Below are 55426 nucleotides of genomic sequence, written 5' to 3'. Positions count from 1 at the left end.
AGTTGTCTGTTTTTAACAGGCGTCAGCTGGCCGCCGATTTCGGCAAGTCCGCTTCGAAGCTGTTGCCTTCGGTATCGGTCGCCTTGACCGTCAGGTTTGTCGTGCCGTTGTCGTTATAGGCAAAGCGGAACACCGGGTTTTCCGAGATCGAAATACCGCCATCCATGGTGAACAGCAGTTCTTCTCCCTGCCACACCTCGAGGTGATCGATGAAATGCGCGGGTATGAACAGCTGGGTTACCTGATCACGCTGCAGGCCGGAGTAATTCGGGTGGCGGATCATGATCTGTGCTTCTCGACGGGGGGTCGACATCTGCACCTCGTCCCCGAAACTGCGCAGCTTCATCTTGCCCATCGACGCCAAGGCGACCTCAGGGTCTTTGGTGGCCGGGGCCGAACAGCCTCCGGATGCTTTGACAAAACGGCCCGTCATGTGCAGCCCATCCGGCGTTTCAGCAATCACGCGGATGTTGGAATACTGGTTTACACGTACCCGCATTTCGAAATCCAGCGATCCCATGGCCGGTGAAAAGGTAAAAACCCCAGCGACAGGCGCCGGATTTTCGTCAATCACGACGGTGGCGGCGGTGATCCGGGCATCGGGGTCCAGTTGCGTTAGAACAAGCGGAACCGTCGCCGCATCATGCGCGCGGTAGGGTGCGTCTATCGACAGCAGCCTGTCGGCGTTTCCGAGTTCGGCGTCGCCAACCACGTCATATTGCAAATCCTGCCAGGTCTCGCCTTCGACCAACGGATTTTTTACGGGTTGTTCCGCCCAGACGGGCAGTGACAGTGCAAATGAAAGGACCGCGGCCGGTCCGGTCAGTCTGGCCATGTTGTCTCCTCCGGTAACCGGTACAGGAAAATATGCCATAAAACCCCAATAAAATATACGCCGACGAAAGGCTGTGTGGCTCTGGCGGCAAACTGTGCGAAAGTTCAGGACGGAGGGTCGCAATGTTCGAAGCCGTTTTCATGATGTGTCTCGAGGCACCGGATGGGCCGTGCCGGGAACAGCTGCTGCCGGGCTACGAGGCTGCGTCGTTGGCGGAATGCGAACAAAATCTGGCCGCCAATCCCTCGGTCGACGATCAGATGCAGGGCAGGGACGTGTATTGCCAACCTGTTGGTGTGGCGTTGGAATTTCTTGAAGTTGCACCCGGCCTCTTTGTTCATCTCGGGCGGATTGAAGAGCCAAACGCGGACAACCTTGGGGATGTTTCCAATATTGGCTTTGTCATTGGTGAAGACAGTGTCGCAGTTGTCGATACCGGCACCGCGCCCTGGATGGGTGAGGCCATCTGGCGAGCCATCCGGGAAAGAACGGACAAGCCCGTCAGTCACGTAATTTTGACCCACATGCACCCGGATCACGTGCTCGGCACCGCGCCTTTGGCCCGTTCCGGCGCGCAGGTGGTAGGCCATTCGGGGCTGGAAAGGGCCTTACTGGACAGGCAAAGCAATTATGTCGAAAGCCTGAGCGCTGTGATCGGCCCTGCGGAATTCATCGGAGTCGAACCGATCACTGTCGACCTGTCAGTGGATGAGGACGTTGAAATCGATCTGGGACATCGCAAGCTGGCGCTGCGTGCCTGGCCCGCGGCCCATACCGGGAACGATCTGACCGTGTTGGATCAGGGTTCTGGCGTTCTGTTCACCGGCGATTTGGTGTTTCACATGCACACACCGGCGCTGGATGGCCGGTTAGTCGGTTGGCGCCGGGTCCTGAACGAGATGTCCGGACTTGAGGTCAATCAGATCGTGCCGGGCCATGGCGGTCCGGTGTTGGCATGGCCAGACGGCGCGAAAGACATGCAGCGTTATCTCGAGGTGCTTGAGACGGACACCCGCGCCGCGATTGACAGCGGTCAGCGACTGGGCGAGGCCGTCGAAACGATCGGGCAGAGCGAAGCAGACAGATGGGACCTGTTCGAAGCATACAACCCACGCAACGCTACCGTTGCCTTTACCGAACTGGAATGGGAATAGCCGCCCTCAGCGCAAGGCGCGGTTCAGGTTCTTGGCGGCGTCCAGATTGGTTTCTTTGGCCCCCACGACACCCGTCAGGCGCGTGGCCGTCAGATCCGCGTCGGTGAAATCGGCACCCGTCAGCGTGGCCCCCGACAAATCCGCTCCCCCCAAAGTGGCCATCGACATGTCGGCATCGGTGAAATTGGCACCGGGCAGTTTGGCAAATTCCAGATCCGCGCGGGACATCCGTGCGCCGGTGAAATCTGCATCGGCCCCTTTCGCCGATTTCAGAACACCGCGCATCAGCCCCATCGACTGGTTGCGCATATCTGCCGAGAAATCGGCCCCCCGAAACACGGTTCGGCTCAGGTTTGCCTTGGTAAAGTCGGCAGCGGTTCTGGCATTGTTGAAATCGGCATCGCTTAGGTTGGCTTTGCCAAGCTGGGTCTGAAACAGCTCGGCCCCGACCAACGAAGCGCCAGAGAGGTCGGCACCGATCATCCAGGCCTGGCTCAGAACGGCTCCGTCAAGGTTCGATCCCGACAGATCGGTCCCGTTCAGCGAGGCTGCCCGCAGAATCGCGTTGCCGAAGTTCAATCCAGAAAGGTCCAGGTTATTGAGCCAGACACGCGTGAAATCTGCCGGATTGTCAGCTGTTGCCGCGTCCAGCCGGGTCATGACATCGGCACGGGTCAGTTGTGCCTCGGTCATTTTGGGCAGTGTCATGTCAACACCGCTCAACGCCGTCTGGCAAAGGGCGGGAAGCGGCGCAAGGGTCAGGAATACAATCAGTAAGGGTCTCATGTTGCCCTCCTGCTGGTTTGAAACCGGCTGTCAGCCCTGATCAGCGGCCAGCTGCTGCAGCATTTGTGAAATGGCAAACAGGCGGCGTTCAATGATCTGCGGGGTTTCGCAGAGATAGGTGATCGATCGTTGGCGGTCCGAATAGATCAACTGATCCCAATCCAGCTGTTCTTCCAACGCATCGACCTGATCGTAATCTGGCGGATCAGCGGTCAAGGCCTGATCCATTTCTGCTCGGGCGAGGTCGATTTTATCAGCCAGTTCAATCTGTTTGAGCGAAAACTCTCCGATACCGTCGATGATACGCGCACGTCGTTTTGACAGCGCGTCGAAAACCCGTTGAAAGACCCGGCCTAGCACGTCGGGATCGCCATTGTGGCGCGCCGCGAAGGCAGCGACCTGGGGCTGAAGGTCCTCAAGCTCGATGCGGCGCAGTGCCAGTAAGGCGGCGATTTCACCGATCTCTGACTGAAACTCGGTTTCCGCGTCATTGATCTGGTTCGGCCACATCAGGCCCAGCGACAGGTTTTCGACCTTACGCTGAATGCAGGGCCACGTTGGATCGGAGAAGTCCGCAGATAAAACGGGACCCGCCACGCTGATCATGGCCAGAGCCAATATGGTGCGCTTGCTGATCGACATCGCAGGTCTCCTCTACCCCGATACTATGCCCGAAGCCTGCGCGCTGTGTCCATCAAACCCAATACACACCATTGTCTTAATTGTTTGAACTACATGCCAGCCCTCATACTTAGCCCAGACACCTGGTCTGATTGATTCCGGTGTATGGGAGGACAGATAAACATGAGAACACGTGCGGCAGTGGCTGTGGCGGCGGGTCAACCTTTGGAAATTATGGAGGTTGAACTCGACGGTCCCAAAGCGGGTGAAGTACTGATCGAGGTCAAGGCGACAGGGCTTTGCCACACGGATGAGTTCACTCGCTCGGGCGATGACCCCGAAGGGATATTCCCGGCCATTCTGGGCCACGAAGGGGCAGGAGTTGTGCTGGAGATCGGCGAAGGCGTCACCAGCCTTGAGGTCGGCGATCACGTCATTCCGCTTTACACCCCCGAATGCCGCGAGTGCGAATATTGCCTGAACCCCAAGACAAACCTCTGCCAGAAAGTGCGGGCGACACAGGGCGCGGGCCTGCTGCCGGATGGCACAACGCGGTTCAGTATGCTGGATGGCACGCCGATCCATCACTACATGGGATGCTCGACCTTTGCCAATCACACGGTGGTTCCAGAGATTGCTTTGGCCAAGGTGCGTAAGGACGCGCCGTTCGACAAGATCTGCTACATTGGATGTGGCGTCACCACTGGTATAGGCGCAGTGATCAACACCGCCAAGGTAGAGATCGGCTCCCGCTGTGTCGTCTTTGGCCTGGGCGGGATCGGGCTGAACGTCATTCAGGGCTGCCGCATGGCAGGTTGCGATCAGATTGTCGGCGTCGATCTGAACGATGGTAAGGTCGACATGGCCAAACATTTCGGCATGACCGATTTCGTGAACCCATCAACCGTGAGCGGCGATCTGGTTGCGCATCTGGTGGAGCTTACAGGCGGTGGCGCGGATTACACCTTTGATGCCACGGGCAATGTCGGCGTGATGCGAACCGCGTTGGAATGTGCACATAAAGGCTGGGGCGAAAGCATCATCATCGGCGTCGCGCCCGCGGGGGCCGAAATCTCGACCCGTCCGTTCCAGTTGGTCACCGGCCGGTCATGGCGCGGTACGGCGTTTGGTGGCGCAAAGGGCCGTACCGACGTGCCCAAAATCGTCGACTGGTACATGGACGGCAAGATCGAGATCGACCCGATGATCACGCACAAGCTGAAGCTTGAAGAGATCAACCACGGGTTCGATCTGATGCACGAGGGCAAATCGATCCGGGCGGTAGTGGAGTACTGATATGGATCTCAAGGTCATCTCACAGAACCGCAGTTTCGGAGGAGAGCAGATCGTCTACTCTCACCAGTCGAAGACCTGCAACTGTGAGATGACCTTTGCAGTTTATCTGCCGCCGCAGGCCAAAACCGGTCCGGTTCCGGTGTTGTGGTATCTGTCCGGCCTGACCTGCACGCATGAAAACGCCATGACTAAAGGCGGGTTTCAGGAGGCGGCGGCGGATTACGGCGTGGCTGTGATCTTCCCGGATACATCGCCACGGGGCGAAGACGTGGCGGATGACGATGCATATGATCTGGGGCAGGGTGCAGGATTTTACGTGAATGCCACTCGCGATCCGTGGCGGTCTCACTTTCGGATGTATGATTACATTGTCGATGAATTGCGCGACATCGTACTGAAGAACTTTCCGGTGCAGGACCGCCACGGAATTACCGGCCATTCAATGGGCGGTCACGGGGCGCTGACCATCGCGCTTCGAAATGCCGACAAATTTGGGTCCCTTTCGGCCTTTGCGCCCATTGCGCATCCGACCCGTTCCGACTGGGGCCGCAAACAACTCAGCAGCTATTTGGGCGATGACGAAAATACCTGGGCCGAGCACGATTCAACCCTGTTGTTGGAAGAACACGGGTGGAAGGGCGATCTGCTGATCGATCAGGGGGCGGATGACCAGTTCCTTGACCTGCTCAAACCTGAGGCGCTGGCCAACATAATGGCCAAGTGCCGCCAGCCCGGACAGATCAGGATTCAACAGGGGTATGACCATTCATACTTCTTCGTGAACAGCTTTGCGCGGGACCATGTCGAGTGGCACGCAGAGCGTCTAAGCCAATAAGAAAAGGATAAACCGATAGTGTTCAGAACAACAATATCCGCAGCATTCCTAGCGCTTGTTCCACTTGCAGCGGTGGCCGAAGGTGACGTTGACGCCGGCGAAAAAGTGTTTCGCAAATGCAAGGCCTGCCACACCGTGGGAGAGGGCGCCGAGAACAAAGTCGGCCCGATGCTGAACGGAATTGTCGGCCGTCAGGCCGCGACGGTCGAGGGGTTTGGCTATTCACCGGTCCTGATCTCGCTATCCGAAGAAGGATTGGTCTGGACGCCCGAAGAACTGGACGCGTTTCTGACCAAGCCCCGGGACTATGCCAAGGGCATCAAGATGACATTCGCCGGTCTGCGCAAGGAAGAGGACCGGGTCAACATCATCGCTTATCTTGCGACCTTTGAAGACGAGGGGTCGTAGGACGCAAGATTGCTCGTCCTATCACCGGTCAGAGGAGAGGCCGCCGGGATGAGCATAATAAAACACCATTGTCCGACCTGGGTGAGGTGTTTCACAGCGGCGAAACTGCCGCGCAAAAGGGAGGAGATTGAATGAAGAAGTTATCACTTTGGACCTCCGGGATTGCCATTGCCATGGCCACCACGGCTTATGCCAATGACGACCTGATTGCCCAGATGGACAACCCGAAGCAATGGGCCATCCAGACAGGCGACTACAAGAACCAGCGCTATTCGGAACTGGATCAGATCACGGCGGACAATGTCGGCGATCTGCAGGTTGCGTGGACCTTCTCGACCGGCGTTCTGCGCGGGCATGAGGGCTCGCCGCTGGTGATCGGCGACATGATGTATGTTCATACGCCGTTCCCCAATATCGTTTATGCCCTGAATCTGGCCGATGAAGGCAAGATCGTTTGGAAGTATGAACCTAAGCAGGACCCGGATGTCATTCCGGTGATGTGCTGTGACACGGTGAACCGTGGTGTAGCCTATGCGGACGGCAAGATCTTCCTGCATCAGGCGGATACCAAGGTTGTGGCGCTTGATGCCAATACCGGGGATGTGGTCTGGGAAGCACAGAACGGCGATCCGGCGATTGGTGAGACCAACACAGCCACCGTGCTGCCGGTCAAGGACAAGGTCATTGTCGGTATTTCTGGTGGTGAGTTTGGTGTGCGCGGGTCGGTCACGGCCTATGACATGAACTCGGGAGAGCAGGTCTGGCGGGCCTATTCAATGGGTCCGGATTCCGACATCCTGGCCGATCCGGAAAAAACCACCCATCTGGGCAAACCGGTGGGCGCGGATTCGGGCACCAATACCTGGGAAGGCGATCAGTGGAAGATCGGTGGCGGCACCACATGGGGCTGGTACTCGGTCGATCTGGACGAGAACCTGATGTACTACGGTACCGGGAACCCATCGACGTGGAACCCGGCGCAGCGTCCGGGGGATAACCGCTGGTCGATGACTATCATGGCCCGCGATATCGATACCGGTATGGCACGCTGGTTCTACCAGATGACTCCGCATGACGAATGGGACTACGACGGCATCAATGAAATGATCCTGACGGAACAGGAAATTGATGGCACCGAGCGCAAGCTGCTGACCCATTTCGACCGCAACGGTTTGGGCTACACTCTGGACCGCGTGACCGGTGAACTGCTGGTGGCCGAGAAATTCGATCCGGTGGTCAACTGGACCACAGGCGTCGATATGGACCCCAACAGCGAAACCTATGGTCGTCCGGCGGTTGTTGCCCAATATTCGACGGAACAGAACGGCGAGGACGTGAACTCGACCGGTATCTGCCCGGCGGCTCTGGGTACGAAAGACCAACAGCCTGCTGCCTATTCGCCGAAGACACAGGTGTTCTACGTGCCGACCAACCATGTCTGCATGGACTATGAACCGTTCCGCGTGTCCTATACGGCCGGTCAGCCCTATGTGGGCGCGACGTTGGCGATGTACCCGGCACCCGACAGCCATGGCGGCATGGGCAACTTCATCGCGTGGGATAACATCAACGGTGAAATCAAGTGGTCGCTGCCCGAGCAATTCTCGGTGTGGTCCGGAGCTCTGGCAACCGCGGGTGACGTGGTGTTCTACGGTACGCTCGAAGGGTATCTCAAGGCCGTTCATGCCGAAACGGGTGAGGAACTGTACAAGTTCAAGACACCCTCCGGCATCATCGGCAACGTGATGACCTATGAGCACGGCGGCAAGCAGTACGTCGGCATCCTGTCAGGTGTTGGTGGCTGGGCCGGGATCGGTCTGGCGGCTGGTCTGACTAACCCCAACGATGGTCTGGGCGCCGTGGGAGGCTATGCCGCTCTCAGCGACTATACCGCGCTGGGTGGTCAATTGACCGTCTTCGCACTGCCGAACTGAACCAAGCCTCTGTCCGGCGCGGCCCAAAGTGGTCGCGCCGACACCTCACTCATAACAAACGAGATCTAAATGAACCACGCTGTACGTCTTTTGGCACTTTCTCTCATGTCGTGTGTTCCATTCGCAGCGGCAGCCGACAATCTGACCGTCGCGTATTCCGAGGATGGGCGGTACTACACGGACGAAGATATCCCGACCTTCAATATTGCCGAAGATGGAACGGTGGACTGGATGACATTTTCAGGCTTTCGGCGATATCACGCGGAATGCCACGTTTGCCACGGTCCGGATGGAGAGGGATCGACCTATGCGCCGGCTTTGAAAGAGTCTGCGCTGGACATGGACTATTATGATTTTCTCGATGTCGTCACCAATGGCCGTCAGGTCGTCAACGCGGCCGAGAACTCGGTGATGCCGGGATTTGGCGACAACCCGAACGTGATGTGCTTTTTGGACGACATCTACGTCTATCTCAAGGCCCACGGATCGGGCGCGATCCCGCGCGGACGACCCCCCAAGAAAGAAGCTAAATCGGATGTAATCCGCGAGGATGAAGATGCGTGCATGGGCTAAGGCCTGTTTCGCCCTGATAGGGCTGGCAGCCTGGGCGGCACAGGCGCTTCCCGCGTTTGCGCAGACCTCTGATCTGGTGTCCGGAAACGCCTTTCGCGTATGCGCCGACCCCGCCAACTACCCGGTCTCGTCCGAGGACGGATCGGGTTATGAAAACAAGCTGGCCGAGTTGATTGCCGCCAAGCTGGAGTTGCCGGTTCAATATGTCTGGTTCCCGCAGGCGACGGGCTTTATCAGAAACACTCTGACCGCGAAACGCTGCGACGTCGTAATCGGTTATGCCCAGGGGCATGAGTTGGTCCAGAACACCAATCATTATTACACATCGGCCTATGCGCTGATCGTCCCTGCAGGCAGCGATCTTGCATCAGTTCAGACATTGGACGATCCGGCGCTTAAGGGGCGCAAGATCGGGATCGTGGCGGGAACGCCCCCGGCCGCGCATATGGCGCGTAACGGGCTGATCGGGCAGGCCAAGCCCTACAACCTGTTTGTCGATCGCCGCGTGGAAAGCCCGGCCATCGACATGCTTAACGACCTGCAGTCGGGGGAGATTGATGCTGCTATTCTTTGGGGTCCTCTGGGCGGCCCTCTGGTCAAGGCGGATTATCCGGACTTCAAGGTCATCCCCTTGGTCAAAGAGGAACTGCCGCCGCGCCTGTTCTATCGCATCACCATGGGGGTGCGTCAGGGCGAAAAGGTGTGGCAGCGGCAGCTGAATTCTCTGATCCGGCGCCATCAGGATGAGATCAACGCGGTTCTGGCCGAAGCCGGCGTTCCGCTGGTCAACGATCTGGGAACCGAAGTGCTGGAGCTTTCGCAATGATCCGCGCCCTTGTGGCGTTTGTGATCTGTGCAGGCGCTGCGACGGCCCAAACGGTACCGGAACCTTCTGACTATCGTATGGATCACTACCGGGCACCGGTGCCTGACCGCATCACCGGTGGCACGACCATCGGCCCGGAAGCGGCGCATGGTTTATGGCAGGACAAGGCAGCCGTGTTCGTGGATGTACTGCCTCAGGCCCCGAAACCTGACAATCTGCCCGAGGGCACGATCTGGCGCGACAAACCGCGTGACAGTATTCCCCGCGCCATCTGGTTGCCCAATGTGGGCTATGGCGCCATTGCCGAGGTCACGGCGGAGTATTTTCAAAACGGGTTGGAAAGCGCTACCGCAGGGGACGCCGATCAGGCTGTTGTTTTCTTTTGCCTCGAAGACTGCTGGATGAGCTGGAACGCCGCCCGGCGGGCCATCGAATGGGGCTACACCAACGTCTATTGGTTTCCGGAAGGCACCGATGGCTGGACTTTGTGGGACTACCCGCTTGAGCGGGTTGAACCGGCCCCTGGTCAACCCGTTGCCGGGGGCGGTTGATCTAGTATCCGGCCAGTTTCTTGTGCAGGTGTGTGACCGTGCCGTCCGTATCCGTCATCGTCACGTCCACCGCCTGCGCACGACTGGGAACGGATATGCCGACCCGTGGATTCTCGGACAGGGAGATTGAGCCGGTCAGCTCGACATACCCTGCGCCATCCAGATCGATGTCTACGGTCTCGACATAGCGCATCGGAATGAAAAGCAACGAGATTTGATCCATCTGCATCCCGGAATGCGAAGGGTGGTCGATGTTCAGATCCATTTTGTTGGCACGATCCGCGCCCAGATTGGACAGACGGGACCGTGTGCTGAGCGCCGGGACGCGACCGACCACCTCCGCCTCCATGGTTCCAAGGGTGGCAAGCGCCAGTTCCGGGTCGGTTCCCGGTGGCGCGGCGCAGGCACCAAGGCCCGAGGTTTTGACATAGGTCTCTGACACCCAAAGCCGCCCGTCCGTTGTTTCCGCGATGACATGCAACGGCGTGGGGCCATTCACCCGCATGGTCACGTCGAAATAAAAGCTGGCAAGCGGTTCCTCCAACGCGAACACGGCGGATACCGGCATCGGGTTTTCATCCAGAACCAACGTCACCCTTGCGATTTTGGCTCCATTGGGCGCTATCACCTGAGCCGCCAGTTCGGCGCGTGCATCGTCCGGCGTGCGATAAGGCGCATCGATTGCAATCAATGCGTCCCCGTTCTGCATTGGACGGTCGCCATAAAGCAGCGCCCGCACGTTTTCCCACGCTTCGCCACTTGCCCAAGCCGGACCCGCCAGCATCCACAACAAGGCCGCAATCAGATGAGACGTTTTCATTCCATGCCTCCTCGCACAAACCTGCCAAAGGCGCGGGGCCCGTCACAGGTTTCCAGTGTTTCTACCACATTCAGTGTTTCCGGGTCCACGATACTGACCGTGTTGTCGAACCAGTTGGCAACAACCAGCAGGTTTTGCGCCGCTGTGGCGTCGATGCCTTCGGGATATTCCCCCACCTCGATCAGAGCTTCGTGTTCGAGGGTGCCGAGCGGTATGACGCTGAGCGTGTTGGCGTACTGGTTGGTGACAAATGCCTTGTCCCGGGCAAAGGCTATGCCATAGGGGCGTTCGCCCACGGCGATAGAAGCGCTCACTGTGCCTGAGGCTGCGTCCACGACACTGACATCGTTGCTGCCCACATTGCCGACAAACAGCCGTCCATCCGGGGCAAAGCGCAGGCCGAAGGGGCGGGTGCCCACGCGGATACGGTGCAGCGGTTGCAGGGTTTCGGCATCAAACACCGAAACCTGATCGGCATCCTTGTCCGCCGATGCCACAAAGCGCCCATCATCCGATACCGCAATGCCAGCGGGCGCGGCCCCTGTTGCCAATTCCGCCTGAACCGAAAGGGTGTCGCTGTCCAGCACCCAAAGCCGGGCGTTGTACCAGTCGGACACAAACAGCCGTCCGCGTTGACGATCAAGTGCAATCCCAATCGGGCCACCATCCAGTGTGACCTGAGAGATCGTTTCGCCCGTTTTCGCCGAAACGCGCTGCACCTGCTTGCTGTCCGGAGAGACGGTGAACAGGGCATCACCCGCGCCAACTGCCACACCTGCAGGTTTTCCGGGCAGGGGCCAGCGGTCGGTTTCGCGCATGTCGAAAAGGTCTATCCGGCTAAGCTCCTCACCATTCTGGCAGGTGACATAGGCGGTATCGGCCCCAGCGGGACTGCTTGTGAGCGACACGAGCAGGATCAGGCCAAAGCTAGCTTGCCGCACCGAAACGCTCGACCAACGCGTCCAGCCCGGCCTGATATACACCCGTTACCGCGGCGATGGCGGCTTCGTCGTTCAGCTCGGGCGGTGGATCGTTGTTTGGGTAGCCGCGATAGAAAGCACCGCGCCACTCGATGATCGAACCGCCACCGTCGCGCGGCTTCACCGTCAGGTGGGACGAATAGTTGGTGACTGGCAAAACCTCGACCGCGACCTCAGTAATCCGGTAGGAATAGCTCATCTTCTCATCGCTGTACTTGTACAGGACCTCCGCAATGATCGGGCCGCCCTCTTGCCCTAGGGTCAGCAGGCGGGTGGCGTCGATGGCATTGCCACCGTCACCTTCGGTCGAGAAGACGGCCGGATGCCAGGACATGTCGTCGAAATTGCCGATTGCGGCCCAGACCTCGTCAGGTGGGGCGGCAACTTCGGTCGTCAGGGTGACTTTCTGTCGGGTTGGCCCATGCGCCCAGACGGCGGTTGGAACCAGCAGGGCGGCAGTCCCCGCAAGAAGGGTGCGTCGCTTCATTCAATATCCTCCCTTGCTGCGCTGGTGGTGATCCGTGTCAGCGCGCATAGGCGCAACTGTAGTTGCCCCGTTGCCTCGCGCACGTCTGCCAAAATTGGACAGGCGCGTCGGGAAACAGGTGCAAGTTCAAGCGCATACGTGGATTCTTAAAAAATAAGAATCGAGCTTAATGATGAAGCTGGTAGGCTTGGATTCACAACATGGCCAAAAGTATCGGTTCCCTTTTTCAGGTGTTCCGCTTTTGAGTTAAGGGCCTGCACTGAACATTGCGGGCAACGGGAGGACATCTTGAATCTTCGCTTGATGCCGCTGCTCGCGGCACTGATCTGGTGCGTTTCAGCTGTCGCGGTGTGGGCGGTTGATGTGAAAGCCGCAGTGCTCAGGATCGACTATCCGAGCCTGCTGCCGATCTCGCGCTACGATCTGATGCCCGAGGATCTGGGATTTGCCGGTGCGGCCCTTGGGGATGAGGACAACGGTACTACCGGCAGCTTTCTGGGCCACAGCTTTGAAACGGTCACGGTCGCCGTCCCGCCTGAAGCGGCCGATGAAGCGATGGACCGAATTTTGGACAATGGCGTGCGGCTGATCATCCTTCTGGCCAGTGCACCGGATGTCCTTCGCCTGACGGACAAAGCGGCCGAGGCAGGTGCGCTGGTGTTCAATGCCTCTGCACCCGATACCGATCTGAGGGATGCGAATTGCCGGGGAAACCTGCTGCACATTTCGCCGTCGCGTGCGATGAATGCAGACGCGGTTGCGCAGTTTGCGGTCTGGAAGAAATGGGATGAATGGTTCCTGCTGGCAGGATCGAACCCCGGGGATGTGAAACTGGGTGATGCCTATCGCCGTGCGGCTGCAAAGTTTGGTGCAAAAATTGTTGAGGACCGCACCTTTGAAGACACCGGTGGTTCTCGACGCACGGATTCAGGACATGTTCTGGTGCAACGTCAGCTTCCGCTGGATACGCAGGACGCGCGGGATCATGACGTCGTGATGGCAGCGGATGAAAGCGACTATTTCGGGCGCTACCTGTCCTATCACCTCTGGATGCCGCGTCCGGTGATGGGGTCCGGCGGGTTGCGCCCGGTGACGATCCACGGTGCCCACGAGGCATGGGGCGCAACGCAATACCAAACCCGTTTTGAGGAGCTGACAGGCCGCTATGTGCGGCCCGAGGATTACAATGTCTGGCTCGCACTCCGCGTCATTGGCGAGGCCGTGACCCGCGCCAATACGGCAGACCCGGCCGGTGTCCGCGACTATGCCCTGTCGGATGAATTCGAACTTGCGGCATTCAAGGGGCAAAAGGTGACCTTTCGCGATTGGAACGGGCAATTGCGCCAGCCGATCCTTTTGTATGACGGGTCGATCACGGTCAGCGTCAGCCCGCAGGACGGGTTCCTGCACCAGACCTCACCGCTGGATACGATGGGTTTGGATCGCGCGGAATCCAACTGTCAGGCATTCGAATAGCCGGAGGATTTGATGAAACACCTATTCCTGACCGCCGCCCTTGCTGCGCTGACAACAGGCCCCGCCTTTGCCGGAAAGGCTTTTGTGTCGAACGAACGGGGCAACACGATCACTGTGGTCGATACCGACAGCTGGGAGGTCATAACCGAGTTTCCCGGCGGCAACCGCCCGCGTGGCATCACGGTCAGCCCGGACGGCAAGAAGCTGTATGTCTGTGCGTCGGATGACAACATCATTCGGGTTTTTGACACCGAGACGTATGAGGAGCTGCCCAGTCTGCCCTCAGGCCCCGACCCGGAATTGTTCATTCTCGAACCGTCCGGCAAGCGGCTCTACATCGCTAATGAAGATGACAATCTGGTCACCGTAACCGACACCGAAACCCGTACGATCCTGGCCGAGGTTCCGGTTGGAGTCGAACCCGAGGGTATGGGGATGAGCCCAGATGCCAAGTTTGTGGTCAACACTTCCGAGACGACCAATATGGCTCACTTTATCTCGACCGAGGACTATACGATCAAGCACAATATCCTTGTCGATCAGCGTCCGCGGTATGCCCAGTACACGGCGGATGGGAAACGCCTGTTCGTAACTTCGGAGATCGGCGGTACCGTATCGGTGATGGATATCGCCGAGGACGGCACACCAACGGTTGTCGGCAAGATCGGGTTCGAAGTGCCCGGTGTTCAGCCAGAATGGCTGCAACCGGTGGGCGCCAAAGTCACCTCGGATGGGAAACGGCTGTTTGTTGCTTTGGGGCCAGCCAACCGGGTCGCGGTCGTGGATGCGCAAAGCCTTGAGGTGCTGGACTATATTCTGGTCGGGCAGCGTGTCTGGCAACTGGATTTCACACCGGACGAAAAATACCTGCTGACGACCAATGGCAACTCCAACGACATCACCATAATCGACGTGGCCGCGGAAAAGGCGATCAAGTCGGTTCAGGTCGGTCAACAGCCCTGGGGCGTGGTGACGATCGAATAGAATCCGGGAGGAACGGGAATGAAAAAGCTAATGATTGCGGTGCTGGCGGCAACTTTGGGCGGGCCGGTTTCGGCGGCTCCGCTTTGCGACGATCTGGGGTTTGCGGGCCTCCTGGCCAAGTGCAATCGCGGCGAGACGATCAAGCTGACGCTCGCCTCGGGCCAGCCGCTGGGCGAGGATGCGGTTTTACAATCGGGCGCCTATTACAAGCTTGAGATTACGGCGGATGGTTCGGCCGAATTGGCAATCGAAGGACCATCGTTTTTCCGGGCGATCTGGATGAATGAGATCGTCATCAACAAGATCGAAATCCGTCCCATGGCCGTGGACAGTATCGAGTTTGACAAGGCGGGTGTGGCCGAGCTGTCTTTCATTGCGATCAAGCCCGGCAGTCATGAAATCCGCATTCCCGGTTCTACCGGGGACTCGCAACGTGTGACGATCAGCATTCAATGAAGAAAGGACAAACTATGAAAAAGCTTGGCATTGCGGCGTTTGCCTGTGTTCTTGCAGCCCCCGCGCTGGCAGAGGAGGTGGATGCCGAAACCGTCAGCAAGATCGAAGCCTATCTGGCGTCGATCGAATGCCAGATGGACCCGGACGATATCGAGGTCGAAGAAGACGGGTATGATCTGGACGATGTGATCTGCAAGGGCGGCAATCAGTTTGACATCAAATTGGACAAGGACCTGAACGAGGTCAGCCGAAAAGCGGAATGACACGGGCAAGGCAAATTGGGGTGATGGCAAAGCTACCTGCCATCTGTGTTTCGCTGGCCCTCTTCGCGGTTGCTGCTTCGGCCGAAACCTTGCCAACCATTCGCGCCGCTGTTCTGAAAATCGGCACCGTGAATTGGGAACTTGAAACCATCCGTCAAAACGGTCTGGACAGGAAATACGGCTTTGTCCTTGAGGTGCAGCCTTTTGCAGATAACGGCGCCACACGCATCGCGGTCGAAGGGGCCGAGGCGGATCTGGCCGTCGCCGACTGGATTTGGGTCGCGCGGCAGAGAGCGGCAGGGAAGGACTATGTTTTTATTCCCTACTCAAAGGCGGTGGGCGGCGTTGTTGTGCCCAAAGACAGCCCGGCCAATAGTCTGAAAGACCTGGCGGGCGGCAAGATCGGCATCGCTGGTGGGCCGCTGGACAAATCCTGGCTGATCCTGCGCGCCTACGCGATGCAACATTATGGCATGGACTTGCAGGCCGACACGGAACAGGTCTTTGGCGCCCCTCCGCTGATCTACAAGTCCGCGCTTGGTGGCGATTACGCTGGGGCGATCAACTTCTGGCATTTCCTCGCCCGGATGAAAGCCTCTGGGATGCGCGAATTGATCTCGGTCGAAGAGGCGGGGCAGGCGCTTGGTTTGGACACCGATACGCCCTTGCTGGGGTACTATCTGAAAGAGAGCTTCCTAAACGAACATCCCGATCTGGCGCAGGATCTGTTTTCGGCCAGTCGCGATGCCAAGGACATGCTGGCGTCCTCACCGGAGGCGTGGGAGGCGATCCGACCGCGCATGAACGCCAAGACGGCGGCGCAGTTTGAACAGCTCAAGGCCGACTGGATAGCGGGTATCCCCAACCGGGGCCCGGTGGATGCCGCGGCGGCCAGCGCAATGCTGGAGCTGATGGCCGAGCTGGGCGGATCTGACCTTGTGGGTGAAGCCACAACGATACCGCCGGGTCTGTTTGCAGACGTGGAATAGCTTTGGATGCGCGATACGAAGATCACTCCGCTTCTGTCTATAGCGTGTCTGGTGGTACTTTGGATCGTCGCCGCTTTCCTGACCGCTGACCCGCAAATTCTGCCGCAACCTTGGGACCTGCTACCCCGGTTCCGGCAGGAACTGGCCTCGGGTGACTTGCAGCGGAACCTTGGGGTAACGCTGCTGCGGGTGATGTGGGCCTTTGCGCTGGCCATGGTTCTGGGCAGTGTTATCGGTCTGTCAATGGGCCGGTCGGCTGCAATAAACCGTTGGCTGGACCCTTGGCTGGTGATTTTTCTGAACCTTCCCGCGCTGGTCCTGATCGTGTTGTGTTACCTGTGGATCGGGTTGACCGAGGTGGCGGCGATCACCGCGGTGACGCTGAACAAGATCCCCAACGTTGCCACCATCCTGCGCGAAGGGGGCAGGGCGCTGAACCCCGACCTCGACGCCATGGCGCAGGTCTACCGTCTGCCGTGGCGGACACGTCTGCGGCACGTGATCCTGCCGCAGCTTGCACCCTTTATTGCAGCGGCGGCCCGGTCGGGCCTGTCGTTGATCTGGAAAATCGTACTGGTGGTCGAATTTCTGGGGCGTTCGTCGGGTGTCGGGTTTCAAATCCACCTTTATTTTCAGCTGTTCGACGTGGCGATGGTGCTGGTCTATGCGTTTTCGTTCATCGCAGTGATGCTGCTTGTGGAATGGTTGGTTCTGCAGCCCTGGGAACGTCAGGTCCGTAGCTGGAGGACCGCATGATCCGCGTCAACATCCGCCAGAAACGGTTCGGGACGGTCCCGGTGCTTGGACCCTTAGCCTTTGATATTGCCGCAGGCGAGACCGTTGCCCTAACCGGGCCTTCGGGGATCGGCAAGACCACTTTGCTGCGTCTTGTGGCCGGTATTGATCCTGTCTTTGACGGGCAGATTGACCGCCCGGACCATCAGGCGATCGTGTTTCAAGAGCCGATATTGCTGCCGTGGCGCTGCGCATTGGACAACCTGATGTTGGTTCATAGCGACCTGCGCCGCGCTGATGCCGAAACCGCCCTCGGCGCGGTCGGGCTGTGCGGAAAGGGTGACCTGTTCCCGGGGCAGCTATCGCTGGGCCAGCAACGGCGCCTGTCGCTGGCCCGTGCGTTTGCCGGGCGGCCGGAGTTTCTGATCATGGATGAGCCCTTTGTCTCGCTGGATGCGGAGACAGCGGATGCCATGTTGAGTTTGACGGAAGAACTGATCGCGCAGCACCAACCGGCTACCTTGTTCGTCACGCATTCGATGACCGAAGCGAAACGGCTTGCGGATCGGGTTCTGGGGCTGAAAGCCGGTCCGGACGGAGCGATTATGGCCTAAGCGACTATTCCGCCGGTTCCGTCGCTGCGCCGGGCGCGACACGATAGACAAAGGGCGCGTCGCCACTGGTTGCGTGCCGGTTGGCCCGGTCTTGCAGCGCGTGATGATGCGGAGATTTGATGCAGACCGGATCCGTTGCACCGGCATCTCCCACAAGGGCCATGGCCTGACAGCGGCAACCACCGAAATCAATGGTCTTGCGGTCACAGCTTTGGCAAGGTTCGGGCATCCAGTCGGTGCCTCGATACGCGTTGAAGGCGGTGCTGTGATACCAGATGTCTGCCAGTGGCTTCTGCTGCACCCGTTCAAAGGTCAGATGCGGGATGGTTTGCGCCGCGTGGCACGGTAAAACCTGCCCGTCGGGGGTCACGTTCAGCCCGCTGGACCCCCATCCGCCCATGCATCGCTTGGGATGGTCTTCGTGATAGTCCGCAGGCACGTAATCAATGACCAACGTGCCTTTTAGCGCGCTCCTTGCCTCGGCAACCTGCTGCGTGACCAACTGCGCCTGTTCCCGTGTCGGCATCAAAGCATCGCGGTTTTTCAGGGCCCAACCGTGGAACTGGACCGTCGCCACTTCGATCCGCCGCGCCCCCATCTCTTGCGCCATTTCCAGCGCGCGGGGCAACTGGTGCGCATTGCGCCGGTGCAACACGAAGTTCAATGTCATTGGCAAGCCAATCTGCCTGATCCATTCAACCGCCTTCATCTTGCGGTCAAACCCGCCCCGATACCCGCCTACCGTATCCGCCATTGCCGCATCCGTGCCCTGCAGCGACAATTGGATGTGATCCAGCCCCGCAGCATCCAGTTCGTTCAGACGCCGCTCGGTCAGTCCAATGGCTGAGGTGATCAGGTTAGTATACAGCCCGGCCTCGCGGGCTGCGCGCACCAAATCTACCAGATCGCGCCGCGCCGCCGGTTCGCCGCCGGACAGGTGCAACTGCAGGACACCCAGAGCGGCGGCTTCCTGAAAAACGCGCGCCCATGTGTCGGTGTCCATTTCACTGTCCAGCTTGGCCATTTCGACCGGATTGGAGCAGTAGGGGCACGACAGCGGGCAACGATGAGTCAGTTCGGCCAGCATGGCAATGGGGGGTGCAACCGTTCGGGCCATCACATCACATCCAAAAAGCGCCGCGCGCGCAGTGCATCAAGGAAGCCCGAGCTGTCCTCGGCAATCTGGTCCTGCGGGGCCTTGTACTTTTCCGACAACGCGGCCGTGATCTGCCCGAAATTGCGCTTGCCATCCACTTCGGTCAGGATTGCATGTCCAATCTGATCCAGGGTCACGGCCCGTTCCGGCGCCAGCAACACCCAGTTTTCGCGTACCTTGTCGTAGTGAAGGCGCACGCCGCGCGGCAGGGTTGGAACCTCCTGAGCCAGCATCACGAAGCCTGCTGCATCAAAAGGCCAGTGCCCGGCTGCCAGGCTCCGGGCGGGATGCGGGCGGGTTCAACATAGGCACCCCAAAGGGCATCCAGTTGTGCCCACAGCACGTCGGTCTTGAAGATTAAAGCTTTGGCTGCCGCTTCCTGTTTTTCGGCCGTATCCGCGTTGTCCAGAACCCAGTTCAGTCCAAAGGCCACATCCTTGGGTGCCTCTTTCAGCCGATTACGGAAATAGGACAGCGAACTGTCATCGGCAAAATCGTAATGCTGCAACAGGCCTTCTATTCTGTTGGCATGAATCTTGGGGGCAAAAAGCTCGGTCAGCGATGCCGCAACCGCTTCGAGCAGGGTTTTCTCGCGGACATAGCGCACATAGGCGTCGACGGCGAATTTCGTTGCGGGCAAAACACCCTCGCAAGAGGCAACATAGTCGGGATCAAGCCCGACCGCTGCCGCCAGGCGCAACCAGCGTCTGATGCCGCCTTCGTTGTCTTCGGTCCCGTCATGATCCTCGATCCGGGATCGCCATGCGCGCCGCAGCGCCGGGTTTTCGACACGCGACATGAACGCTGCATCCTTCATTGGGATCGAATGCTGATAATAATAGCGGTTGACCACCCAGGCTCGGACCTCGTCCGGGGTGCACTGACCGCCATGCAGACGGTGATGAAACGGATGCAGGTCGTGGTAGCGCTCGGCACCGATCTGGTGCAGGCGGGCTTCAAAATCTTCGCGGCTTTGGGTCATAGAGTGATCTCCATCCCGTCTTGTCCGATGATCCAACCCGCCGCCTCGGCGCTTGCTTTTTCCGCGCTGTCGGGGCGTAGGACCGGGTTGGTGTTGTTCATGTGGACGAAAACTTTTCGTCCAATCTTCAAATCGGTAAAACTGGCGATCGAGCCGTCGGGACCATCCATCGACATATGCCCCATCCGTTTGCCGGTCTTCTGTCCCAATCCGGTGCGCACCATCTCGTCATCCTGCCAGAGCGTACCGTCAAAAAACAAGAGATCTGCGCCTTCAAGGAGGGCGCTCAGGTCCGGCGTCAATGCGGCACAACCCGGAATGTAATAGGCGGTTTTACCCTGCGCATTCAGGGCCACACCCACGGTTTGTTCACCCACCAGATCAGTCTGGACATGTTCGCCTTCCAGATACAGCGGTACCTTGCCGGGGACCGGAAACAGCGTCGCCTGCAAGCCCGGTGTCAATTCGAAAGGCTGGCTCAGGGAAATCGGTGCGCGCTCTACGACCGAGGCGTTCAGCGCATCGAATACAGGGTTCTGCGCGATCACGTCCTGAATGCTCTGCGTTGCAAACAGCTTGAACGGCTGCATTTCCCGCAACGTCAGTAACCCCGCCACATGGTCGATATCCCCATTTGTCACCAGCACGGACCGAATGGGCATCTCGCGCAACCCCGTCGGAAACAGAGGCCGTGTATTGCTTAACTGAGTTCGAATGTCCGGTGAGGCGTTCAGCACGGCCCAGTTGTGACCGTCGGCCGATACAGCAAGTGACGACTGTGTCTGAGCGGGTATTTCGCCATTGCGCGCGAGGTCGCAGTTAATGCAACCGCAGTTCCATTGCGGAAGGCCGCCGCCCGCAGCGGCCCCGAGTATTATCGCGCGCAACGTCATCTAAGGTTGGCGCCGGGTCCGCAATCAGATCAGGCCGCCGCCACGTTCATCCTCATGATCCGGGCCGTACATGTTGATTTCCATGCCGCATTCGATTTCGCGGATAACGGGTTTGCTCCAAGCCATAGTGAGTTCTCCTCCATAGGTTTCCCTAACAGCAATCTGACAGGTAACGCGCGTCAGGGCGATTCTTATTTTGTAAGAACAGCTTAGACTTTGGTAGGTGTTCAGCTGTCTTCCGGCAGCGGAGCCCGGCCTTGCAGGCAGAACCCCTGATTGCGTAGTGTCTTGATTTCAAACCCGAAGTCATCCGCGCCCAGCTTCTTGCGCAAATAGCCGATATAGACATCGACCACGTTTTCGTTACTGGACCCTTCCTGCGACCAAAGCGTGTCGAACAGCTCTCCCCGTGAGATGGGCGTTCCTGCCTTGCTGTTAAGCAGGGCTAGCAGATCGTATTCGCGTTCGGTCAGTGTGACGCGTGTTTCGCGGATGGTTATTGTCCTGCCCCGCAACGACATTCGGGCGGGATCCGGGTGTTGGGACTGTGCGCGCTGCTCCTGCACCTGCAACCGCGCGACCAACTCGTCAAAGCTGAAGGGTTTGACCACATAATCGTCCGCCCCGGCCTCCAGACCGGCGGCGCGGTGGTCGACATCCGACAGGGCGGACAGCATCAGAATGGGGATCGATACCCCTGCCGCGCGGGCGGCCCGGACCAAATCGATACCGCTGTCTTCACCCAGCATGACATCGACGATCGCGCCCGAGTAGGACCCGCTCTGTAAACGTTCGAGACCCATGTCGGCGCGATTTTCAGCCTCGGCGTCATAGCCGTGCAGCGACAGCCCCCGAACCAGGGCCGAGGCGATTTTAGGGTCGTCATCTATGATCAGAAGTCTGGGCGCCATGCGGGTAGTCTATGCCTCTGCCAATGGTAATCGAATGCAGACATTTGTACCGGCTCCGGCCCCGATCGCCTGATCCCGCGGAACCGGGCTGATCAGCGTTATCGCGCCGTGATGGGCCTCGATCACCCAAGACGCAAGGGCCAGACCGACGCCAAATCCTTGTCTATTAGTTGTGCCCCCCTGAACAAACCGTTCGAAAATCTTGCCCTGAGCCTGTTTCGGAATGCCGGGGCCGTTGTCCGTCAGCGAAATCACGGCAGCCTCACCCACACACGTGGCCGAGATCGTTATCAGTTTCCCGGCCCGCGCATGTCGGATCGCGTTGCGGATGAGGCTCAGAACAACCTGTCGGATCCAGTTGGGATCGCAGTGCAATGCGCAACTCGGGACAGCGCTTACCTCTAGCTGCATGTTGGCGCTGTCGATCTCAGGCTGGATGTCGTGAACGACCGTCTGCAACAGGTCAGGCAGGGCGACCACGCTTGGGTCCAGTGCCAATTCGCCGGTTTCAGAACGCGCCACACGCAGCAGGTCGTCAATGCGCTGGTTCAGTTTCGCGGCACTGTTCTCGATGGTCGCCAAAGCACCCGGTGCGCTTTTGCTGTCCTGCCGCCCGATCTGGGATTCCATCATGATTACGGTCAGGGGTGTGCGTAATTCGTGACTGATATCGGCGAAAAAACGACGGCGGTTTTCGTCAATCCGGGACAGGGAGTCATTGGCCGCGCGCAGTTCTTGCGTGCGCTTTTCAATGGTTTCGTTCAAGCCTGCCCATTCGGCCTCGATTTCGGTCTGCCGGTGCTTCAATGCGGCCGCCATCCGGTTCGTTTCGCCATAAAGCTGGCCGATTTCGTCGGGGCGTGTGTCCGGCAAGGCGACCGTAAACTCGGCCTTGCCGATTTGTTCGGCTGCCGTGCGCAGGCGGTCCAACCTGGAGAATTGCGGGCGGATAAGGCCGAAATAGAACCAGGCCGTGCTGAGTATGGCGAAAACGGCAAATCCCAGCGCAATCCAAGTCAGGGTCAAGCGGGTTTTTTCGATTCCGGCCAGAATGGCGTTGCGAAATAAAACCTCTGTGTTCACAGCCTGACTGAGCAAAGGATCGAAACCCGAGGCGAAAGAGTCGATATAGGCCCGCAACCGCGCCTGATCCGCGGTGTCGTCACTCAGACCTTCGAGTGTATTGCTCAGCAAGGCGTCCATGCGGGCAAGCCCAAGAGATTGCGTGCCATAGCGGGATTGTTCATCCAGCCCCATCTCTTGGGCCGCCGTGACGGCGTCCTCGACGTCGGCGCGCAGGTTTTCGAAGGTTGCGCTGATCTGGCCCCGGATCGGAGCAAGCCTTTCCAACCGGGTATTTGCGGGTTGGCCGGTCTGAACGGCTTCGGTCGCGATTACCAGAAACGTGGCCGCTTGGGTAGACAGGGCCGCGTATCGGGCCATGCGGGTTTCCGATGCCAGAGCTGTTTCCAGCCGGTTCGCTACGGTTTGCATCCCCAGAAAAAGGATCGCTGCTGTCAGCAGGGTTCCCGCCCCCAGAACCAGGGCACCAAGCCCCAGGCGGGTTTTCAGCAGCAGTGCGCGCTTAGTAGATTTGGCTGCTGACGTCATGATTTCCGCTTCATCAAGCCACGGGCAGGGTCATATCCCCAGACGGCAATCGTACTGAGTAAGACGGTCCAAATCAGCACCCATAACAGAGCGCTCCAATTGATCTGCAGGTAGAGGAGAAACCGGATCAACTCGACCACGTGGGTGAATGGGTTCAGCGCGCAGATATCGCGCAACAGCGGTGAGCTTTCCGCCATTTTCCACAGCGGGTAGAGGGCAGAAGACAGAAAGAACATTGGGAAAATGACAAAGTTCATCACACCTGCGAAGTTCTCAAGTTGCTTAATGAAGCTGGACAGGACCAACCCCAGCGCACCCAGCATTAGCCCACCCAGGACCAGCCCCGGCAGAACCGCGACATAGCCGGGCAGGGGCAAGACGATGCCAAACAGGGCCGCCAGCGCCAGAAAGGTATAGACCTGCAGGATTGATATCGCCGTCGAGCCCAGCAGGCGGCAGAACAACAGCCACCAACGCGGAAAGGAGCTGGTAAGCAACAGGCGCATCGATCCCATCTCGCGGTCATAGACAAGGCTGAGCGAGCTTTGCATTCCGTTGAACAACAGAACCATCGCGCAGAGGCCCGGCACGATATAGGTCTCATAGGTGATGTATGTCTGATAGGGCGGGATGATCGAAAGCCCCAGTGCGGCCCGAAATCCGGCAGCAAAGATTAGCAGCCAGACCATCGGTCGCACCAGCGCCGCCAGAAACCGTTCGCGCTGATGTATAAAGCGCAGAAACTCGCGCCCAATGATGGCGCGGGCGACACCCCAGAAGCCGTTCATGCCGAGACCCCGGTCTGTGACAGAAACCAGTCGGATAACGCGTGCTGCCCGCGCAGATCACCCGTTTGCCCTGATGCCAGAACCCGGCCCTGATGTAGAACCAGCAACTGGTCATCGTCGTGCACTTCATCCGTCAGGTGGGTTGCCCACAGGACGCATAGGCCCTGTTCCGCCAGGTCGTGGACATGCCGGGTGATCGATTGTCTAGCGGCGGCGTCCAGACCGACGGTGGGTTCATCCAGCAACAAAACGCTGGGATCATGCAGCAAGGCGCGGGCCAGCTCCATCCTGCGGCGATGGCCGCCATTCAACGCGCGCACTTTTTCCTCTGCCCGCTCGCGCATGTTCAGACGGTCCAGGGCTGCGTCGATGCGCCCGGATACCTCATTACGTGGCAGTCCGTGTAAAGCTGCAAAATAGGTCATGTTCTGGCGCACAGTCAGGCTGAGATCCAGGGTCGGCTGTTGAAACACCACGCCCAATTGCCCCAGTGCCTTTCGCGGAAACCGGCGTAAGTTGGCTCCTGCCACGCTGATCTCACCCTGCGGTGCAACCAGAAGGCGGGTTAGCAGGGACACGAGTGTTGACTTCCCGGCCCCGTTTGGGCCCAGAAGCGCGCAGAAGGTTCCCGGCGCTACGTCAAAAGACACCGCGTCCAGCGCTGTTTTTGCGCCGTAATGAAAGCTCAGATCGCGGACAGACAGACCGGGGCCTGCCTCTTGCAGCGACTGTGCATTCGGCATGTAAACCTCCGCACTGACTTTGTAATCTGAACGTTAGCTTGCATGTTCGACGCGGTTTTCTCAACCGTGCATATACGCAGCTGACCGCGACTTAAGTATGCCAATCTTCACAGATTTGTTATGTTTGGATATCGATCCGGCACAGTTATCATGGCGGGCGTATCCAAAAGAAAGAGCGGCCATGTCCCTAACCAGGCGCGATACGATGCAGGTAAGCCTTTGGGCCTTGCTTTGCCTGACAGCGCCGGTTCGCGCGCAGGATCTGTTCGCATCATCCAGTTCGGCCACGTTGGAGGAATTGGTTGACGCATTTGTCGGTGCTAGACCGCTTGCAGACGGCGGCGTGTCGCTGACCCTGCCGGTCGTGGCGGAGGACGGGTATCGCGTTCCGGTGTCCATCGAAGCGCCCGGGGCGGAGGAAGTTCTACTGATCGCACCCGGCAATCCGGTCTTGCCGGTGCTCAGCGCCCGGTTCGGCCCTTTGGCGGGGTCTCAGGCGATATCGACGCGTATGCGTCTGGCACAGACGCAAGACGTCGTTGCGCTTGCGCGAATGCCAGAAGGAGCAGTGCACCGAGGCTTGCACCCGGTTTCGGTTGTCATTGGTGGCTGCGCCTGATCGCAGAACGGAGAGAACAATGGCTTCAGGTGTCAAGACCCGCGTCAAACTGCCGAAACAGGCGCGCGCGGGCGAGGTTATCACCATCAAGACGCTGATTTCCCACCGCATGGAATCCGGCCATCGCCTTGACCCCAGTGGTCAGCCCGTCCCGCGCTCGATCATCCATCGATTTCTATGTACGTTCGAGGGAGAAACGGTCATTGACCTTGGCATCGGGCCTGGCATCTCGACGAACCCGTTCTTCGAATTTCAGGCCATCGTTCCCGGCCCTGGTGTGTTTACGTTTGCGTGGTTCGATGATGACGGAGCAATCTATACCGACAGCCGTTCGATCACGGTCATCTAAGGGCCTACGAAAGTGTCGGTTTTGGAAACGGGCCGATTTTGCAAGTGTTGAGTGTCGCAACGCTGGGATAGAAATGAAGTGTATCAACCTGCTCATGTGCGGATGTGTTTTGGGATTGCCCGGCTGGGCTGCGCTGGCTGGTGAGAATGTCGAAGCTGGGCAGGGTTCAGAAACACAGGCGGATCTGGAGCTTGGCGCATATCTGTCGGCGCAATGCGTCACTTGTCATCAGAAAGGCGCGGCAAGCGAGGGTATTCCAGACATTGCCGGGCTTTCATCAAAAGACTTCGTGGCGGCCATGCAGGCCTACAAACAGAACGACCGCGCGCATCCGATCATGCAGATGCTTGCGGCGCGTCTGAATGACGACGAAATCGCCGCTCTCGCGGCCTATTTCGGGTCGGTTGAGTGAAGGCATAAAGTGGAAGGAATTACGGATGAAATGGGATCGGCGCAAATTTCTGGGCACTGGCATCGCCGTCACCGGGGCATTGTCTGCTCCTGCGGTCCTTTCGGAAGGAGCAGGAAAGCCACGGGTCGTAGTCATTGGCGGTGGAGCAGGGGGGGCAACCGCGGCGCGGTATATCGCCAAGGACAGCGAGGGCGCGATTGACGTCACGCTGATCGAGCCTTCTCGGGTCTATTTTAGCTGCTTTTTCTCGAATCTCTATATCGGCGGTCTGAAGTCCATCGACGACATTGGCCACACTTATGGGGCGCTTGCCGCGAACCATGGGATCAACGTGATCCACGACTGGGCCGTTGGAGTGGATCGCGCGGCCCGTACGGTCACATTGGCAGGCGGGGCGGTGCTGTCCTATGACAAGCTGATCATCGCCCCGGGTATTGACTTCGTCGAAGGGTCGGTCGAAGGCTGGAGTGTCTCGTCGCAAAACCGGATGCCGCATGCCTACAAGGCCGGTTCCCAGTCCGAACTGTTGCGGGCGCAGATTGAAAACATGCCCGAAGGCGGTGTCTTTGCGATGGTCGCGCCACCCAACCCCTATCGTTGCCCGCCTGGGCCGTATGAGCGTATTTCGATGGTGGCGCATGTTCTGAAAACCACTAATCCCAGCGCCAAGATCATAATTGCCGACCCCAAGCCGAAATTCTCGAAAATGGCGTTGTTCGAAGACAGCTGGGCAACGCACTATACCGGGATGATCGACTGGATCGGCGAGGATTTTGGCGGCGGCAATGTTTCCGTCGACCCGGACCGGATGACCCTGACGATTGATGGTGAAGAACTGACCGTCGACGTTTGCAACGTCATCCCCGCGATGAAAGCTGGACGTATCGCCGAACTGGCAGGCGTGACCGACGGCAGATGGGCGCCGGTGAACGCGATTGACATGTCTTCGAAGGTTGATCCCGATGTCTACGTCCTGGGTGATGCCAGCCAGCAGGGCGACATGCCGAAATCCGGGTTCTCGGCGAATTCGCAGGCCAAGGTCTGCGCCAACGCCGTGCGTGGCGCGTTGACAGGGTCTCGGGTTTTCCCGCCCCGCTATGCAAACACGTGCTGGTCGCTTATCGCGGTAAACGATGGTGTGAAAGTTGGCGCTACTTACGAAGCGACAGAAGAAAAAATAGCACGAGTCGACGGCTTCATCAGCCAAATAGGTGAGTCCGCTGAAACACGTCGTTTAACGTATCATGAATCGGTCAATTGGTACGCTGCAATTTCCGAAGACATGTTCGACTAGGGTCACGATTCATAACCAATAGATGACGGTTGCTGCGAGGGCGATGGAGGAGAGGAAGGCCTCGGGACAGCGATCATAACGTGTCGCCACGCGCCTCCAGTTCTTGAGCCTACCAAACATGATCTCAATACGGTCGCGCAGTTTGTAACGGCGTTTGTCGTACTTCACGGTAGTCTGGTTTCCCGACGAGCCTTGGCGCCTAAATCCAAATCGTAAAGCTGAACGCATTCCGATCCGCCTTGCTGGCACCCAAAAACAGCGCCGCAAGTATCGGGGATGTGGCCGCAACTTTTGAGATTTGGCATTTGAGCAGACTGGCGCAAACACGCGTTTGTATCGTCGTGGACCAAAAAAGCGACGCCATGCTTTGCCAAAGCGGATGTGTTTTTAGTCAAAGATGCTAACAGCCGCCCCTCGTCAGTAAGAGCTACGCCTGCGTGGATGGCAATCTACACTTCCGTCCTTGCTTTTGCCGACAGACAGCCTCGACCTGCGCTCAACTGAACTGACGCTCTTGGTTGATTGGTGATGGTTGTGCCGATGCCTTCTACAGCGAAATCAGGCCACCAGTCAGCGCACCTGCTAGTGCCTTATCCGGTGTTGCCGTTCTTTTCTACAGCCAAACGTCCGCGAATTTCGGCCCTTTTTGCCTGAAACTTCCTTGCAAGATGCGGGTCTATATCACTCCGTTCGATCCCGACTATTCGTATCAGAAGTTGCAGCCCATCCCACGTATTCATAACCTCGTCCGCGCGCTGCCTGTGCCAATTCAACCCTTCTTGTGACAGCCTTCGCAGTTCATCATCTGCGTACAACTCATTGAGTGCTTCCTTTAGCGCTGGCAAATTGCGCTGAATTGACGTTTCTTCAACCGTGTTGAAATTCCGATCAACCCAATATCTCAAACCGATTTCTTGGTGTGAGCGATTCGGCAAACCACGATTCGATTTAACCAGGTAAGCAAGGGCGGATTTGACCGAATAATGATTGAGACAGACCAAATCCATACCCGTATACCGCCCGAAAGTCACAAGTCCACGCTCCTGAAACAATGCCGGTAAGAGTTGGCCTGAGCCATTGACCCATCGGACCTTATGTTTTTGACTAGGCTTCGGTTTTTTGGGGCGATGCACACCAAGCTTCTGGTAAGCCCCGTTGTTGCGAAAGAGCGTCTTGAAATGACTGGCCTCCCATGGCGAAAAGCAGGGCAGAGGGGCTGCACGGGTGAACTCCTCCAAGATAGGCAGAGCCGAGAAATCTACCTTTCCGCTGTTGCCAAAGAGCCTCCATGTCAGCGCGAAAGCATCCGCATCAGGTACTGCCGCGAACAAGTCATCAAGCTTTCCAGAACCCGTCTTGATATTTACAAATTCATCAATGTCAGAGAACAGAATCCACTCTGCAGCTTTAGTAAGCTCATGTTTTCCGGCCAAGTTTAAAGCAGTCCACTGAACACCTTTCTTTACGTAGTTCTGATTGCGTTCGTGGGTGAGCCAGCCACGTGCTGCGAGGGCATCCAAAAGTATATCTGTTCCATCGGAGCAGTCGTTTGAATACACAAGGATATTATCAAACCCAATTAATTTATGATAAGCCACCCATTCCAGAATATAAGGGGCCTCGTTTTTCATCGCTGTAATCAGAAGACGTGTCATCCGAGCCCCTGTCTCATTCTCTATGACCAGACTCTATGACCCAAGCAGTTTCGACGCGCGCAACGCAGTCCGTTGTTCGTACACTCACTTGCGAAGATATTGTGCTTGCTCGGTGGCTCTGTTCTGTTTCTCTGTTCAGTTTAAGCATAATGTATTAACGCTGCAACTTGCCGACTGCGTGTATAGTTTTGGTGATAGATTCCCACACTCTTAAGTATAACGGATTGCGCTTTTCCTGAGTTTCGATTGAAAAATCGCGGAATCGAAATGATCAGCATGATCCGAAAAGATCAACTCACACCTGGACTCTCTCCCTAACGCACTTTGTTCAATTGGCAGGGTAATCAATCCGAGCGCCGGTCCTTCTCAACCGCGCTCCGAGTTTGCGGCAGTACCCGCGCGCAGCCCTCAAATAGCGCAGCGGGTGTCCCTAACCGGGTCTCAGGTCTCAACAATGGTTTTGCATGAACCACACTGATGAGGAGATCGGCTATCGTATTTGTCTCAGGTTTAAAGTCCGTATTTTCTTAGTTCAATTTCGAACTCTTTGACGTCCACTTCGTCGAAGATCAACAGGCAAGAATTTATGCTTACATCGGTGACAGAGTTTCAGCGGACATCTCAGTGAGCACCGTTCCCACGTGAGAAGATTGGTTTATTGGTCAGGTAAGCGTAACCATCGACCTTTTCGGTGTCACCCTCGTGGCGGAAATGTTCGGGATAGGTGATGAAGTCAGGTGCCAAAAAGGCACATATCTTTTCTGGGGAGTCGTTCTTGATATCATATACCAAGAGTTGATTTGGCTTATCGGCGAAAAACTTCTGCACGCTGTCCAAATGATCGTCCCACTGGCGACCCCAATAGGCAATGATCTCATCGTCTCTACTCAGACCCAGCGCCTTGCCATAACGCTTCATGTAGTTGCCCGCGCCATGGCGTGAACGCGAACGCAACCAGCCTTCTTTATCTCGGATGTTCAATACAAAATACGAATTTGGATAGTATTCATACAATTCACGAAAGAAGGCCGCACCCTCAATAACTCCTTCGGCGGCCACTCGCTGGACATCTGTAAAAGCCACATATTGGTCAATCCGTCCGGCCAGCGGTTTGCGGCCGGCGGCCAGGTTTTCCTGCATTCTCAGAGCCAGAAGGCCGCGGTTGAAATGACCCGAATAGATACCTGCCCTTTGAAAGAAACGATAGAGACTTCGCGTGCCGCATTTGTTGAACCCGATCTGGAAAATCCGTGTCAGCTTCTGACGCCGCGTGACCAACGGGTGCCGTTTGACCGCATCTTTTAGGTCCTCGCTGGGTATCTCGGCAAGCTCTGTCCTTATATAGGTTGCGTTCAACGGCTCGCGCGGACTCATGTGTCGGTCCCGGTATAAACGTTCATGCCGGAAGCGACGCGCTTGGCACGGCGCTGCAAGCGCATCTCGCGCAGGCGTGTTCGGCTTAGCTTCGGGATGTATTCATTTTTTGTATCCGCGGATATTTTGCCAATCTGTGTTTCGATCAGGTCCGGGTCAATTGAATCCCATTCCGGATCCTCGTCCAGAAAACCGTACCCAGCCAGTGCACGCCCGATGGCCGGAACATCAATTTGGCCGATCGAAAACCGATCCGCCTTGCCCCGCTCGGCCACGATCCAATCATATTCGATTTCTTCGATCATCGCGGGCTTCTTCCCGGTTGCGCCGTGCAACTGATTGACGATGTGAATGGCTGCAGAAGAACTGCGTCGCCAAATGATCGCAACATCTGGCTCCGGACCTATGCACAAACCCGCCAGATGCAAAGCCGAGCCATCAAGCCCAATAATCTTCCTAGCGGCCCTGTAGCGGGCGATCTGTACTTCCAGACTGTGCTGTTGAGGGTGAAAAATTTCATAACCCGCATGCGAAAGGTTCTCTTCCAGCATCGTTTCGCCAATCGCCCCGCCCTTGGCCGAGGGTAGGGCCGAACGAGATATGTACAGCCGATCCGGCCCGTCGGGGGCAATGTCCAACGCAAAACGGCTCTGAAAGAAATCGTGATGCTTGGCCGTGCCGTAAGCGATGTTTCCGAGGCCCAGACCTTGGCCGGGCACCAATAGGCGTTCGACACTGGTAGGCGCATGCACCACTTTGAGCGGTTTGTTCACTTGGCACAGCTTGAAAAACGTTTGGTGAAAAGCATTCACGACACCGTTGCGCTTATGCAGAAAGAGGATACCATCGACTTTGTCAGCAAGTTCCGGGTAGGCCCATATCCGTGAAAGCGTTTCGGTCAAAAAATGCCCAAAATGATTCAAGAGTATCCCACCCCACATCCACGTCCCAGGCAGGTGCTCTTTACCATCCGGTAGAGTTTTAGGCTCCAGCATTAATGGCCCAGGCCCTGCGCGATACAGGACGGCGGAGTCCACAAAAGCCCTATCGGTATCGAACACACCGCATTCCTGGCGCATGCCCCTTCCGTTTGAGGGGGCGATCAAGGCGTTGCGAACCTCTTGGATTTCAGTCGACCATCCACCCGAAGGGGTGGGATATTCTTTGGGGTCGAATTGCGGTGGGAAATAAGGAATTTCTGTCATCACTCAAGCCTTTTGGAAAGTCACGACAGCTTGTTCAGATCTCGCTGCATCATATACCAATCCTGCGCTCATAAACGCCTCAAAGACCTTTTTTACGCCCGCAAGGCCGATTGTCTGTGGGTGCAACTCAACTATTGCGGCGCGAAACGTGCTCAGGTCCAACGCGGGTAACAGATCGGCTTCGGCCCCTTCAATATCGCAGATCAGCAGATTTGCCGGGAAATCGGCCAAGATGCTCTCGAGCGTTACCTGCTCTACATCCACGGTTTTGACAACCCCGCCGAAGCGGTCGCCAAGATTGTCATTCAACGAAGAAGCCAAAAAATCCTCGCGAACGAAAAATGTCAACGGCGGACCGTCCTGGGCGGCAATCAGGCCGTGTCGAACATCAATCCGATCCGCGACAGAATTGAGTTTGTGAACCTCTTGAATGAAGGGGATCAGGTCTGGATTCGCATCAAAAGACCGAACGCGCGCAACCCCATGTTCGCGTACCATAAGAGTCGAGATAAAGCCGATACCGCCGCCAATTTCGAGAACATGATCAGTCGGCTCTAGAAGTCCTTTCATGGCCAGCCGCTCAGGTCTTTCATAGTTTCCTCGGCGGATTGAACGCTTGTGAATGCGCTTCAGGATAGCGGGATTGTCAGGAAAGGTCAGATCGCCCAGCGTAACGGTGTCATAGCGCAAAGGTCAGCTCTCCATATCTGCTGCGATGGTATAGGCCACACGCTCAAGGTCGGTGAGATTGGCGGATTTGATATCAGCTCGCAACTTGCGGAATTCGGCTTCCCGGCCCAGTTCGGTGGCGCGGGCACGGTGCCAGACAAGGCCATTTGTATGCAACTCGGCCAGTACCGGATCTTTCAGAAGTTTGGCTTTTTCATGTTCCATCCGATCCATATGGCGTAGGATCGTCCGGTCGACATGCGTGTTCCAGTCATGGCGTACCCAGTAATTGAACCCGATAGTGCGCGTCGTGTGCAGAGCGCGGCCTCGCTTGCGTTTGACAATAAAGCTGTCCCGGCTGCGCAAAGCATAGTGGTTGAGCTGCACCTTGTCATAACCCACTGACCGGATCGAGCTGCGCCACGTGCCGGGCTTGTGACCTTCATCGGTAATGTCGCACAGTGAGCCGTTTAGCCATTTGGGTCGAACCTCAAGCTCGTCGAAAGGCTTGTTGGGGCGATGACAGCTGAGCTTTGAATAAATGCCGACATTCTTGGTGACCGTCTTGAAGCCCCACATTGTATGGGGTTTAGGTGCATAGGCCGGCGCGCACTGGGTGAAACGGTGGATCACGCTAGCATCGCCAATCTCGTCAATGCCAGCATTGCCGAAGACCCGCCAGGTCATGGCGATATTGGTTGTGTCCGGGTCGGCTGCATAGACCTCTGCCAAGGTGCCGTTGCCAAAGCGGACGTTGATGTACTCGTCCACATCGATATGAATCAACCACTTGGCATGCTTAAAGATGTCCATCTTTATAGCCTTGTTCAGCGCGGCCTGCTGTGGCGACTTGCCTTTCCACTCATCGTTGTTTTCATGGGTGACATGCCCCAGCTCGGCCAGCCGATCGAGGATCGCATCGGTTCCGTCGCTACAATTGTTTGTAAAGATCAGGAAGTGATCGACGCCGATGCTTTTGTGAAAGGCGATCCACTCCAGGATGTAAGGGGCTTCATCTTTCATGCAGCCGACAACCAGCGTGCCGGTCGAGGGTGCTGGTGGATCAACCGGCAGGGACGGCATGTCCTGGGTTTCGTCAAAACTGACGACGCCGTGATTGCGTGGGGCAAAGCGGTTATGCCTGATGCCCGCAAGAAGCTCGCGGCCCTGATGGTTCAAAAGTCGGGCGCCATCAGCGCTAAGGGTCAGGCCCACTTTGGCCGAGGCTTCCAGCCGTGCTTCCGCCTCTGATTTGCGGCGCACGCGCCGGTCGCGAATTTGGGACATCCGATCTCGGACCGCCTCCTCAAACCCCACAAGCAGAGGCGACGGATCAAAGTCATCGTCAGGCTCAATCGAGACGGGCGCATGCGGCTTGGGTGAAGGCGAAAAAAGATCTTCGGTCTCGATGCCTTGGACCAGTGGAGCAAAATCCTCCGGGCGCAGCGGTGCTTCCTGGGCAGGTGCCTGCACGCGGCTGATGATCTGACGGCGCATGCGATGTGGAATATGCCCCAGATCAAGCCTGCGCTCGACATCAATCAGTTCCAGATTCAACCGCAAGAGTCTTTGAGTGAGTAGGCGGCCTGGATAGGCAGGCTCATCTAGCCGGAATGCGGGATCAATCTTGCCGACGCGGGCTTTTAGATCAAAAGCAGTCCTGAATTCGGCGAGCAAGCTTTCATGGGTAAAGACTGCGGGTAACGGGCGAAGATGCAGATATGACGGCTCGAAAGCCTTACGCCAGAAGTCAAGCATAGCGCCCTGATCCAGCCCGGGACTGGGCGTGTGCACGGCACTGCGGATATCGGCACCGGATTCCAGCCAGTTTTGCCGCTGCACATGGGCTGCGCCCCACCAGTTATCCGGGCTTTGGGCCAGCTCCGCTTCGCGCGACAGTCCCGAAACCCGACCCGCCAGCACCTGCCAGATAAAATGTTGGCAGAGCGCGTCCTCAGGCCGCGCCAGATGCACCACCGCGCGTATGTCGTCGCTAAAGCGCGAAAGGGCGTTCAAAAAAGTGTTCAGCGCCTTGGGACTGTCGCACCAGGTCCACATGTCGGCCATCGTCAGCAAAAGAGCGCGCGGCCGGTGCCGTACAATCTCCAGCCCGATCTGGTCAAACCAATCGGCCGCGGCGGTCATCAGAACTTCCGGGTCGCTGAACCCTCGTGCTTCGCGGTAGGGATGCCAGGCCAACTGCGCGCTACCCGCGAAAAAGGTGGTATAGTGGTCGGTCAGGCCCGCAGACTTGGGCAACAATATCCCTTGCTCAAGAAGTTTCTTACGCTTTGCAGCCATGAGGTTTTGCAGGACAGAAAATTGCGCCCCCGCACTTCCTGTATGAAAGATGACCTGCATTGCTGCTCCGTCGCCGCGCGCTCAAAAGGATTGTAGTTACAATCCATCTTAGTGTTTTCATCACTATAAATGGTTCTCAGGCCCAAACACCATAGGCAAGCCGCTTTGGTTTTTCAGACGCTGGCGGCCTTCTGGCTACGCCGCAAAGCTGGGCTGATGGCGATTAAATCGTCCCGCAGGGCAACAAATTCCGGCCGCTCCAGCAGCCGCGCCACCAATGCGCGATGGGCAGCGACACAGGCGTCATGAGCAACGCCAACTCCATCCAGCGCCTTAAGACGGTCCATCTCGGCAGTCAATTCAGTCAGGCGGCGAGTGATGGATCTGTCTTCTTGGTGATCCTCGTTGCGCTCGGACCAGTATTTGGTTTGAAACTTGCGATACTTGCGATTTACGTCGCCGCGTTCAGACTTGACAAGATAGCTGTCCAGCGAGCGCAGCGTATAATGGTTCAGCCCGGCCAATGTGCTGGCGCCCGCAGCCGGAAAGCGATGGCGGCGGCGCTTGTTCGCAACCGTCAGGAAAGGCTGCGGCACCTGGCGACCCGAACCATCGGTCCAGGACAGATTCTCTGTCGCGGGATCAAAACTTGCGCGGACAAAAGGCCGGTGCGCGCCGAAGAACTTCAGGGGAAAGTCGCGTCGGGTCAGGGTCTTGACCTCGATCGCCTTCTCCTCTCCCCACAGAGCGGCATCATGTGTATGCGTGAACTGCTCGATCACTGGCCGATCCTCGAAGCGATGTATCCCTCCATTCGCCATCATCCGCATCGTGATCGAGATTGCTTTGGGGTTGCCGCAGGCGGTGATCAAATCCGGGATGGTCCCTTGGCCGGTGCGGATATCAAGAAACTCGTCCACGTCACTGACAAAGACCCAATCGGCGTCACGCACCAGCGGGTTAGAGGCAGCTGCTTTTAGCGCTGTCATCTGGTACGGCTGACCGGGTTGGGCTGGATTGGGAAGATGTTTGACCACCCCGTGCGCGGACAGGGTATCAAGCAGAGCATCGGTATGATCGGTACAATCATTGGTATAAATCAGAAAGTCGCTTACTCCGATGATGCGATTATAGGCAATCCATTCCAGCAAGAACGGCCCTTCATTTTTCATGCAGGTAACCTGAGTGATCTTCACGCGACGCTGCCTTCTGCATCTGACCAACGCGCCTCATAATCGCTCTGTTGTACCGGCGACGGCTTGCGAGCATGCAAAGGCTTGCGCAGTAGAAAGGCGAGATACACCGCCGGACTGTTGCTGCGGCGTTTGGCGCGTTTACCGGTCATGTGTGGATCAGCTATCGACCAAGGACGTTTGCGCGGAAGCGAGGGATATTCGAGGCATGTCAGGACTTCATATCCGAGACTTTTGCCGAAATAGCTATAGACGATCTCGGGGCTGAACTGCCAGAAGCCGTGGCCGAACCACCCGTCTCCGGGTGACATGCCCAGAAAAAGCCCGCCGGGCTTGAGCATATTATGGACATTCAAAAACGCCTGCGACGCGTTGAACACATGCTCGATTGTGCCGCCGTCAAAGATCAGGCTAAACGTCCGGTCAAGCTTTCCGGGGGTTGCCTGGTTCAGATCATGGACGTAGTCGCAGCCCTCATAGGCGGTGGCGTCCATGGATTTCATACCTTCGAAACCGATCGCAGCCAGCAGGTCTTCCGCATAGCCTTCAAAGGCACTCTGGTCAGGGCGTGTCCCATGGGGCGCTGCGGCAATTTCATCTGCAAGACGATCACGCAGACGCGGTGCGACAAACACTTCTTGTCGCCCTAACATCAAGGTGTCACCCGTAGGACGTTCCTGCCCGGCAGCTTCGATCAACATCTGCGTACCAGCCCAGTCAATGCCCATGCCACAGCCTCTCTTTTTTATTGCGGCGAAAGTTAAGCCGGTTTATTTGAAAGGGCAACAATGATAACCGGATTGAAGTTTCTGTTTAGACACCCCTGGCTCGCAAGGGCAATAACACACGGCAAGCCGGTACATGGTCAATACTCCCCTTTCCGTTGAAAATGCCACCACGCCTGGCACACTTTTGTTTTCAGCTCAGAAAGACGAAGGGCCGTTCTTGCTGGAATGGATCGCTTATCATCGAGCGATCGGGTTTGAGAACATTCTGATCTTCTCGAACAATTGCACCGACGGATCAGACGATCTGCTGGACACGGTTGCCGCAGCAGGGGCCATCACCCATATCCGTACCAACCCGCGCCCGGATGAAAGTGCTCAGGGCCATGCCGCCACGCTGACCCAAGCGCATCCACTATATCAGGCGGCAACCTGGGTTTGCTGGATCGATAGCGACGAGTTTCTCAATATCCATGCTGGTGCGGGCCATGTCAGCGATCTGATTTCCGCAATAGGTGATGGGCACGGAGCTATGCTGAGTTGGCGGCTTTTCGGGGATAGTTTCCTGTCAAACTGGCGAGCCGAGCGACTGACAACTGAGGGCTTCACGCGCGCGGCCCCTGCTGGCGCGCCGCCAAATCAACCCGTAAAGTGCTTTTTTCGCACCGGCGATTGGATTGAGCGATTATACATCCACCGACCAGTGTTCACGCCAGAGGCAGCTGGGCTTCGCTTTATCGATAATGATGGCGCGGTTGTGCCTGAGGCAATGATTCATGGCAAGCGCAACAATGGCATGCCAGCCAAGGACAATCCAAACCGCAAACGGCAAAACGCCCTGGCACAGGTAAACCACTACGCAGTGCGAACCTACGACGTGTTCCAACTCAAGAAAATCCGCGGCTCGGGAATGAAACCGATCGGGGCCAGCGCCGCGCTGCGCGGACGTCGACATGGTCAGCATTTCTGGGACAAACGAAACACAAACAAGAAAGAAGACACGTCGATCCACCGGCATCTGCCCGCCTTGAGGACCGAGCTGGATGCCCTGATGGCAGTTCCTTCCATTGCCGCCGCCCATCAGACTTGCTGCGCCAGGATGGCCGAGCGGATTCAGCAAGTAAGGGTGGGACTTTGATGTCATCTTCGGTGGACCATCTTGGCGAAGCGGCGCAAAGGGCTCTGGCAAAAGCCGCCCAGCTTGCCGGGCGTGGGCCAGTGAGGCGCCTTATTCGCGCGGCGCTGCCGCCTTCCCAAATCCGCTACGAGGGGTTGGTGTTTAACATCGATCCAGCGCGAAACTACACCGATTTTTTTCTTTGGATGAACGGACACCCCAAAGAGCGGAAGTCGCTGGCCCTCATCAGCGCGGCAGTGGCTGGTCAAAGAGTCTGTTTTCTGGATATCGGTGCAAATATGGGACTTTATAGCATTTGCGTCGCACAACAGGCAGGCGCCGGAAGTCAAGTACTGGCATTTGAACCGAACCCTGCCATGGCAGAGCGTTTGCAAGCCAATATCGTGGTGAATACCGAACTTAGTGCCGCGATCGAAATTGTGGACCGTGCCATTGGCGCCGAAGCAGGCCAGGCCACGTTGCAGATTCCCCATAACGCAGGCGAGGCCAGCCTGCGCTATACAGGCGATGGCGAAACAAGCGCTGTTGACGTGCAAGTGGCGCCTTTGTCCAACTATCTGCCGGGGCCAGAAGTGAGGTGGGACAAGGTCGTGCTCAAGGTGGACATCGAAGGCTATGAGGATGCTGCCTTACACAGCCTTCTGAGCTGTCCAAGCGCTCGCCTGCCCGATGCCATCCTGCTCGAGATCACCCATCGCGATCGCTGGACGACGGACATCATCGAAGTGTTGCTCGCGCATGGTTATGCCGAGACCCATAGACTGGAAGGCAACGCGTTTTTGCAACGCGGCGTGTGATGCTGGATGCGCTTCTCAGGATTTGGCCTTGGGCAGATCCCGTTTGCGCGATTTCTGGCGTTTGAGAATGGCAACCGTCTTGCGTGACACGAGGATTGCGTCAATCCAGGCGACCATTCTTTGTTCATGGCGATCACTGATATGCGGGTGTGACTTGCCGCTGGCAATTGCCGTTTGCAGCCGGGCGACAAGCTGCCAGAAGCTCTCATCGCAATCAGCATATTTTGATTGGCCGGGTTCGCCGCTGAACGACGTATGCACGTCCTCACAAATATAGATGCCTCCAGGCGGTAGCATCGGGAACAGCGTTTTGAATCCGAGGATCTGATGTGACCAGAAATGGCTGGCATCATCAAGGACAATTGAGGGTTTCCAACGTCTGAAAATCCGTCGCAGCGTTTTGGGGTTAGACGCGTCACCAATCTCGATATGCACGCGGCTTTCCTCGAATTCCTTGGAGACCTCACGGATATCCATCCCGACAATATCCGCATTTGGAAAAAATTCTTTCCACGTGCGCAAGGATGGTGCCCGTCTGCTTGGAATCCCGACGCCAAGCTCTAACATTGTGAATTTCTGATCGCGGTAGCCCGACAAAAGTGCCTCGTAAAAGCGCATATAGTCGTGTTTGGCTGAACGCTTATCCGTCCCCATCTCGGTTGCAATTGCATCCAAAGATCCTGTGGGTAAGAAGGGCACAACCGCGCCAAATTCACGCTCAGTTGCTGGAGCATCGTCCGTAGATTCCATTTATGTCCACTCCTACCGCTTACAATCGAGATTTAGGCTGGTTTTATCTGGTAACGTGTAAAAAAGATCAACCACACACGCGTTCGACTCCAAGCTGGCACGCATTAAAAGGCCTGCCCTAAGGATCGACGTTGGCTGATCTGGCATCGACGATGTCAATCACCCGCTCGCCATGCGGGGTATCGATGAAATCGTCGCGGCTCAGATATGGCCATATTTGTGACATATAGGTTGGCAGGCTCTGATACAGTGCTGCGATCGTTTCGGCCCGCACCCGCTCTTTGCGGCGGCGCATCGGGCCCATCGAGTATTCATCGTCAAACGCATCCCAGCCCACTGCATGAGCCAAATCCTTGAGTGGATCCTTGAAAGCCACACCGATCATCCGTTCACGGTCCCGCCAAGGTTTGCGGCGGGCGTTGAAGTGGATCACATGTGGATCGCGGGTTTCAATCATCAGGATGTGGTGCAGAATTTTGGTTTGCCAGTTCCAAAGCGGCGACACCTCAGCCCAACGGCCCTTCAGCACGTAGTTCAGCGCGCTTTGGTCGTGGAACCGGCAAAGCTCGGGGCAGGAGTCGAGAAAACGCAGGACTTCACCTACCAAATCCTGGCGCGCCCACTCCCTGGCATCAACCAAAAGATAGCCCGAGTTGAAATAGCCCCCCGTCGCCTCGGAGATCCCGAGCGACTGCATGTAGCCCTCATTCAAAGGTTTCACCGGCCCCCAGTTGAACCAGTCGCGCACCGCAGCGGCAGGTCGCCCCCCCAGATCGGCCTCCCAAAAGACATTCACATCGCCATGCCGCACGGCAACATCCGCGTCGAGATACAATATCCGGTCATAGTCAGCTTCGATCTTGCGGATTGCGAAGAGCCGCAGGAACGTCGCCATTGAGTAGCGTTCGGTGATTCCGGTTTTTACACTGAAGTCGCCCATCGGCAGCTGCTCAGCCGTCACACCGGGTCGGCATCGTTCGGTGAAACCGTCCGGGACATAGGTAGAGGAGAAGATGCGGATATCGAATTCCTTGCTTGCCGCGTGATCATACACGGCATTGGCAGCCAAGAGTGCAGGCCATATGTAATTATGGTCACATGCGAAAATGACCGCGTGTTTGTGCTTGGGCATACTCTAATCTCTTGCCAGGCGCCCTATCGCCGGGTTCTTTGTGTTTGTGCAACAAAATCTGCGTGGCGCAGTGCAAAGTCAATGATCATAGGGTTGTGCAGGCACACCCAACACGCAATGATGCGAGCATGCAGCGGGTATTACTCATTGGGGGAACCGGGTTTTGCGGCCCTCACTTGGCGCGTCTCTTGGCGGACGCGGGTGCCGAAGTCACCGTAGGTTCGCGCAGCGCGCGGGCCAATTTCAGCGCTTGGCACACACGGATTCTGGATGGGATCGAAGTACGACGGCTGGATATGCTCGACCCCTTCACGGTGCAGGCCGCCATGGAGGGGGTGGATACTGTTGTCCATGCCGCTTCGGTCTCGAAGTCGCGCAGCTCGGATCTGGCGTTGGAGCAAGACATCAATTCCAACCTCATCGGAACCGTGCATATCATGCGCGCAGCGGCATCAGCAGGCATCGAACGTGTGGTGCTTTTGTCATCCGCCGGTACGGTTTATGGTATGGGGCAGGACGCACCCTACACTGAGGTAGATGCTTGCGTGCCCATATCAAGCTATGGGATCGTAAAGCTGGCGGCCGAGAACTACGTCAAGTTGCTGGGCGAGACCCATGGTATATCGACTCTTATTGCCCGTCTGTCGAATCCGATTGGGCCGGGTCAGACCGGAGCTGATGGCCAAGGAATCGTTGCAGTCTTTTACAAACAGTTGATGCAAGACCTGCCGGTAAAAATCTTCGGCGATGGGAAAGCCGAACGCGACTATATTGATGTCACTGAAGCAATGGGTGCCGTGCGGGATCTGATGATCAGCCAGGCCGAAGGAATCTTCAACATCGGCTCGGGTCGGTCCTCAACCATCCTAGAGATCGCGGCAGCCTTGGAAGAAGTCGTTGGCAAGCGCTTGACGTACCAAAAAATTCCGCCCGCCCGCCCAGCAGATGTGGGACATATCAGGCTGAGTATCGACAAACTGGCCAACCAAATCGAGCGCTGCCCCGAGCGGGATCTGCTCCAAGTAATCAAGGGCTTTGTTGATTGGGCCTCGACCTGCTGACGTTTGGTGCGGGGTTGTGTCGGAAACTTTGCTACATGTGTGGACGCCCAAAACGTAAGAGGTAAGTGGCCGGTAAAAGCATCGGATCGCGTACTGATATTTTTGCGGCACTATGACATGCCGCTGGCTCGTATGGCGTTGGCGGATCCGGTCCGATTCAATACTACGTGCTCGAAGCACTTTGTAGTAAGCTGGTTCTCCTGAACCAGCCTCACGATCCTTAGGCCACATCGTCCATTGTTCTCTTCCGTTTCCGCCGCCTTGCACGTTAGCAGCCGGAGCCCAGTAGACTGCTCTTGTGTTCACCAAGTCCCAAAAATCCTCGCATCTTGTTATCCAGAGCCACCCGAACCGAGCCACGAAAAGTCCAAGCCTCATGTGTGCAACACCTCAAGAGTCAATATACCCCGAATATTTTCACATAACGCGCAGCGTAGTGCACCCGGTGGCTGAACCTGACGATGACCGGCCACAGGGTCATCCGGGTTTATGTGGCAGTGAGGCATGACCTTCATCCGCGCGAGCGGCTTTGGATGAAGAGCATGAGGGCACTCTGGCGGCGGTTATTCCGTACCCTCGTCGTCAGGGTTCCCGTTAACCGGTGCCCGCAGCGGGCATCGAGAGGCAGTACGCGAAACGGATTGATCTCACTACAATCCCCACACAAAAAAACTAGAAGCCAGACGGCTTATTGGGATATAAGCAGGCCCCTGGTCTATGAAGTGGAATGAGGGGGGTCCCTTCTTCGGGGATTATACATTCTTGGAACCTTGTTCCGGTTTTTGGCACCGCAGTGTACAAACAGGCCTTGCGGTTCGCTGGAGAATTTTCTGGTGTTCAAATTAGTTTTGCTGTGTCCGCAAGCCGTGTTGGTTCACTTCGACTGTGTAGTAAGAATGGCTTTTGTCTGAGGTAGTAACTCGAGACTTCCCGAGATATGAGCCCGCCAGGCTGGTCCGCGCTCCAGGGCGGTCTCATACGCCTCGGTCAGATCTTCGGGACGATTCTGATGCAGAACTTCGATCAGGAACTCTGCCTGTGCCCGGTCCTTTCTTGACTTCAGTTCATCCGGACCTCCGCGACGCCCGTCGGCGACGATCAGTTTGTGGATCGCAAATCGTTCCGGGCGGGGGATCTGTATCAGGATGCCGGAGCGATAAAGAAGCGGCGCCTGTAAGGGCTCGGCAATCAGATAGTTGAGAAAATGAAGGCTTTGCGCGCTTACCCCAAGAGCGGGAAGATCACGAAGTCCTTCCTGCTCGCTTAATGAGGGGGTGAGAAATTCAACCAGTGTCTGACGATTCGTCTGCCGCCATTTCCAAACCCTCCCCTTTTCCGGAGCCGGGACCGGATCGAACTTCATCTCAGAAAAGACTTCGTCTAAAGGGGTATCGACGGTGTCACCTAGAACAAGGGAAAGACGCTCGAAGCTGGCAATGTCGATATCGTCGGTCATGGCCGCCTGATCAAATCCGATCCGGACACCGAGCTCACCTTCGTAGCACCGGAAGGCCTGGGTTCCAACCAATGTGCCTCCGAGGCGAAATACGCCAGTCTTGGCCATGGCTGCAATGACCTGGCCGCTTCCGACATCAGTCATCAAGTACCCTTCGGCGCGGAGCGAGCGCATCAGGCGCGCTCGCTCACGCTCGGTCTGCTTTTCCACTTCGATGATTGCTTTCTGTCGGGACAAGCGATCCCTGAGATCTTTACTGTCTTCACCGATATATCGGTCGATGATTTCGTTCCCGATTCTGTAGTGATCATACCAATAGGCCTTTTTGCCAATGGACTTCAGCTTGGGTGATCCGCGGAGATTGGAAATCGAGCTGTCTTTCAGGGATCGTAGAAGATCTGTCCAAGCAGCGGTCCCGGTTGCAGAGTGATACTTGATCATAGCTTACCCCACGAAAAAATTCTCGTGGGGTATGTATGGATCAATCTTTTACCCTACGAAATATTTTTTGTAGGGTAGCAACGGTTTGTCTTCGTCGAATATACGGCGAAGTCTGGTAGCAGATCGTTCGTCTCCGTCGCAAACTCTTTAGTCTGTCTGTCGAACTGATCGATGGTCTGGTAGGGGACTAAGTTCCTAGACAACATTGTGGAACAAGACCACCGTTTCATCAAACGCCGGTGCTGCCCAATGTTGGGCTTCAAAGCCTTCACTTCAGCGGAATCCACATTGGCGGGTGTCGAAATGATCGACAGGATCCGAAAAGGTGGGCTCACGCCAAGAATCTGTCTTTACCAGCAGCTTGTCCAATTGGCAGGATAATCGATCCGAGCGTCGGTTCTTCTCAACTACGCTGCGATTTTGCGACAGAACCGTAAAAAACACATTATGATCGTTTTGCCTCTAACCTTTAACCGACTGTGAAGCATCTACTGAAATGAGATTCGCGACTGGAACAATCTGTGCGGTGATTTGATCTCTAAGCTGTGAGAGCATCATTTCATCCTGTTTGATGAATTCGATGAACGCCTGATTTAATGCGCTGAAGACAAGCACGCCCAAATCTGTCGCGACCAGGTTTCGGCGAACCTTTCCTCGATCCTGCAGAACCGAAATCAATTCAGTTACTTGCGCCACCAGCCGACGATCCTGTTCCGCATATCGCCGACCGCTTGGCGTGTTGGGATGTTCAATGGAATGAGCAATCGCCGTGCGCCACATTTCCTTGGAAAGGTATTCAAGTGAGTGATCGTAGTATTGGAAAATCAACGCCAGTATCGCGTCATCAACGCGAAGGGGAGGGTCGGCCAGGATGGGAGCGCCTGCGGCAATGACCTCTTCAACTTCCATGGCAACGGTGGCAATCAGAATGTCGCCCTTGGTCTCATAGTAGTTGTAGACTGTTCCAACCGACACCTCTGCCATTTCTGCCAGATCCTCGATTTTCACGGACCGATATCCGTGCGATCGGAACTTTGTGGAAGCGGCTTCCAGGATGCGACGCTCGCGTGCTGCTTTTTGCCGCTCTCTTAATCCTGTCATCGGGGAGACCGTCCTTGTTTGGCCCAAATCTAAATTTAGAGTTGACTAAAAAGATGAGGCTGTTCAAGTTTTTTCGAACAGACCCACTCAAAAACCGGGCGACCCGAAATCAACAGGAGATGAACGAATGCAAATTGGACGTAATATCCTTGGTGTATCGGCACTGGCCCTTATGGCTGGCAATGCCTGGGCCGAAGGCGAATTAAACGCACTAGTTTGGTGCGACCATACCGACCCCGAACTGATCGCTCCGTTTGAGGCTGAACATAACGTCAAAGTTAACCTGCGCGAATACGAAGGAACGGGCGCGGCTCTGGCTCTGCTGGAGCAATCCAGACCCGGTGACTGGGACGTGCTAGTCGTGGACGGGATTGATGTGTTCCGAGCGGTGGAAGCCGGTGTTCTGGCCCCCCTGCCCGAAGGTGCGGTCTCGACAGCAGACTATTTTCCCGAAGTGGTCATGGCTGAGAATAATACCATCGACGGCGTGACCTACGCGGTGACCGAGAAATTCGGCTATAACACGATCTCGTACAACTCCGACAAGGTCGATCCTGCGGACATGGAAAGCCTGTCCACCGTCTGGTCCGAGAAGTATGACGGAAGGATTTCGATCTATGACTACTACCTGCCGGTGATGGGGCTGGCGGCCATTTCCGAAGGCATCGCAACTGACGCAATTGGTGCGGGCGATCTGGAAAAGATCGGTGGCGTTCTATCGACGATGCGCGGACGCGCGGCCTCGGTTGCGGGCGTGGTTGCGGCGCAAACTGCGCTGGCGACCGGTGAAGTTGATATCGTTGTCGGCGGGGGAGAGTGGCTGACGGCGGTTCTGGCCTCGGAACAGCCGGACCTGACATGGACTATCCCAAAAGAAGGCGCGGTTCGCTGGGCGCAATCCATTGGCGTGGTCGAAGGGGCCAGCAACCCCGATCTGGCGGTTGAGTTCATCAAATACATCACCAGCCCCGAAGGCCAGGCTCGTCTGGCGACTTCATCCTGTTTTTGGGGCATGCCTGCGAATGCCAAGGCCGGGGACGTGCTGACGGATGTGCAGAAAGACATCCTGCGCTGGGATCAGCAACCTGACTATTTGGCGCTGACTCAGCTTTATCCTGCGCCGGATGCGGATCTGGATATTGAAATGCAGGATCTGTGGCTGGAAACACTGCAGCAGTGAACATGTCCAAAGACCAGTTTCGGGGCTGGGGGTTCGTTACCCCGGCCCTGCTTTGGACCATCGCCTTCTTCGTCGTGCCCTTCCTAGTTATGGGCGCCATGAGTCTGGCGTCGCTTGAGGGGCGCACGCTAATCTGGGATCTGTCGCTGGCCAATTATGCCAAGCTGCTGGAAAAGGCGTATCTTTGGCGCGCGATAGTGGTTTCGCTGGAAATCACGCTGACGGTGACCGTGATCTCGGTCGTGCTGGCCTATCCGCTGGCCTGGATCATTGCCTTTCGCGTGTCGCCGCGGTGGCAGCGATTGGCGCTGTTGCTGGCGATCCTGCCTTTTTGGACATCTTACGTCGTACGCTCTTACGCGTGGCTCTTGGTTCTGGCGCGCGAGGGGGTGGTAAACGAGACCCTTCTGTGGATCGGAGTCATCGCCGAACCGATCACGCTGGCCAACACGCGCTTCGCGACGGTGATGGGGTTCGTGCATTTCTTTGTGATGCTTTTGACCCTGACGATCTATGCCAACCTGATACAGTTGTCCCCGAATTATCGCCGGGCGGCGATGGACCTTGGGGCCAACGCGTTTCAAACGTTCCGACACGTGATCCTGCCACTGACCCTGCCCGGTATCGTCACCGGCGCCTTCCTGACCTTTGTGCTGTGTATCGGCGACTACGTGACACCGCAGATTCTGGGCGGCAACACCGAGCTGACAGTGCCGCAGGTCATCATGGTTCAACTGGGCCGGCGCGCGGATTTCCCGTTAGCCTCGGCGCTGGCCATTGTCTTGATGAGCATCGTCGCATTGGCTTATCTGCTCTCCGCCCGCTGGCTGAGGCTTGACCGGCTATGATGCGCTTTTTGCCCTGGGCTTACCTGATCGCAGCCTTTGTCTTTATCTACCTGCCGGTGGGCGTGCTGGTCCTGTTCTCGTTTCAGGAAGGATCGCTGCCGGTGCCGCCGTTCAACGGGCCGTCCCTGCAATGGTACCACACCATTCTGGGGGATGAGGATTTGATGGCGGCGCTGAGAAATTCGATCCTTGTTGCGTTCGGGTCCTCTGCTGTTGCCGTGGTGCTGGGATTTCTGGCCGCATACGGTCTGGCGCGGCATGTGCTGCCGGGATCGGCCCTGATCCGAGGGCTGCTTGTCGCTCCACTGACGGTCAGCTATCTGATCGTAGGGCTGGGCTTGCTAATCGTCTTAACGCGGTCGGGGTTTGGTGTTTCGTTGTGGACGGCGGCCATTGGCCATGTGGTCATCAACCTGCCTCTGGCCTTTGCCATCATCTATGCCTCGATGGGGGCGCAACAGCAAAACGCCGAACGTGCGGCGCGTGATCTGGGCGCGACCGAACCCAAGGTGATCCTGCTGGTCACTGTGCCGATGCTGCTGCCGTCCATCGCGGCGGCCTATTTTCTGTCGGTTACGCTCAGCTGGGACGAGTTCATCATCGCCTTCCTGTTGACGCGTTTTGACGTGACTCTGCCGGTCGAGATCTGGTCGCTGCTCAGGTCCGGCCTGTCGCCGCAATTGAACGCAATCGGCAGCTTTGTCTTCCTGATCTCGGTGGCCGTTGTGCTGCTGCTGGAACTCACCATTTTTCGGAAAGGCCACTAATGACCGCGTCTGTTACGCTTTCGGGTCTCAACCACTGGTTCGGTCAGTTTCAGGCGCTGTCCGGGATCGACCTGCAAATCGAAGCCGGAGAATACGTGACCCTGTTGGGCCCGTCCGGCTGCGGTAAGACGACTTTGCTGTCCATCCTTGGAGGCTTTCTGGAACCATCCGAGGGCCGCGTGCTGATCGGCGGTCAGGACATGACCCGCGTGGCGCCGGTCACACGCCCCACGACCACTGTGTTTCAGGACTATGCCCTTTTCCCGCACATGTCCCTTCGCGACAATGTGGGCTTCGGTTTGCGCATGGGCGGCATGGGCCGGAAAGAACGCCATGCCCGCGCCGAGCAGATGCTGGATCTTGTCGGTTTGAAGGAAGCAACGCTGAAACGACCCCATGCCTTGTCTGGCGGTCAGCGTCAGCGCGTGGCGCTGGCGCGGGCTTTGGCCGTGAACCCGGATGTATTGCTGTTGGATGAGCCGTTGGGCGCGCTGGACCTCAAGCTGCGGCGCTCGATGCAGGATGAGCTGAAAAGTCTTCAGCAACAGATCGGCACGACCTTTGTCCATGTCACCCACGATCAGGAAGAAGCCATGGCCATTGCTGACCGGATCGTGGTCATGAGTAAGGGCAGCATCGAAGATCACGGCACCCCGGACCGGGTTTATCGCCACCCCGCGACCTTGTTCACGGCGGATTTCATGGGTGAAAACAATCATATCGTAGGTGTGAAATCCGGGGCAGGTGTTGAAACGCCCTTTGGGCTTCTTCCTGCGCAGAATGCTCCAGCATCTGCGACGGCTGCGATCTGTCTGAGGCCCGAAGATGTTCGCGCCGATGATCAGGGCTCGTTTCCGATGGGGCAGGCCACCGTGACCTCGGCCGCGTTTTTCGGAACCTATTGCCGGGCGCATCTGTCACCGAACTGCGCTCCGGATCTGAGCCTAACCGCCTATCTGGCCCCCGATCGCCCATGGGTGCAAGGGGATGTGATACCGTTATCGGCAGATGTCGAGAATTTCCGCCTGTTTGAACCGGAGGTCACCTGATGCAACGCGCGCACCCACAGGACTGGTACCGCACCTCTCGCAAAGGCGAAGACGTCACCCTGATCGACGAGCCTTTTATCACGCCGTTCTATCGCTGCAACATGTGGCATGTGCGCGGGCGGGATCGGGATATGCTGGTCGATAGCGGCATGGGGGTTGTGTCGCTGCGCACGTGGGTGCCGCTGGTGACGGAACGTGCGTTGACGGCGGTCGCAAGCCATACGCATTTCGATCACATCGGCTGCCATCACGAGTTCGAAGACCGAGCGGTTCACAAGGCGGAGGCCGATACTCTGGAGAACCCAACCCGGACGACGACCTTGGCCGACCCTTACGTGACCGACGAGATTTTTGAATGTCTACCGCCCTTGCCCTACCGATCGGACAGCTATGCAGTCAACGGCGCTCGGGCAACGCGCTTGCTGGATGATGGCGATATCGTCGATCTTGGGGACAGGCATTTCGAGGTCATCCATACGCCAGGGCATTCACCGGGCGGTATCGCTTTGTGGGAGGCTGCGACCGGTATCCTGTTTTCTGGGGACATCGTCTATGATGGCGAATTGATCGAAGACACGTATCACAGCAACGCTGATGATTATTATCGGTCGATGGTGCGTCTGCATGACTTACCCGTTCAAACCGTGCATGGGGGACACTTCCCAAGCTATGGTCGTGATCGTCATCGACAAATTATTCGCGCATGGCTGGATGGAAAGAACGGGGCGAGATGACGGATATTTCCTCTAGACTCAGGACCCATTGATTTCTGTTAGGCGGCGTGATTCACGGTTCGAAAGCGAGCGATGAACATGTCTGATCTCTTCGGGCTAACGGACGCGCAGATGGCGCGCCTAGAACCTTTCTTTCCGAAGTCCCACGGGAAACCTCGCGTCGATGACAGGAGTGTTCTGAGTGGGATTTTATTCACCAATCGCAACGGGTTAAGATGACATCATGCGCCCAAGGAATACGGGCCACACAAGACCTTGTACAACCGTTGGAAGCGGTGGAGTGATAAAGGCCTCTTCGAGGCAATGATGCTGGGCCTGTCCGCCGATCACGGCGAGGAAAATACCGTGATGATTGATGCGACCTATCTGAAGGCGCACCGCACGGCGTCCAGCCTTGGGGTCAAAAAGGGGGCGAGGACGACTGATTGGCCAGACCAAAGGCGGCATGAACATAAAGCTACATGCCATCTATGGCAGCCAAGGACGCCCGTTGAACTTCTTTGTTACCGCCGGTCAGGTCAGTGATTATACCGGTGCGAAGGCCCTGCTAAACAGTCTGCCTGACGTGGATTGGCTGCTTGGAGATCGTGGATATTATGCCGATTGGTTCAGAGTAGCGTTACAAGACAAAAGGATAAAGGCCTGCATCCCTGGCCGAAGACAGCGAAAGAAGCCCATCCGATACGACAAGCGACGCTACAAACGTCGCAACCGCACTGAGATCATGTTCGGCAGATTGAAAGACTGGCGGCGAGTTGCAACGCGATACGACCGCTGCCCGAAGGCTTTCCTATCAGCAATCGCACTCGCGGCTACCGTCATATACTGGCTATGAGGCCTGAGCCTAATTCAACACTTCTGGACTTGTTCTCTCAAACCGCGTCTTTAATCCATTTGCCGGATTTGAAAGTGTGGACGCCCCAGTTGGCCTCGATGGGTAAAAGGCCTGAAAAACAAACTGAATCTCTCGGGTGGGGCTGATCTGGTCCTGAAAGGCTACACAAGCCAGGCTTTGGTGTGTCATGTTCGCCCCAATTAAATGTGCGGAGTAGAGAAAAAGATGGCGCGCAAGGGTACGGTCAAAGAGAACGCAGGGCTATCGCAAGATCCACACAGGACTCGGGACAGCAGTGAAAAGAACCTCGAAACTGCAATCGGGCGCGAGATTAAGTCGCTGCGTCTGCAGCAAGGTATTACAATTGCAGAGCTGGCAGCGCTGACAGGGCTGTCCATAAGCATGTTGTCCAAGATCGAAAACGGCGCGACCTCGGCTTCGTTGACGACCCTACAATTGCTGGCCAACGCGCTCAGTACACCGATCACCTCTTTCTTTCGCCGCTATGAAGAAACTAGAAACGCAGTGCATACCAAAGCGGGCGAAGGAGTTGAGACTGACCGGGCCGGTACGCGGGCCGGACATCAGTATAATCTTCTGGGCCATATTGGGGCGAACGCCAGTGGTGTGGTGGTCGAGCCTTATCTGATCACTCTGAATGAGGAATCTGATCGTTTTCCAACATTCCAGCACGATGGCATCGAAATGTTGTACATGTTGGAAGGTGAGGTGAATTACCGCCACGGAGACAGAATCTATCTCCTGAAACCGGGTGATACATTGTTTTTTGACGCTGATGCCCCGCATGGACCCGAAGTGCTGGTGAAATTGCCTGCCAAGTATCTCTCGGTCATCTCCTACCCACAGACCAGCTAGGATTTACCCTCTTGTCTTTTGACGTCCGGGGAGACTGCGCACCGGACTGGTTGAGTGTGCCTAAGTTTTGCGCAAGAGAAATTTCCTTTTAGGAAAAAAATATTCTTATAGTTGCTATATCGGGCGCCGCTCTGGTAGCTTCCGTCTCGACGAAATTCAAAGAGGCAAAAGCTGATGTGTGGAATTGTCGGCCTGTTTCTCAAAGACAGGACACTTGAACCTGAACTAGGCGCGATGCTGACCGAAATGTTGGTCACAATGACGGATCGCGGCCCGGACAGCGCGGGGATAGCGATTTATGGAGCGGAATCGGTTGGTTCCGCCAAGGTGACGGTTCAGTCTGATCAGCCGGACGAAGATTTCGCCACGCTTGCTGCGGATCTTGGCGCTGCAATTGGGGCAGAAGTTACTCTGCGCGCCAACGACACCCATGCCGTGCTGGAACTGGACGGATCCAAGGTTGAGCAGGGCCGTCAGGCGGTACGCGAACTGCGCCCTGGGCTGCGGGTAATGTCGGATGGCGCGGCCCTTGAGATCTACAAAGAGGTTGGTCTGCCAAAGGATGTGGCTGATCGGTTCAGCCTGTCGAACATGAGCGGCAGCCATGGGATCGGTCACACGCGCATGGCGACCGAATCTGCAGTGACGACCGGAGGCGCGCACCCGTTTAACACCGGGTCGGATCAGTGTCTGGTGCATAACGGATCGTTGTCCAACCACAACGCGCTGCGCCGCAAGCTGAAACGCGAAGGCGTGCGGGTTGAATCGATGAACGACACCGAGGTCGGTGCGGCCTACCTGACGTGGAAAATGCAGAACGGGGCCACGCTGGGCGAGGCGCTCGAAAGCAGCCTGCAAGATCTTGACGGGTTCTTCACCTTTGTCGTCGGCACCAAGGATGGCTTCGGAGTCGTGCGTGACCCCATCGCCTGCAAGCCCGCAGTGATGGCCGAAACTGACCAGTACGTGGCCTTCGGCAGCGAATACCGTGCTCTGGTTAACCTGCCAGGTATCGAAGATGCCCGCGTATGGGAACCCGAACCCGCAACCGTCTATTTCTGGAGCCACTAAGATGCAGAGTTACGATGTTGCAGAGAACGGCCTGAGCGGCTTGAACGCGGCGCTACAGGCACAAAGCGCCGAGACCAACCAGACCCATTGGGAAGTACAGAACCCCAAGGGTAGCCATGCGATTGCCGTAGGGCTGGATGCGCCGATTGAGGTGACCGTCAAAGGATCGACTGGATACTATTGCGCGGGGATGAACCAGCAGGCGACTATCCGGGTTGAAGGCTCAGTCGGGCCGGGCGTGGCCGAGAACATGATGTCCGGCACCGTGATCGTGGATGGTGACGCCAGCCAGTATGCCGGGGCGACCGGTCATGGCGGGTTGTTGGTGATCAAGGGCAATGCCAGCTCGCGGTGCGGGATCTCGATGAAAGGGATCGATATCGTTGTGCACGGCAATATCGGCCATATGTCCGCCTTCATGGCGCAGGCGGGCAATCTGGTGGTCTGCGGTGATGCGGGTGATGCACTGGGAGACTCGCTTTACGAGGCGCGTCTGTTCGTACGTGGCTCTGTCAAAAGCCTTGGGGCTGACTGCATCGAAAAAGAAATGCGGCCTGAACACATAGAAGTATTGAAGGACCTCTTGGAGCGTGCAGGCAGCGACGCCCAACCGGAAGAGTTCAAACGCTATGGCTCGGCCCGGCAGCTCTACAATTTCGATGTCGATAACGCGGCTGCATATTGAAGAAGGGTAGGAAAGATATGAGCGATCAAACCCCCCGAACCATGCCGATCCAATCGGCGACGTTTTCAAACCCGATCAACGCCGAAATCCGGCGCGCAGCGGCAACCGGCATCTATGATATTCGCGGTGGTGGGGCCAAACGCAAGGTGCCGCATTTCGATGATCTGCTGTTTCTGGGTGCATCGGTGTCGCGTTATCCGCTGGAGGGCTATCGTGAGCGATGCGACACTTCGGTCACGCTGGGCACGCGCTTTGCCAAGAAACCCATCGAACTCGACATTCCAATCACCATCGCAGGCATGAGCTTTGGCGCCTTGTCCGGCCCCGCGAAAGAGGCGTTGGGACGCGGCGCCTCGATGGCGGGCACCTCCACCACCACGGGCGATGGCGGCATGACGCCCGAGGAGCGTGGGCATTCCTCCAAACTGGTTTATCAGTACCTGCCCTCGCGCTACGGCATGAACCCCAACGACTTGCGCAAGGCGGACGCGATCGAGATCGTGGTTGGTCAGGGGGCAAAGCCCGGCGGCGGCGGTATGTTGCTGGGTCAGAAGATCAGTGACCGTGTGGCGGAGATGCGGACATTGCCCAAAGGGATCGACCAGCGTTCAGCTTGTCGCCATCCGGACTGGACCGGGCCGGACGATCTTGAGATCAAGATCCTCGAGCTGCGTGAAATTACCAATTGGCAGGTGCCAATCTACGTGAAGGTTGGCGCAACCCGGCCCTACTACGACACGGCGCTCGCGGTAAAGGCCGGGGCTGATGTTGTGGTGATGGACGGGATGCAAGGCGGCACAGCCGCAACACAGGACGTGTTCATCGAACATGTGGGCATCCCGACGCTGGCCTGTATTCGCCCTGCCGTTCAAGCGTTGCAGGATCTGGGCGTGCATCGTGAGGTGCAACTGGTGATCTCGGGCGGTATTCGCTCTGGCGCCGACGTGGCCAAGGCTATGGCGTTGGGGGCGGATGCGGTGGCCATCGGGACTGCCGCTCTGATCGCTTTGGGCGACAATGACCCGAAATGGGAAACCGAGTATCAGAAACTTGGCACCACTACCGGGGCCTATGACGACTGGCATGAAGGGCTAGACCCGGCAGGGATTACGACGCAGGACCCGGAACTGGCGGCCCGTCTTGATCCGGTTGAGGCTGGGCGTCGCCTGCGCAACTATCTGAAAGTGATGACGCTGGAGGCTCAGACAATCGCGCGGGCCTGTGGACACAATGATCTGCATAACCTCGAACCTGAGGATCTGTGCGCTCTGACCATGGAAGCTGCCGCAATGGCGCGGGTGCCGTTAGCAGGCACCGACTGGTATCCGGGCAAGGCCGGGTTCTAACATTCGCGGGCGCGACCCTAATCTGGGTTGCGCCCTTTCTTTTTGCTCCAACAGGGAAAGGAAAGCCGACCATGACTACAGATCTGGCAGCTTTCGCCAAAGAAAAAGGCGTCAAATACTTCATGATTTCGTTCACCGACCTGTTCGGTGGACAGCGGGCCAAGCTGGTGCCCGCGCAGGCAATCGCAGACATGCAGGAAGAGGGCGCAGGCTTTGCCGGGTTCGCCACCTATCTGGACATGACCCCTGCACATCCCGACATGCTGGCGGTGCCGGACCCGTCCTCGGTGATCCAACTGCCTTGGAAGCCCGAGGTCGCCTGGGTCGCGGGCAACTGTGTTATGGAAGGCGAGGATGTCGCACAAGCCCCTCGTAACGTCCTGCGCCGTTTGATTGATGAGGCCGCCGACGAAGGGCTGCATGTCAAAACCGGAGTCGAAGCCGAGTTCTTCCTGCTGACTCCGGACGGAGAGCAGATCAGTGACCCGTTCGATACCGCCGCCAAGCCCTGCTATGATCAACAGGCGGTCATGCGTCGCTATGACGTGGTGCGTGAAATCTGCGACTACATGTTGGAACTGGGCTGGGGCCCGTATCAGAACGACCACGAAGACGCCAATGGCCAGTTCGAGATGAACTGGGAATTCGACGATGTTCTGCGCACCGCCGACAAGCATTCTTTTTTCAAGTTCATGACTAAATCGGTGGCCGAAAAGCACGGTTTCCGCGCGACGTTCATGCCGAAACCGGTCGAAGGTCTGACGGGTAACGGTTGCCACGCCCACATCTCGGTCTGGGATGCTCCTGGCGCGGATGCCAAGACCAACGTGTTTGCTGGTGAGGGCGAAGGCCCGACGGGTGAGATGGGCCTGAGCGAGAAGGGCAAGCACTTCCTCGGCGGCATCATGAAACACGCCAGCGCGCTGGCTGCGATCACGAACCCGACGGTGAATTCCTACAAGCGGATCAACGCGCCTCGTACCATGTCGGGGGCCACATGGGCTCCGAACACCGTGACTTGGACCGGCAACAACCGCACGCATATGGTCCGCGTTCCGGGTCCGGGCCGTTTCGAGCTGCGCCTAGCCGACGGGGCGACGAACCCATACCTGTTGCAGGCTGTCATTATCGCGGCGGGATTGTCTGGCATCCGCTCAAAAGCCGATCCGGGGCGGCGCTATGACCTTGATATGTACGCAGAAGGTCACACAGTAACCGACGCGCCGAAATTGCCGCTGAATATGCTGGATGCGCTGCGTGAATATGACAAGGATGCCGGGCTAAAGGCTGCGATGGGGCATGAATTCTCTGCCGCTTATCTGAAGATGAAGCATCAGGAGTGGAACTCATTCGTCTCTCATTTTTCGCGTTGGGAAAAAGTGCATACGCTGGATATCTGATGAGGCTGCAGGCCGATCGGTAAACAATGAACCGCCGTACCACGAACGTGCCGCCGTTTCGCCGCAGAAACGGTGGCACGTACTTTCGGGACATCGCAACTGAAAGCCGCTGCAACTGGGCGAAGCTGGTTGCGCAGAGGATCAGTTGTCTTCGAATTGTACGCTTATGGCCCTTAGAACCGGGCCGGTCTCGCCCGCTGCCGCCAGTTGTTCGCGGAACGCCTGCCTCTGTCGTCCCTGGCCAATGCCGATCATA

General features: G+C 57.2%; 59 protein-coding genes and 3 pseudogenes (1 of these 62 cut by a window edge). 35 read left to right on the top strand and 27 right to left on the bottom strand.

Going from position 1 to position 55426, the window contains the following annotated elements; all coding sequences use genetic code 11:
• Positions 1 to 16, top strand: the 3' portion of a protein-coding gene (locus ACR0ER_RS19035) for a hypothetical protein (protein ID WP_480770316.1). It extends 326 nt beyond the left edge of the window; the window shows 16 of its 342 coding nt (coding positions 327-342); its start codon lies beyond the left edge, outside the window; it ends in the stop codon at positions 14 to 16.
• Between the two features lie 6 nt (positions 17 to 22).
• On the opposite strand, the gene ACR0ER_RS19030 is transcribed toward ACR0ER_RS19035, so the two are convergent.
• Positions 23 to 835, bottom strand: coding sequence for a quinoprotein dehydrogenase-associated SoxYZ-like carrier (locus ACR0ER_RS19030; protein ID WP_480770291.1), 813 nt, complete (start codon positions 833 to 835; stop codon positions 23 to 25).
• A 122-nt stretch (positions 836 to 957) separates the two neighbouring features.
• On the opposite strand from ACR0ER_RS19030, the gene ACR0ER_RS19025 reads away from it, so the two are divergent.
• Positions 958 to 1989, top strand: a complete 1032-nt coding sequence (locus tag ACR0ER_RS19025; RefSeq protein WP_480770290.1) for a quinoprotein relay system zinc metallohydrolase 2 — start codon at positions 958 to 960, stop codon at positions 1987 to 1989.
• A gap of 6 nt (positions 1990 to 1995) precedes the next feature.
• Here ACR0ER_RS19025 and ACR0ER_RS19020 read toward each other — a convergent pair whose 3' ends face one another.
• Positions 1996 to 2775 carry a pentapeptide repeat-containing protein gene (locus ACR0ER_RS19020; protein WP_480770289.1) on the bottom strand — a complete coding sequence of 260 codons (780 nt, stop codon included), beginning with the start codon at positions 2773 to 2775 and terminating at the stop codon, positions 1996 to 1998.
• A 30-nt stretch (positions 2776 to 2805) separates the two neighbouring features.
• Positions 2806 to 3417, bottom strand: coding sequence for a hypothetical protein (locus ACR0ER_RS19015; protein ID WP_480770288.1), 612 nt, complete (start codon positions 3415 to 3417; stop codon positions 2806 to 2808).
• 162 nt (positions 3418 to 3579) lie between these two features.
• Here ACR0ER_RS19015 and ACR0ER_RS19010 point away from each other — a divergent pair, with 162 nt between their 5' ends.
• The 7 genes from ACR0ER_RS19010 to ACR0ER_RS18980 all read left to right on the top strand — a co-directional run bounded on the left by ACR0ER_RS19010 (position 3580) and on the right by ACR0ER_RS18980 (position 9819).
• On the top strand, positions 3580 to 4692 hold the full coding sequence (locus ACR0ER_RS19010; protein WP_480770287.1) for an S-(hydroxymethyl)glutathione dehydrogenase/class III alcohol dehydrogenase: 1113 nt from the start codon (positions 3580 to 3582) through the stop codon (positions 4690 to 4692).
• A 1-nt stretch (position 4693) separates the two neighbouring features.
• The gene (fghA, locus tag ACR0ER_RS19005; RefSeq protein ID WP_170335232.1) at positions 4694 to 5527 is read left to right on the top strand and encodes an S-formylglutathione hydrolase; all 834 of its coding nucleotides are present in this window, start codon (positions 4694 to 4696) and stop codon (positions 5525 to 5527) included.
• A gap of 18 nt (positions 5528 to 5545) precedes the next feature.
• Positions 5546 to 5935, top strand: a complete 390-nt coding sequence (locus ACR0ER_RS19000) for a c-type cytochrome (protein WP_170335233.1) — start codon at positions 5546 to 5548, stop codon at positions 5933 to 5935.
• Between the two features lie 131 nt (positions 5936 to 6066).
• Positions 6067 to 7869 (top strand): lanthanide-dependent methanol dehydrogenase XoxF5, encoded by a 1803-nt coding sequence (xoxF5, locus tag ACR0ER_RS18995; protein WP_170335236.1) that lies wholly within the window; start codon positions 6067 to 6069, stop codon positions 7867 to 7869.
• Between the two features lie 69 nt (positions 7870 to 7938).
• Positions 7939 to 8442 carry a c-type cytochrome, methanol metabolism-related gene (locus ACR0ER_RS18990; RefSeq protein ID WP_170335238.1) on the top strand — a complete coding sequence of 168 codons (504 nt, stop codon included), beginning with the start codon at positions 7939 to 7941 and terminating at the stop codon, positions 8440 to 8442.
• Complete coding sequence (locus tag ACR0ER_RS18985; protein WP_480770286.1) at positions 8426 to 9268, top strand: substrate-binding domain-containing protein; 843 nt, start codon at positions 8426 to 8428, stop codon at positions 9266 to 9268. The genes ACR0ER_RS18990 and ACR0ER_RS18985 overlap by 17 nt, the downstream gene beginning before the upstream one ends.
• Complete coding sequence (locus tag ACR0ER_RS18980; protein WP_480770285.1) at positions 9265 to 9819, top strand: PQQ-dependent catabolism-associated CXXCW motif protein; 555 nt, start codon at positions 9265 to 9267, stop codon at positions 9817 to 9819. The genes ACR0ER_RS18985 and ACR0ER_RS18980 overlap by 4 nt, the downstream gene beginning before the upstream one ends.
• Position 9820: 1 nt before the next feature.
• Here ACR0ER_RS18980 and ACR0ER_RS18975 read toward each other — a convergent pair whose 3' ends face one another.
• From ACR0ER_RS18975 to ACR0ER_RS18965, 3 genes are read right to left on the bottom strand one after another with little or no spacing between them, the layout of a single operon-like run.
• Entirely contained in the window at positions 9821 to 10639 is an 819-nt protein-coding gene (locus ACR0ER_RS18975; RefSeq protein ID WP_480770284.1) for a quinoprotein dehydrogenase-associated SoxYZ-like carrier, read from the bottom strand.
• Positions 10636 to 11580, bottom strand: coding sequence for a YncE family protein (locus tag ACR0ER_RS18970; RefSeq protein ID WP_480770283.1), 945 nt, complete (start codon positions 11578 to 11580; stop codon positions 10636 to 10638). The genes ACR0ER_RS18975 and ACR0ER_RS18970 overlap by 4 nt, the downstream gene beginning before the upstream one ends.
• The gene (locus ACR0ER_RS18965) at positions 11567 to 12106 is read right to left on the bottom strand and encodes an SRPBCC family protein (RefSeq protein ID WP_480770282.1); all 540 of its coding nucleotides are present in this window, start codon (positions 12104 to 12106) and stop codon (positions 11567 to 11569) included. The genes ACR0ER_RS18970 and ACR0ER_RS18965 overlap by 14 nt, the downstream gene beginning before the upstream one ends.
• 303 nt (positions 12107 to 12409) lie before the next feature.
• On the opposite strand from ACR0ER_RS18965, the gene ACR0ER_RS18960 reads away from it, so the two are divergent.
• From ACR0ER_RS18960 to ACR0ER_RS18930, 7 genes are read left to right on the top strand one after another with little or no spacing between them, the layout of a single operon-like run.
• Positions 12410 to 13582, top strand: a complete 1173-nt coding sequence (locus tag ACR0ER_RS18960; protein WP_480770315.1) for an ABC transporter substrate-binding protein — start codon at positions 12410 to 12412, stop codon at positions 13580 to 13582.
• Positions 13583 to 13594: 12 nt separating this feature from the next.
• Complete coding sequence (locus tag ACR0ER_RS18955) at positions 13595 to 14566, top strand: YVTN family beta-propeller repeat protein (RefSeq protein ID WP_170335251.1); 972 nt, start codon at positions 13595 to 13597, stop codon at positions 14564 to 14566.
• A gap of 18 nt (positions 14567 to 14584) precedes the next feature.
• Complete coding sequence (locus tag ACR0ER_RS18950; RefSeq protein ID WP_170335253.1) at positions 14585 to 15022, top strand: cupredoxin domain-containing protein; 438 nt, start codon at positions 14585 to 14587, stop codon at positions 15020 to 15022.
• A gap of 14 nt (positions 15023 to 15036) precedes the next feature.
• Positions 15037 to 15285: a PepSY domain-containing protein gene (locus ACR0ER_RS18945; RefSeq protein ID WP_480770281.1), complete on the top strand. Its 249-nt coding sequence runs from the start codon at positions 15037 to 15039 to the stop codon at positions 15283 to 15285.
• Between the two features lie 23 nt (positions 15286 to 15308).
• A complete protein-coding gene (locus ACR0ER_RS18940) occupies positions 15309 to 16274 on the top strand; it encodes an ABC transporter substrate-binding protein (RefSeq protein ID WP_480770280.1) in 966 nt (321 codons plus the stop codon).
• 6 nt (positions 16275 to 16280) lie between these two features.
• The gene (locus ACR0ER_RS18935) at positions 16281 to 17030 is read left to right on the top strand and encodes an ABC transporter permease (RefSeq protein ID WP_480770279.1); all 750 of its coding nucleotides are present in this window, start codon (positions 16281 to 16283) and stop codon (positions 17028 to 17030) included.
• Positions 17027 to 17623 (top strand): ABC transporter ATP-binding protein, encoded by a 597-nt coding sequence (locus ACR0ER_RS18930; RefSeq protein ID WP_480770278.1) that lies wholly within the window; start codon positions 17027 to 17029, stop codon positions 17621 to 17623. The genes ACR0ER_RS18935 and ACR0ER_RS18930 overlap by 4 nt, the downstream gene beginning before the upstream one ends.
• Positions 17624 to 17627: 4 nt before the next feature.
• Here the strand turns inward: ACR0ER_RS18930 and pqqE are convergent, their stop codons facing one another.
• From pqqE to ACR0ER_RS18885, 9 genes are all read right to left on the bottom strand, one after another.
• Entirely contained in the window at positions 17628 to 18740 is a 1113-nt protein-coding gene (gene pqqE / locus ACR0ER_RS18925) for a pyrroloquinoline quinone biosynthesis protein PqqE (protein ID WP_480770277.1), read from the bottom strand.
• Entirely contained in the window at positions 18740 to 19012 is a 273-nt protein-coding gene (pqqD, locus tag ACR0ER_RS18920; protein ID WP_170335266.1) for a pyrroloquinoline quinone biosynthesis peptide chaperone PqqD, read from the bottom strand. The genes pqqE and pqqD overlap by 1 nt, the downstream gene beginning before the upstream one ends.
• The gene (pqqC, locus tag ACR0ER_RS18915) at positions 19012 to 19761 is read right to left on the bottom strand and encodes a pyrroloquinoline-quinone synthase PqqC (protein WP_480770276.1); all 750 of its coding nucleotides are present in this window, start codon (positions 19759 to 19761) and stop codon (positions 19012 to 19014) included. The genes pqqD and pqqC overlap by 1 nt, the downstream gene beginning before the upstream one ends.
• Positions 19758 to 20654 carry a pyrroloquinoline quinone biosynthesis protein PqqB gene (gene pqqB, locus ACR0ER_RS18910; protein WP_480770275.1) on the bottom strand — a complete coding sequence of 299 codons (897 nt, stop codon included), beginning with the start codon at positions 20652 to 20654 and terminating at the stop codon, positions 19758 to 19760. Before pqqB ends, pqqC begins: the two co-directional genes overlap by 4 nt.
• Positions 20655 to 20678: 24 nt before the next feature.
• Entirely contained in the window at positions 20679 to 20780 is a 102-nt protein-coding gene (gene pqqA / locus ACR0ER_RS18905; protein ID WP_170335272.1) for a pyrroloquinoline quinone precursor peptide PqqA, read from the bottom strand.
• Between the two features lie 101 nt (positions 20781 to 20881).
• Positions 20882 to 21565, bottom strand: a complete 684-nt coding sequence (locus ACR0ER_RS18900) for a response regulator transcription factor (RefSeq protein ID WP_480770274.1) — start codon at positions 21563 to 21565, stop codon at positions 20882 to 20884.
• A 9-nt stretch (positions 21566 to 21574) separates the two neighbouring features.
• The gene (locus tag ACR0ER_RS18895) at positions 21575 to 23176 is read right to left on the bottom strand and encodes a sensor histidine kinase (RefSeq protein WP_480770273.1); all 1602 of its coding nucleotides are present in this window, start codon (positions 23174 to 23176) and stop codon (positions 21575 to 21577) included.
• A complete protein-coding gene (locus ACR0ER_RS18890; protein ID WP_480770272.1) occupies positions 23173 to 23964 on the bottom strand; it encodes an ABC transporter permease in 792 nt (263 codons plus the stop codon). Before ACR0ER_RS18890 ends, ACR0ER_RS18895 begins: the two co-directional genes overlap by 4 nt.
• Positions 23961 to 24707 carry an ABC transporter ATP-binding protein gene (locus tag ACR0ER_RS18885; protein ID WP_480770271.1) on the bottom strand — a complete coding sequence of 249 codons (747 nt, stop codon included), beginning with the start codon at positions 24705 to 24707 and terminating at the stop codon, positions 23961 to 23963. Before ACR0ER_RS18885 ends, ACR0ER_RS18890 begins: the two co-directional genes overlap by 4 nt.
• A gap of 181 nt (positions 24708 to 24888) precedes the next feature.
• Here ACR0ER_RS18885 and ACR0ER_RS18880 point away from each other — a divergent pair, with 181 nt between their 5' ends.
• The 4 genes from ACR0ER_RS18880 to ACR0ER_RS18865 all read left to right on the top strand — a co-directional run bounded on the left by ACR0ER_RS18880 (position 24889) and on the right by ACR0ER_RS18865 (position 27381).
• Positions 24889 to 25326 (top strand): thiosulfate oxidation carrier protein SoxY, encoded by a 438-nt coding sequence (locus tag ACR0ER_RS18880; RefSeq protein WP_480770270.1) that lies wholly within the window; start codon positions 24889 to 24891, stop codon positions 25324 to 25326.
• 19 nt (positions 25327 to 25345) lie between these two features.
• Positions 25346 to 25675: a thiosulfate oxidation carrier complex protein SoxZ gene (gene soxZ, locus ACR0ER_RS18875; protein WP_480770269.1), complete on the top strand. Its 330-nt coding sequence runs from the start codon at positions 25346 to 25348 to the stop codon at positions 25673 to 25675.
• A gap of 73 nt (positions 25676 to 25748) precedes the next feature.
• Positions 25749 to 26087, top strand: a complete 339-nt coding sequence (locus ACR0ER_RS18870; RefSeq protein WP_480770268.1) for a c-type cytochrome — start codon at positions 25749 to 25751, stop codon at positions 26085 to 26087.
• Between the two features lie 25 nt (positions 26088 to 26112).
• Positions 26113 to 27381: an FCSD flavin-binding domain-containing protein gene (locus ACR0ER_RS18865; RefSeq protein ID WP_480770267.1), complete on the top strand. Its 1269-nt coding sequence runs from the start codon at positions 26113 to 26115 to the stop codon at positions 27379 to 27381.
• A 9-nt stretch (positions 27382 to 27390) separates the two neighbouring features.
• Here ACR0ER_RS18865 and ACR0ER_RS18860 read toward each other — a convergent pair.
• The 8 genes and pseudogenes from ACR0ER_RS18860 to ACR0ER_RS18825 all read right to left on the bottom strand — a co-directional run.
• Positions 27391 to 27552 (bottom strand): annotated as a pseudogene (locus ACR0ER_RS18860) (transposase); the annotation flags it as partial.
• Between the two features lie 419 nt (positions 27553 to 27971).
• The gene (locus ACR0ER_RS18855; protein WP_480770266.1) at positions 27972 to 29036 is read right to left on the bottom strand and encodes a glycosyltransferase family 2 protein; all 1065 of its coding nucleotides are present in this window, start codon (positions 29034 to 29036) and stop codon (positions 27972 to 27974) included.
• Between the two features lie 621 nt (positions 29037 to 29657).
• Positions 29658 to 30410, bottom strand: a complete 753-nt coding sequence (locus ACR0ER_RS18850) for a sulfotransferase (RefSeq protein ID WP_480770265.1) — start codon at positions 30408 to 30410, stop codon at positions 29658 to 29660.
• Entirely contained in the window at positions 30407 to 31615 is a 1209-nt protein-coding gene (locus ACR0ER_RS18845; RefSeq protein ID WP_480770264.1) for a glycosyltransferase family 61 protein, read from the bottom strand. Before ACR0ER_RS18845 ends, ACR0ER_RS18850 begins: the two co-directional genes overlap by 4 nt.
• A gap of 3 nt (positions 31616 to 31618) precedes the next feature.
• A complete protein-coding gene (locus tag ACR0ER_RS18840; protein ID WP_480770263.1) occupies positions 31619 to 32305 on the bottom strand; it encodes an FkbM family methyltransferase in 687 nt (228 codons plus the stop codon).
• Positions 32306 to 32308: 3 nt separating this feature from the next.
• Positions 32309 to 34585: a glycosyltransferase family 2 protein gene (locus tag ACR0ER_RS18835; protein ID WP_480770262.1), complete on the bottom strand. Its 2277-nt coding sequence runs from the start codon at positions 34583 to 34585 to the stop codon at positions 32309 to 32311.
• 173 nt (positions 34586 to 34758) lie between these two features.
• On the bottom strand, positions 34759 to 35757 hold the full coding sequence (locus ACR0ER_RS18830; RefSeq protein WP_480770261.1) for a glycosyltransferase family 2 protein: 999 nt from the start codon (positions 35755 to 35757) through the stop codon (positions 34759 to 34761).
• A gap of 20 nt (positions 35758 to 35777) precedes the next feature.
• Positions 35778 to 36506 (bottom strand): hypothetical protein, encoded by a 729-nt coding sequence (locus ACR0ER_RS18825; RefSeq protein WP_480770260.1) that lies wholly within the window; start codon positions 36504 to 36506, stop codon positions 35778 to 35780.
• Positions 36507 to 36639: 133 nt separating this feature from the next.
• Between ACR0ER_RS18825 and ACR0ER_RS18820 the strand changes: the two genes are divergently transcribed.
• Both ACR0ER_RS18820 and ACR0ER_RS18815 read left to right on the top strand, forming a co-directional pair.
• Positions 36640 to 37641, top strand: a complete 1002-nt coding sequence (locus ACR0ER_RS18820; RefSeq protein ID WP_480770259.1) for a glycosyltransferase family 2 protein — start codon at positions 36640 to 36642, stop codon at positions 37639 to 37641.
• A complete protein-coding gene (locus ACR0ER_RS18815) occupies positions 37641 to 38438 on the top strand; it encodes an FkbM family methyltransferase (RefSeq protein ID WP_480770258.1) in 798 nt (265 codons plus the stop codon). The genes ACR0ER_RS18820 and ACR0ER_RS18815 overlap by 1 nt, the downstream gene beginning before the upstream one ends.
• Positions 38439 to 38453: 15 nt before the next feature.
• On the opposite strand, the gene ACR0ER_RS18810 is transcribed toward ACR0ER_RS18815, so the two are convergent.
• Together ACR0ER_RS18810 and ACR0ER_RS18805 are read right to left on the bottom strand one after the other, a co-directional pair.
• Positions 38454 to 39188 carry a hypothetical protein gene (locus ACR0ER_RS18810; RefSeq protein WP_480770257.1) on the bottom strand — a complete coding sequence of 245 codons (735 nt, stop codon included), beginning with the start codon at positions 39186 to 39188 and terminating at the stop codon, positions 38454 to 38456.
• A gap of 118 nt (positions 39189 to 39306) precedes the next feature.
• Positions 39307 to 40320 (bottom strand): glycosyltransferase family 8 protein, encoded by a 1014-nt coding sequence (locus ACR0ER_RS18805; RefSeq protein WP_480770256.1) that lies wholly within the window; start codon positions 40318 to 40320, stop codon positions 39307 to 39309.
• A gap of 128 nt (positions 40321 to 40448) precedes the next feature.
• Between ACR0ER_RS18805 and ACR0ER_RS18800 the strand changes: the two genes are divergently transcribed.
• Positions 40449 to 41381: an NAD-dependent epimerase/dehydratase family protein gene (locus ACR0ER_RS18800; RefSeq protein ID WP_480770255.1), complete on the top strand. Its 933-nt coding sequence runs from the start codon at positions 40449 to 40451 to the stop codon at positions 41379 to 41381.
• An 874-nt stretch (positions 41382 to 42255) separates the two neighbouring features.
• Here the strand turns inward: ACR0ER_RS18800 and ACR0ER_RS18795 are convergent.
• On the bottom strand, positions 42256 to 43278 hold the full coding sequence (locus ACR0ER_RS18795) for a nucleotidyltransferase family protein (protein WP_480770254.1): 1023 nt from the start codon (positions 43276 to 43278) through the stop codon (positions 42256 to 42258).
• A 189-nt stretch (positions 43279 to 43467) separates the two neighbouring features.
• Between ACR0ER_RS18795 and ACR0ER_RS18790 the strand changes: the two are divergent.
• Positions 43468 to 43659, top strand: a pseudogene (locus ACR0ER_RS18790) (DDE-type integrase/transposase/recombinase); the annotation flags it as partial.
• Between the two features lie 81 nt (positions 43660 to 43740).
• Here the strand turns inward: ACR0ER_RS18790 and ACR0ER_RS18785 are convergent.
• Positions 43741 to 44379 (bottom strand): TetR/AcrR family transcriptional regulator, encoded by a 639-nt coding sequence (locus ACR0ER_RS18785; protein ID WP_480770253.1) that lies wholly within the window; start codon positions 44377 to 44379, stop codon positions 43741 to 43743.
• A 127-nt stretch (positions 44380 to 44506) separates the two neighbouring features.
• On the opposite strand from ACR0ER_RS18785, the gene ACR0ER_RS18780 reads away from it, so the two are divergent.
• The 11 genes and pseudogenes from ACR0ER_RS18780 (at position 44507) to glnT (ending at position 55170) form a co-directional block, all read left to right on the top strand.
• Entirely contained in the window at positions 44507 to 45559 is a 1053-nt protein-coding gene (locus tag ACR0ER_RS18780; protein ID WP_480770252.1) for an extracellular solute-binding protein, read from the top strand.
• A gap of 2 nt (positions 45560 to 45561) precedes the next feature.
• Entirely contained in the window at positions 45562 to 46407 is an 846-nt protein-coding gene (locus ACR0ER_RS18775; protein WP_480770251.1) for an ABC transporter permease, read from the top strand.
• Positions 46404 to 47174 (top strand): ABC transporter permease, encoded by a 771-nt coding sequence (locus ACR0ER_RS18770; protein ID WP_480770250.1) that lies wholly within the window; start codon positions 46404 to 46406, stop codon positions 47172 to 47174. The genes ACR0ER_RS18775 and ACR0ER_RS18770 overlap by 4 nt, the downstream gene beginning before the upstream one ends.
• Positions 47174 to 48223, top strand: a complete 1050-nt coding sequence (locus ACR0ER_RS18765; protein WP_480770249.1) for an ABC transporter ATP-binding protein — start codon at positions 47174 to 47176, stop codon at positions 48221 to 48223. The genes ACR0ER_RS18770 and ACR0ER_RS18765 overlap by 1 nt, the downstream gene beginning before the upstream one ends.
• Positions 48223 to 48957 (top strand): MBL fold metallo-hydrolase, encoded by a 735-nt coding sequence (locus tag ACR0ER_RS18760; protein WP_480770248.1) that lies wholly within the window; start codon positions 48223 to 48225, stop codon positions 48955 to 48957. The genes ACR0ER_RS18765 and ACR0ER_RS18760 overlap by 1 nt, the downstream gene beginning before the upstream one ends.
• Before the next feature lie 78 nt (positions 48958 to 49035).
• A pseudogene (locus ACR0ER_RS18755) lies at positions 49036 to 49792 on the top strand (IS5 family transposase).
• A 225-nt stretch (positions 49793 to 50017) separates the two neighbouring features.
• Positions 50018 to 50668, top strand: a complete 651-nt coding sequence (locus ACR0ER_RS18750) for a helix-turn-helix domain-containing protein (protein WP_480770247.1) — start codon at positions 50018 to 50020, stop codon at positions 50666 to 50668.
• A gap of 174 nt (positions 50669 to 50842) precedes the next feature.
• A complete protein-coding gene (locus ACR0ER_RS18745; protein WP_480770246.1) occupies positions 50843 to 51739 on the top strand; it encodes a class II glutamine amidotransferase in 897 nt (298 codons plus the stop codon).
• A gap of 1 nt (position 51740) precedes the next feature.
• Positions 51741 to 52424, top strand: a complete 684-nt coding sequence (locus tag ACR0ER_RS18740) for a protein GlxC (protein ID WP_480770245.1) — start codon at positions 51741 to 51743, stop codon at positions 52422 to 52424.
• A gap of 17 nt (positions 52425 to 52441) precedes the next feature.
• Positions 52442 to 53770, top strand: a complete 1329-nt coding sequence (locus ACR0ER_RS18735; RefSeq protein ID WP_480770244.1) for an FMN-binding glutamate synthase family protein — start codon at positions 52442 to 52444, stop codon at positions 53768 to 53770.
• Positions 53771 to 53841: 71 nt separating this feature from the next.
• Entirely contained in the window at positions 53842 to 55170 is a 1329-nt protein-coding gene (gene glnT, locus ACR0ER_RS18730) for a type III glutamate--ammonia ligase (protein WP_480770243.1), read from the top strand.
• Positions 55171 to 55426 lie beyond the last annotated feature (256 nt).

This window comes from Ruegeria sp. CH8 (assembly GCF_056536985.1).
Note: the sequence above shows the minus strand (reverse complement) of the source record. Positions and strands in the feature narration are given on the sequence as shown.

Coding starts and splice junctions, on each gene's coding strand:
- ACR0ER_RS19030 (WP_480770291.1), bottom strand. CDS start 835: ATGGCCAGACTGACCGGACCGGCCGCGGTCCTTTCATTTGCACTGTCA.
- ACR0ER_RS19025 (WP_480770290.1), top strand. CDS start 958: ATGTTCGAAGCCGTTTTCATGATGTGTCTCGAGGCACCGGATGGGCCG.
- ACR0ER_RS19020 (WP_480770289.1), bottom strand. CDS start 2,775: ATGAGACCCTTACTGATTGTATTCCTGACCCTTGCGCCGCTTCCCGCC.
- ACR0ER_RS19015 (WP_480770288.1), bottom strand. CDS start 3,417: ATGTCGATCAGCAAGCGCACCATATTGGCTCTGGCCATGATCAGCGTG.
- ACR0ER_RS19010 (WP_480770287.1), top strand. CDS start 3,580: ATGAGAACACGTGCGGCAGTGGCTGTGGCGGCGGGTCAACCTTTGGAA.
- fghA (WP_170335232.1), top strand. CDS start 4,694: ATGGATCTCAAGGTCATCTCACAGAACCGCAGTTTCGGAGGAGAGCAG.
- xoxF5 (WP_170335236.1), top strand. CDS start 6,067: ATGAAGAAGTTATCACTTTGGACCTCCGGGATTGCCATTGCCATGGCC.
- ACR0ER_RS18990 (WP_170335238.1), top strand. CDS start 7,939: ATGAACCACGCTGTACGTCTTTTGGCACTTTCTCTCATGTCGTGTGTT.
- ACR0ER_RS18985 (WP_480770286.1), top strand. CDS start 8,426: ATGCGTGCATGGGCTAAGGCCTGTTTCGCCCTGATAGGGCTGGCAGCC.
- ACR0ER_RS18980 (WP_480770285.1), top strand. CDS start 9,265: ATGATCCGCGCCCTTGTGGCGTTTGTGATCTGTGCAGGCGCTGCGACG.
- ACR0ER_RS18975 (WP_480770284.1), bottom strand. CDS start 10,639: ATGAAAACGTCTCATCTGATTGCGGCCTTGTTGTGGATGCTGGCGGGT.
- ACR0ER_RS18965 (WP_480770282.1), bottom strand. CDS start 12,106: ATGAAGCGACGCACCCTTCTTGCGGGGACTGCCGCCCTGCTGGTTCCA.
- ACR0ER_RS18960 (WP_480770315.1), top strand. CDS start 12,410: ATGCCGCTGCTCGCGGCACTGATCTGGTGCGTTTCAGCTGTCGCGGTG.
- ACR0ER_RS18955 (WP_170335251.1), top strand. CDS start 13,595: ATGAAACACCTATTCCTGACCGCCGCCCTTGCTGCGCTGACAACAGGC.
- ACR0ER_RS18950 (WP_170335253.1), top strand. CDS start 14,585: ATGAAAAAGCTAATGATTGCGGTGCTGGCGGCAACTTTGGGCGGGCCG.
- ACR0ER_RS18945 (WP_480770281.1), top strand. CDS start 15,037: ATGAAAAAGCTTGGCATTGCGGCGTTTGCCTGTGTTCTTGCAGCCCCC.
- ACR0ER_RS18940 (WP_480770280.1), top strand. CDS start 15,309: ATGGCAAAGCTACCTGCCATCTGTGTTTCGCTGGCCCTCTTCGCGGTT.
- ACR0ER_RS18935 (WP_480770279.1), top strand. CDS start 16,281: ATGCGCGATACGAAGATCACTCCGCTTCTGTCTATAGCGTGTCTGGTG.
- ACR0ER_RS18930 (WP_480770278.1), top strand. CDS start 17,027: ATGATCCGCGTCAACATCCGCCAGAAACGGTTCGGGACGGTCCCGGTG.
- pqqE (WP_480770277.1), bottom strand. CDS start 18,740: ATGGCCCGAACGGTTGCACCCCCCATTGCCATGCTGGCCGAACTGACT.
- pqqD (WP_170335266.1), bottom strand. CDS start 19,012: ATGCTGGCTCAGGAGGTTCCAACCCTGCCGCGCGGCGTGCGCCTTCAC.
- pqqC (WP_480770276.1), bottom strand. CDS start 19,761: ATGACCCAAAGCCGCGAAGATTTTGAAGCCCGCCTGCACCAGATCGGT.
- pqqB (WP_480770275.1), bottom strand. CDS start 20,654: ATGACGTTGCGCGCGATAATACTCGGGGCCGCTGCGGGCGGCGGCCTT.
- pqqA (WP_170335272.1), bottom strand. CDS start 20,780: ATGGCTTGGAGCAAACCCGTTATCCGCGAAATCGAATGCGGCATGGAA.
- ACR0ER_RS18900 (WP_480770274.1), bottom strand. CDS start 21,565: ATGGCGCCCAGACTTCTGATCATAGATGACGACCCTAAAATCGCCTCG.
- ACR0ER_RS18895 (WP_480770273.1), bottom strand. CDS start 23,176: ATGACGTCAGCAGCCAAATCTACTAAGCGCGCACTGCTGCTGAAAACC.
- ACR0ER_RS18890 (WP_480770272.1), bottom strand. CDS start 23,964: ATGAACGGCTTCTGGGGTGTCGCCCGCGCCATCATTGGGCGCGAGTTT.
- ACR0ER_RS18885 (WP_480770271.1), bottom strand. CDS start 24,707: ATGCCGAATGCACAGTCGCTGCAAGAGGCAGGCCCCGGTCTGTCTGTC.
- ACR0ER_RS18880 (WP_480770270.1), top strand. CDS start 24,889: ATGTCCCTAACCAGGCGCGATACGATGCAGGTAAGCCTTTGGGCCTTG.
- soxZ (WP_480770269.1), top strand. CDS start 25,346: ATGGCTTCAGGTGTCAAGACCCGCGTCAAACTGCCGAAACAGGCGCGC.
- ACR0ER_RS18870 (WP_480770268.1), top strand. CDS start 25,749: ATGAAGTGTATCAACCTGCTCATGTGCGGATGTGTTTTGGGATTGCCC.
- ACR0ER_RS18865 (WP_480770267.1), top strand. CDS start 26,113: ATGAAATGGGATCGGCGCAAATTTCTGGGCACTGGCATCGCCGTCACC.
- ACR0ER_RS18855 (WP_480770266.1), bottom strand. CDS start 29,036: ATGACACGTCTTCTGATTACAGCGATGAAAAACGAGGCCCCTTATATT.
- ACR0ER_RS18850 (WP_480770265.1), bottom strand. CDS start 30,410: ATGAGTCCGCGCGAGCCGTTGAACGCAACCTATATAAGGACAGAGCTT.
- ACR0ER_RS18845 (WP_480770264.1), bottom strand. CDS start 31,615: ATGACAGAAATTCCTTATTTCCCACCGCAATTCGACCCCAAAGAATAT.
- ACR0ER_RS18835 (WP_480770262.1), bottom strand. CDS start 34,585: ATGGCTGCAAAGCGTAAGAAACTTCTTGAGCAAGGGATATTGTTGCCC.
- ACR0ER_RS18830 (WP_480770261.1), bottom strand. CDS start 35,757: ATGAAAAATGAAGGGCCGTTCTTGCTGGAATGGATTGCCTATAATCGC.
- ACR0ER_RS18825 (WP_480770260.1), bottom strand. CDS start 36,506: ATGGGCATTGACTGGGCTGGTACGCAGATGTTGATCGAAGCTGCCGGG.
- ACR0ER_RS18820 (WP_480770259.1), top strand. CDS start 36,640: ATGGTCAATACTCCCCTTTCCGTTGAAAATGCCACCACGCCTGGCACA.
- ACR0ER_RS18815 (WP_480770258.1), top strand. CDS start 37,641: ATGTCATCTTCGGTGGACCATCTTGGCGAAGCGGCGCAAAGGGCTCTG.
- ACR0ER_RS18810 (WP_480770257.1), bottom strand. CDS start 39,188: ATGGAATCTACGGACGATGCTCCAGCAACTGAGCGTGAATTTGGCGCG.
- ACR0ER_RS18805 (WP_480770256.1), bottom strand. CDS start 40,320: ATGCCCAAGCACAAACACGCGGTCATTTTCGCATGTGACCATAATTAC.
- ACR0ER_RS18800 (WP_480770255.1), top strand. CDS start 40,449: ATGCAGCGGGTATTACTCATTGGGGGAACCGGGTTTTGCGGCCCTCAC.
- ACR0ER_RS18795 (WP_480770254.1), bottom strand. CDS start 43,278: ATGATCAAGTATCACTCTGCAACCGGGACCGCTGCTTGGACAGATCTT.
- ACR0ER_RS18785 (WP_480770253.1), bottom strand. CDS start 44,379: ATGACAGGATTAAGAGAGCGGCAAAAAGCAGCACGCGAGCGTCGCATC.
- ACR0ER_RS18780 (WP_480770252.1), top strand. CDS start 44,507: ATGCAAATTGGACGTAATATCCTTGGTGTATCGGCACTGGCCCTTATG.
- ACR0ER_RS18775 (WP_480770251.1), top strand. CDS start 45,562: ATGTCCAAAGACCAGTTTCGGGGCTGGGGGTTCGTTACCCCGGCCCTG.
- ACR0ER_RS18770 (WP_480770250.1), top strand. CDS start 46,404: ATGATGCGCTTTTTGCCCTGGGCTTACCTGATCGCAGCCTTTGTCTTT.
- ACR0ER_RS18765 (WP_480770249.1), top strand. CDS start 47,174: ATGACCGCGTCTGTTACGCTTTCGGGTCTCAACCACTGGTTCGGTCAG.
- ACR0ER_RS18760 (WP_480770248.1), top strand. CDS start 48,223: ATGCAACGCGCGCACCCACAGGACTGGTACCGCACCTCTCGCAAAGGC.
- ACR0ER_RS18750 (WP_480770247.1), top strand. CDS start 50,018: ATGGCGCGCAAGGGTACGGTCAAAGAGAACGCAGGGCTATCGCAAGAT.
- ACR0ER_RS18745 (WP_480770246.1), top strand. CDS start 50,843: ATGTGTGGAATTGTCGGCCTGTTTCTCAAAGACAGGACACTTGAACCT.
- ACR0ER_RS18740 (WP_480770245.1), top strand. CDS start 51,741: ATGCAGAGTTACGATGTTGCAGAGAACGGCCTGAGCGGCTTGAACGCG.
- ACR0ER_RS18735 (WP_480770244.1), top strand. CDS start 52,442: ATGAGCGATCAAACCCCCCGAACCATGCCGATCCAATCGGCGACGTTT.
- glnT (WP_480770243.1), top strand. CDS start 53,842: ATGACTACAGATCTGGCAGCTTTCGCCAAAGAAAAAGGCGTCAAATAC.